Raw genomic sequence first — 55,610 nt, forward strand, 5'->3', positions numbered from 1 at the left:
GGCGGTGGAAGTGGCGGCGGCGGTGGCCACGGTGGCGGTGGAAGCGGCGGTGGCGGTGGCCACGGTGGTGGTGGAAGTGGTGGCGGCGGTGGCCATGGTGGCGGAAGCGGAAGTGGTGGCCACGGCAGCGGCGGTGACGGTGGTGGCCATGCCGGCAACAGCGGCAGTGGCCACGACGGTAATTCGAACGCTGGGCGCAGCAGTAACCATGCTGAAGCGGGTGACGATCATGGCAATCACGCGGGTGGGGAACCCGGGGATGATCATGGTAATCATGTCGGCGGTGAGCCTGGCGATGATCACGGCAATCATGTTGGTGGTGAACCTGGTGACGATCACGGCAACCATGTGGGTGGCGAACCGGGTGATGACCACGGTGTTCATGCCGGCGGCGAGGCCGGGGATGACAACAGCAGAAGCTGATTGGCGCTGACCCGAGGTGGCCCATACAAAACCCAGCGGACGGGTTTTGTATGAGCAGGTTCTGGCCTGTCTTGCCTTTATCACGTCATTTCCAATGAGTGCTGACAGCTTTTTCCTCGTCCATGCCGGGATATGATTGCGGTTTGCGTGGGATTAATTCCCGCGTCTTATACTGGGTGCCTCTGTCAAGGAATGCCCTCGATGCAATCGCCTGTCTTACCCCCGTCGATGCTGAGTGCGCTGCGGCGTGTGATGCGCCCGCTGGTGCGCCTGATGCTGCGCAAAGGGGTTACCTACACGATGTTCACCGACCTGCTCAAGGAGGTGTTCGTCGATGTGGCCCATCGCGAGTTTCGCCTGAACGACACCGCGCCAACCGATAGCCGCATCAGCCTGCTTACCGGCGTACATCGTAAAGATGTCCGGCGGCTGCGTAATGAGGGTGACACTGCAATTGCGGCCCTGCCGGATAACATCACGCTAGGTGCACAGTTGGTCAATGTATGGACCAACACCCCACCATTCTGCTCGGCACCCGGCCAGGCGAGGGCGCTTGCGCGGCTAGCCAGTGTGGGTGGCGATTGCTCATTCGACGCCCTGGTCGCCAAGGTCAGCACCGATATTCGCGGCCGGGTGGTGCTGGACGAATGGTTGCGCCTGGGCGTCGTGCGGCTCGATGAGCAGGATTGCGTGCACCTGGAAGCCCATGCATTCGTGCCACAGAAGGGTTTTGATGAAAAGGCTGCGTACTTCGGCCACAACCTGCATGACCATGCCTGTGCGGCGGTGCACAACCTCAGCGGCGAAGGCCCGCCATTTTTTGAGCGTAGCGTGCACTACGATGCCTTGAGCCCGGCCAGCGTCGAGCATTTGCGAGATGTGGTGGCCAAGGATGGCATGCAGACACTACTTGCCTTCAGCCGGCTTGCAGCAGCGTTGGAGAGTGCTGATGAGCCCGGTATCGAACAACGTCAGCGCATCACTGTCGGGCTTTATTTCTACACTGAAGCTACCGATTCGGATCCGTCAAAGACACCTGGCCCATGACACTTCTTGTGCGCTACCTCAGTGCTGTCATGTTTGCCCTGGTTTTCGGGTGGAACCTGATGGCCCCGGCCGAGGTGGCCGCAGCGCCGGTGTGTGTCAGCCGTGACGAGATGGGTATGGCCGGTGCCGCAGGCCTGCAGTTTCCCGGTGGCATAGGCGGCACCGGTGTGCGCAATGAAAATGGCGGCGTCGGTGGCACCGGTGCCCCAGTCCAGCAACGCCCGGGTGGTACAGGCGGCACGGGCGCGGTGGCGGAGGGTGTGGACGGCACCTACTTTGATCAGCGCCACGGGGGGGGAGGTGGTACCGGTACGCCGATCCTGCGCCCGGGTGGTACTGGGGGTACAGGCATCGTCGGTACCATCACCGGCTTCGCCTCGATCTGCGTCAATGGCATGGAAGTGCACTATGGCAAGGACGTACCGGTGAGTGAAAACGGTGCGCCTGCCAGCAGTGGTCACCTGGCGATCGGGCAGGTGGTGGCGGTGGAGGCATTCGCCACCCAGCGCGGCCTGCAAGCGGGGCGCATTTCGATCCTCAACGTCTTCGAAGGGCCGTTGACGGCGCTGCCCAATGCCTCGGCCCCGCTGCGGGTCATGGGGCAACCCGTGCGGCTGGCCGCTGGCGCGCGGGTAGCTGAAGGGTTGCGCCCGGGTGAGCCCGTGAGGGTCAGCGGCCTGCGCGATGCCCGGGGAGAAGTCGTGGCGACCCGTATCGAACGGGCACCGGGGTTGAGGGAGGCCAGCGCCATCGGCGCGGTTGATCGCACTGGCAGCCTTCAGGGGTTGAAGTTGGGTACCCGTGTGGCGCCTGCACGTGAGGTGCTGGTGCGCGGCCAGTGGACCGGGCGCCAGCTTGAAGTGGCGCAAACCCGTCCAGACCCGAGCCTGCCTTTTGCTGGTCGTGTACAGCAGGCGGTGGTTGAAGGGCTGGTACAGCGCACACAAGCTCGGCAGTTGGTGGTTGCAGGTCTCAATGTGACATTGGGGCAGGGCACCGTAATTGTCGGTCGGCAGCCAGCGGCGTTGGCGCTTGATCAACGTGTGCGGGTGAGCGGGGTGCTCAATGGAACTCACGAGCTGCGGGCAACCCGCGTGGAATTCCAGGACGACCTTGTCGACAATCCTGACAGAAGCCAGTCGGGGCACGGTGGTGAGCATGACGGAAGCAGCTCCGGCGGCTCCAGCAGCGGTCATGGCGCAAGCGATGGGGCCAGCGATCGCGATGAAAACAGCGATGATCACAGTGGGCGCAGTGCCGTTGACGGCTCCAGTGACCATGGCAGCGGTGAAAAGTCGGGAAAGTCGGTACACCTCGACGCATTGGAGCAATCGACGCGCAGCAACAGTGGAAGCTCCGATCGGGTTGAGAAGGTCGAAGTCGAAAACACCGGAAAGGTCGAAAAAGTAGACAAGGTCGAGAAGCCCGAGAAGCCCGAGAAGGTCGAGAAGGTCGAGAAAGTCGAGAAGGTCGAGAAGGTCGAGAAAGTCGAGAAGGTCGAGAAAGTCGAGAAAGTCGAGAAGGTCGAGAAAGTCGAGAAAGTCGAGAAAGTCGAGAAGCCCGAGAAAGTAGAAAAAGTAGAAAAGCCTGAACGGGTCGAAAAGGTGGAGTTACCAGAGAAAGTTGAAAAGGTGGAGAGGCCGGAAAAGGCAGAGACGGTGGAAAAAGTCGAGCATCCAGAGCGATCCGGGCGTTAGCCAACTAGGCTGGGTAAGTCTGGCCATGCTTCCCGAAAGAGTACTGAGTTGCAAATGAGACCCACGCTCCCTCTTTTCGCCTGTTTGCTCTCGTGCACCTGCGTGTCGGCGCTGGCCGATACCTTCAGTGCCGCCATTGGCATGGATTATTCAAGTGGCGACTATGGTACCGGCACCACTTCGGAAATCTGGTATGTGCCGGTAGTCGGCAAGTATGAGAGCGGCCCCATGACCTACAAGGTTACCGTGCCTTGGTTGCGTATCACCAACCCCGAAGTCGGCCCCAATGGTGACCCCTTGCCCGGTGGTTGCCGAGACGTGGAAAGCGGGTTGGGTGACACGGTTGCCAGCGTCGCCTATGCACTGCTCGATGGTAGTGACGGCGGCCTGATGCTGGACCTGATCGGCAAGGTCAAATTCCCTACCGCTGATGAAGACCAGTGCCTGGGCACCGGCCAGTACGACTACACCACCCAGGTCGACATAGCCAAGGGCTTTGGCCCGGTCACCGGTTTCGCGACACTGGGTTGGAAGAAGTTCGGTGACCCGCCCGATAGCGACTTCGATGACCCGGTATTTGCCAGTCTCGGCTTTGCCCTGCCGGTGGCGGTCGGTACTTCGGCCGGCGCCTCCTACGATTGGCGGCAGAAAGTGGTCTCGACCGGGGCGCAGATCAAGGAGCTTACCCTGTTCCTCACCCACAAGCTCAACCAGCAGTGGAAAGTCCAACTCTATGCAGTCAAAGGCTTCTCGGATGCCAGCCCGGATGCCGAGGGCGGCCTGATGCTGTTCCACACGTTCTGACAAAAAAGCCCCTGCGCCGGTCATTCTCTATGGAGAACGCCGGGGCAGGGGCTTTGCAGGCTTCAGCCGTTTTAGATGGGTTCAGCCCACAGGTCGTATTCGTCGGCATCCACCACACGGCAACGCACTTTGTCGCCTGGCTTGAAACCATGGTCGCCATCGATGAACACGCTGCCGTCGATTTCCGGTGCATCGAAGAAGCTGCGGCCAACCGAACCTTGTTCTTCGACTTCGTCGATCAGCACGTCGATTTCCTTGCCGATGCGCAATTGCAGGCGGGCAGCACTGATGGCCTGCTGGTGGGCCATGAAGCGGTCCCAGCGCTCTTGCTTGACGTCGTCCGGTACTTCTTCCAGGCCCAGGTCGTTGGCCGGGGCGCCTTCTACCGGCGAGTACTGGAAGCAGCCCACGCGGTCGAGCTGGGCTTCGGTCAGCCAGTCCAGCAGGTACTGGAAGTCTTCCTCGGTCTCGCCCGGGAAGCCGACGATGAAGGTGGAGCGGATCACCAGCTCAGGGCATTGCTCGCGCCAGTTCTTGATGCGTGCCAGGGTGCGGTCTTCGAAGGCCGGGCGCTTCATCGACTTGAGCACTTTCGGGCTGGCGTGCTGGAACGGGATGTCCAGGTACGGCAGGATCTTGCCGGCAGCCATCAGCGGGATCACGTCGTCAACGTTCGGGTAAGGGTACACATAGTGCAGGCGTACCCAGGCGCCCAGGCTGCTCAGTGCTTCGCACAGCTCGAGCATGCGGGTCTTGACCGGGCGGCCGTTCCAGAAGTCGGTCTTGTACTTGACGTCGACGCCGTAGGCGCTGGTGTCCTGGGAAATCACCAGGATTTCCTTGACTCCGGCCTTGACCAGGCGCTCGGCCTCGCTCAGTACTTCACCCACCGGGCGGCTGACCAGCTTGCCGCGCATCGACGGGATGATGCAGAAGCTGCAGCTGTGGTTGCAGCCTTCGGAGATCTTCAGGTAGGCATAGTGGCGCGGGGTCAGCTTGACGCCCTGTGGCGGCACCAGGTCGATCAGCGGGTTGTGGTCCTGACGCGGCGGTACCACTTCGTGAACGGCGTTGACTACCTGCTCGTACTGCTGCGGGCCAGTGACCGACAGCACGCTTGGGTGCACGTCACGGATGCTGCCTTCTTCGACGCCCATGCAGCCGGTGACGATCACCTTGCCGTTTTCCTTGATCGCTTCGCCGATCACTTCCAGCGATTCGGCCTTGGCGCTGTCGATGAAGCCGCAGGTGTTGACCACCACCACGTCGGCGTCCTCGTAGGTGGGTACGACTTCATAGCCTTCCATGCGCAGCTGGGTGAGGATGCGCTCGGAGTCGACCAGGGCTTTTGGGCAACCCAGGCTTACGAAACCTACCTTGGGGGTGGCGGGCGTGGTGGACATGACTAACCTCGGTATTGAATGCAGGTCGCCCGGCCGGAATCGGGGGCGAACTTGACGGGCGCTTTTGGCGCCTCTGATCAAAAAGTGCGCAATTCTAGCGAGCGCAAGGGCGCTTGACCAGCAGAAATACGACGAACGCTGCGCTATGCTTCGCGCCGTTGTACCGGGGTACCTTCCAGGGCCTGGTGGCAGACTGATTACCAAGGGCCGTGATGGCCGTTTGCGGGAGTGGTCGATGGTTCAGGCAAGCAGTCACGCTGAGAGCGGGCACGAGGGGAAGCAGGGGGCATCGCGGGCGGTGGGCCTGCTGGTGGCGGCGGTCGGGGTGGTTTATGGCGATATCGGCACCAGCCCGTTGTATACCCTCAAGGAAGTCTTTACCGGCGGCTACGGGGTGTCGGTCAACCATGATGGCGTGCTGGGGATCCTCTCGCTGATCCTGTGGTCGCTGCTGTGGGTGGTTTCGTTCAAGTACGTGATGTTCATCTTGCGCGCCGATAACCAGGGGGAGGGCGGCACCATGGCGCTGACCGCACTGGCGCGGCGGGCCACGGCGGCGTACCCGCGGCTGCGCACACTGATGGTGATCTGTGGCTTGATCGGCGCTTCGCTGTTCTATGGCGACAGCATGATCACCCCGGCGGTGTCGGTGCTGTCGGCGGTGGAGGGCGTGGGCCTGGCCTTCGACGGTATCGACCACTGGGTGGTGCCAATTTCGCTGGTGGTGCTGGTGGCATTGTTCCTGGTACAGCGGCACGGCACCGAGAAAATCGGCAAGCTGTTTGGTCCTATCATGGTTACCTGGTTCCTGGCGCTGGGCGCGCTGGGTGTGCATGGCATCTCGCAAAGCCCGGAAGTACTCAAGGCGTTCAGCCCGGTCTGGGCAGTCAATTTCTTCGTGGTGCACCCTGGCATCGGCGTGGCCATTCTCGGCGCGGTCGTGCTGGCGCTGACGGGGGCCGAGGCGCTGTACGCCGACATGGGGCACTTTGGCCGCAAGCCGATTGCCCGGGCCTGGTTCATCCTGGTGCTCCCGGCGCTGGTGCTCAATTACTTTGGCCAGGGTGCATTGCTGCTGCAAAACCCGGAGGCCGCGCGCAACCCGTTCTACCTGCTGGCGCCGGGCTGGGCGCTGCTGCCCTTGGTCGGGCTGGCCACCATGGCCACGGTTATCGCCTCGCAGGCGGTGATTTCCGGGGCCTTCTCCTTGACACGCCAGGCCATCCAGTTGGGCTATATTCCGCGTATGCACATTCAGCACACTTCAAGCGACGAGCAGGGGCAGATCTACATTGGTGCGGTGAACTGGACGCTGATGGTGGGCGTGGTGTTGCTGGTCATCGGTTTCGAGTCGTCAGGCGCCCTGGCGGCTGCCTACGGGGTTGCGGTGACCGGTACCATGCTGATCACCACCGTCCTGGTGTCAGCGGTGATGCTGCTGCTGTGGAAGTGGCCGCCGCTGCTCGCAGTGCCGATTCTGGTCGGCTTCCTGCTTGTCGACGGGCTGTTCTTCGCCGCCAACGTGCCGAAAATCGCTCAGGGCGGTGCCTTCCCGGTGTTGGCCGGTGGTGTGTTGTTCCTGCTGATGAGCACCTGGAAGCGCGGCAAGCAGATTCTGGTCGAGCGCATCGATGAAGGGGCGCTGCCATTGCCATTGTTCATCAGCAGCATCCGCATTCAGCCACCGCACCGGGTCGAGGGTACGGCGGTGTTTCTGACTGCACGCTCCGATGCCGTGCCGCATGCGCTGTTGCACAACATGTTGCACAACCAGGTGCTGCACAGCCAGGTGGTGCTGCTGACTGTGGTCAGCGAGGACCGGCCCCGGGTACCGGAACATGAGCGTTTCGAGGTGGAAGCCTATGGCGACGGATTCTTCCGGGTGTTGCTGCACTTTGGGTTCATGGATGAGCCGGACGTGCCTGCCGCGTTGAAGCTGTGTCATCTGGATGGCCTGGACTTCACGCCCATGCGCACCACTTACTTCCTCAGCCGCGAGACGGTGATCGCGTCACGGCTGGAGGGGATGTCGCGCTGGCGGGGCAACCTGTTCGCGTTCTTGCTGAAGAATGCCAACGGCAACTTGCGCTTCTTCAACCTGCCGTTGAACCGGGTGATCGAGCTGGGGACCCAGGTCGAGATCTGAATGGGTTTATACAGCAGGCTCAGGGCCGCAGAGCGGCCCTGAGCCTTGTCAGTTCTGCTCAGCTACGCTGGACTTGCCTTGGCGCGTTTCGATCTCGCCAATCAACCGCTTGGCGAGTGCCGGGTAGTTCTCGTCGAAGTGGTGCCCGCCAGGCAGTTTCAGGCGCTCACCTACTGCCGTCTTTTCCGTGCAACCGCTCTCGTCGGTTTCCTCGACGCCATATACGCACACGACCTTGGACGCCGGCAGCTTGGCCATTTCCGGCCCGGTTGGCGCTTCCTGGCCTTCCTTGCCCAGCCAGCCCTCGACCTCGATCTCGAAGCTGCCACTGCGCGCAAAGGCTAGCAGCATCACCGCATCGATACGCTGCTGGTCCTCGACGGGCAGGCGGTTGTAGATCGCCGGCAGCACGTCGGCGCCGAACGAATACCCGGTCAACACGAAGCGCTTGGTACCCCACTTCTGCCGGTAGTGATGCATCAGCTCGGAAAGGTCGGCGGCGCTTTGTTCCGGGGTCTTGTGCTGCCAGTAGTAGCGCAGCGTGTCGATGCCCACCACCGGGTAACCCAGCTTGGCCATTTCCCCGGCCACGTCGCGGTCCAGATCGCGCCAGCCGCCATCACCAGAGAGGAACAAGGTAACCGTGTCTGTGGTTTGCCCGGCCGGCACTTCGACCACCGGGATGGCCAGTGCGTTACCGTCGCGGCCGACCAGGGCTTGGGTCAGTTGCGCCTTGAGCACTTGTGGCAAGTGGATGTCGTAGTCGCTGATGCTGGTTTCGGCGTTGGCCTGGTCGCGCACGAAGGCGGCGCTGGCGTCATCCGGGTTGTCGTTCCAGGCGACGTTCCAGTGGCCATGGGCAGCCGATTTGGGCAGCGGTGCCTGGCAGTCAGGCTGTTCGAGGGTGAAGCCCACGGAAATGGCCCGCGCCTTGTCATCGTTCTGGCTGGCCAGCCAGCGCCAGGCCTGGGCGGCACCGGGACCGATACCGGCGACCAAGGTCGGTTTTTCCTGCAGTTGGTTCAGCGCCTGGTCCATGGCCTGTTGCTGCTTGCTGCAGTCGCCAGGCGGCAGAATCACCTGCACCAGCTGGGCTTCACCGGCCTGGCTCAGGTCGAGCAATTGCTTGCCCGTCAGTGCCTGGTCTTGTGGCACGCCGATGGCCACCCGGGCCTTGGGGTGCACGCCAGGGGTAACACGGGTGATGCTGGTGTCATTGATGCTCAACTGTTCCAGGCGCGCCTCGGGGGCCGGGCGCGTCCACAGCCAGAAGGCCAGCGCACCACCCAGGGCGGCCAGCAGCAGGGGAACCAGCAGGTACAACCAAAAGCGTCGGGTCATCAGCGTTTCACCAATCCAGTCAGGCCGCCTGCAATCAGGGCGGCGGTGTCGGCCAGTGCCACCAGCGGGTCGAGCCCGGCTGGCACGGCCATGTAGCGGGGTTCCCAGTCCGGCTGGAACTTGTCCTTGAAGCGTCGAAGCCCCTGGAAGTTGTAAAGCTGTTCACCACGGCGGAACACCAGCGAACCCAAGCGTTGGGTCAAGGGGGCGCCGCGCCTTGGTTGCAGGCCGGAAAGCGGTACCATGCCCAGGCTGAAACGCCCGTAGTCATGGCTTTTGTAATGCAGGATCAAGCCGATCATCATGAATTCCATGGTCAGCTTTGGCGCTTCGGGGTGCGCACGCATCAGGTCGAGGCTGGCCAGCTCGTTTCCATGGGTTTCCAGCAGGTTGGCGAAGGCTACCGGGCGGCCCTGGAAGCGAATCAGGGCTATGCGGAAGTGCTGCAGGTAGTCTGGGCTGAAGCGCCCCAGCGAGAAGCCTTTCTCGCGCACGTTCTTGCCGCCGAGCCAGGCGTCGGAAATTTCCTTCAGCTCAGCCAGCGGGGCGTGGCCGGGCTCATGGATCTCCAGGCTCAGGCCATCGCGTCCGCCGCGGTTCCAGGTGTAGCGCAGGTCTTTCATCTCCTTGCCTTTGGCTTCAAGGTCGAAGCGGCGCAAGTCGACCCGGGCTTCTTCACCGAGCTTCAATGCGGTCAGGCCGATGTCCATGTAGAACGGCAGGTTCTCTGCGCGCACCTGATAGAACACGGGGCGTGCGTGGTGCAGGTCGCACAGGTCGCGGAACTGCCAGATCATCTCGGCGCGTTCCTGGGCCGGGCCTATCGGGTCGTACAACGCCACCAGGCTGCGGCCGCGCCGGGCATACATGAGGAACGCGTTATCACGCGGGTGGAACAGCAACGCCTTGTCGCCAGTCAGCGCCAGGCCACCGTCGGGCTGGTCGGAGGCCTGCAGGATACGGTTGGCGCGTTGCAACTCTTCTTCGTCAGGCAGGTGGATCACGGGCGGCGCTGTACGCAGCAGCCACGTCAGTGCCACGGCAGCCAGCAGCAAGGCACTGCCCATGGCGGCGCGCAGGCCCCGTGGCGCATCGGCATCGAGGGTGAACTGCCACCACAGCTGATGGCTGTAAGGCACATCCTGGTAGGCGAACAGCAGAAGCCACACTGATGCGCCCACCGTACAGGCGCTGGCCACCAGGAACACCGGCGAGAAGGGCAGCTCCAGCAGTCGGCTGGGGCGATAGAACGAGCGGCGGAACAGCGCGAGCAGGGCGGCGGTAAAGGTCAGCAGGCAAGCCTCTTCCCAGTCAAAGCCCTTCAACAGCGACAGCAGGGCGCCGACCAGCAACAGCACGGTGGTCAGTAGCCAGGCGGCGGACAGGCGCCGGCGCAGGCCTTGGGCCAGCAGCAGGCAGAGCACACCGATCAGGCTGGCGCCGAAATGAGAGGCATCGATCAGCCGGTGTGGCACCAGGAAGCCCATATGCTCCAGGCGCGTATCTATCTCGGGCGTGGCACCGGAAAACAGCAGCACCACGCCGGACAGGAACACCAGGATCGACAGGATCGGTGCGGCCAGACCAGAAGCGGCCTTGATGGCCTGTTGCGCAAACAGCAGGCGTCGGGCTTCATTGGCCAGCAGCAACACGCAGGCCAGCAGCAGTGGCAGTACCACATAGATCAGCCGGTACAGCAGCAAGGCTGCCGCCAGCGGTGCGGCACCGAGCTGGTCGGCAAAGGCCGCCAGCAGGATCGCTTCGAACACCCCGACGCCGCCCGGTACGTGGCTGAGCACGCCCGCAGCCAAGGCCAGCAGGTACACCAGCACGAACGCGCCGAAAGGAGGGGCTTCGGGCAGCAACAGGTAGAGCACGGTGGCAGCCGCCGCCACATCCAGCGCGGTAATCAGCAATTGCAGGGCCGCCAGGCGTGCATCCGGCAGGCGAAGTGTGCGCCGCCCCAGTTGAACGAGCAGGTTATTGGCCGCCGGTTGCTCGGCCAGGCGTCGGCGGTACAAGCCAATTACCAGTAAGACAGACACCACCAGCACGGCGCTGGCAACAGCTGCCAGCAGGCCGGGCGCCAACCCCAGCGCTGTCGAGGCCGCCGGCAGGTTGCTCAATGTCGCCAAGGCGGCCAGGGGCGGCAGCGCGCAGCCCAGTGACAGGCTGGCAAACACGGTCATGCGTGCGACTTCGCCAGCACCAAGCCCTTGCCGTGCGTACAGGCGATAGCGAACCGAGCCGCCAGAGAGCATCGACAGGCCGATGGCGTTGCCGATGGCAAAGGCGCTGAAGCCGCCCAGTGCCAAGCTGCGTGCTGGCAGTTTCACGCCCGCATAGCGGCTGGCCGACCACTCGTAGCCCAGCAGGATCACAAAGCCGATCACCGTTGCCAGCAAGGCGCCCAGCAATGACTGGGTCGGCACGCTGAGCATGGCATCGTGCAAGGCATAGATGTCCAGCTCGCTCAGCAGGTGACGGCAGGCAATCAAGGCCATCGTGAACAGTAGCAGGGTCACCATCAGGCCTATGGGCTGGCGGTAGCGACTCAGGCGTTCGAGTAGGGGCAGGCGCTGCACCGCACCGGGTAGCGCCGTAGCGAGTGGCACCGGAGGTTCGGGATTGTGCGAAGTCATGAGTTGCCCCGGGCATGCAGCGCGAGGTGAAGGAAAGGTGCGGCCAAGTGAAAGTCCCTTTGGAAAACGTATCCAATGTTACTCCGGCCTCAGGCGTTTGCAGCGGCTTGGCAGGGTTAAAGATAGTTCATCCTGGACACGACATCTCACGCCTGCGGGTTGGCATGAGGGGAGGGAAAATCGAGGCGACGAAAGTCAGGGAGGTATAAAGCAACAAACCCCGCGCTGCTTTTACACAGGCGGGGTTTGTTCTGACGAATATGGTTGCGGGAGCCGGATTTGAACCGACGACCTTCGGGTTATGAGCCCGACGAGCTACCAGGCTGCTCCATCCCGCGTCAGTGGGGCGGATTCTACACTGTGTGGTTTTTATGTCAAGCGCTAGGCTTTGATTTGTCGAAGTTTTTTCGAAAATGCTTATCTGCAGACAAAGAAAAAGGCCACTGTGTTAACAGTGGCCTTTTCTTGAATCTGGTTGCGGGAGCCGGATTTGAACCGACGACCTTCGGGTTATGAGCCCGACGAGCTACCAGGCTGCTCCATCCCGCGTCATTGGGGCGGATTCTACAGCGTGTAGTTAATATGTCAAGCGCTAGGCTTTGATTTTTCGAGGTTTTTTCGAAAAGGCTTTTTTACGGGCAAAGAAAAAGGCCACTGCGTTAACAGTGGCCTTTTCTCGAATCTGGTTGCGGGAGCCGGATTTGAACCGACGACCTTCGGGTTATGAGCCCGACGAGCTACCAGGCTGCTCCATCCCGCGCCTGTGAGATCGAATTCTACGGATTTACGCACTGATGTCAAGCAATTGTTTTGGAAAAACCTTTTTTGTTCAAACCCTTAGCGCTCCATAACAGTGTACAGCTCAGTCACGGCGGGGCTTTCAGGCCGATTATCGTGTAGCAAAGCAGGTGAGCTGTTTCAGAGCAGGGTGCATGCGATACTATCTGTATGAATTTACAGTGCTGACGGTCGTCCATGTCCTTGCGCAAGATCATCCACGTCGACTGCGATTGTTTCTACGCTGCGATCGAGATGCGTGACGACCCGCGCCTGGCCGGTCGCCCCATGGCGGTGGGGGGCTCGCCCGACCATCGCGGGGTAATCGCCACCTGCAACTATGAAGCGCGTGCCTATGGTGTGCGCTCGGCCATGTCATCGCGGCATGCGCTGAAGCTTTGCCCCGATCTGTTGATCGTCAAGCCGCGCTTCGAGGCCTACCGTGAGGCCTCGCGGGAAATCCACACGATCTTTCGCGACTACACAGAGCTCATCGAGCCTTTGTCCCTGGACGAAGCCTATCTGGATGTCAGCGACAGCCAGTGGTATTCGGGCAGCGCCACACGCATTGCCGAGGATATTCGCCGGCGTGTTGCCCGTACCCTGCATATCACCGTGTCGGCTGGCGTGGCGCCTAACAAGTTTCTGGCCAAGATCGCCAGTGACTGGCGCAAACCCAATGGGCTGTTCGTGATTACCCCAAATGAAGTGGAAGCGTTCGTTGCAGCCTTGCCGGTGGCCAGGTTGCATGGGGTGGGTAAGGTGACGGCCGACAAACTGACGCGGCTGGGCATCGAAACCTGCCTGCATTTGCGTGAGTGGTCACGGCTGGCATTGGTGCGTGAGTTCGGCAGTTTTGGCGAGCGGTTGTGGGGGCTGGCACGGGGGATCGATGAGCGTGCGGTGCATAACGACAGCCGACGCCAGTCGGTGAGTGTGGAAAACACCTACGACACCGACCTGCCAGACCTGGCCAGTTGCCTGGCGCGGCTGCCAGAGCTGCTGGATAGCCTGAACGAACGCATCGCCCGAATGGACAGCAGTTACCGGCCAGACAAACCGTTCGTCAAGGTCAAGTTCCATGACTTCAGCCAGACCACCATGGAGCAGGCCGGGGCCGGCCGGGACCTGGAGAGTTATCGGCAATTGCTGGGGCAGGCGTTCGCCCGTGGCGGCAAGCCGGTTCGCTTGCTAGGGGTAGGGGTGAGGTTGCGAGACTTGCGGGGCGCGCATGAACAGTTGGAGCTGTTCCCGCCTAAATGAAAGGGGCTGCAATGCAGCCCCTTCTATTAATGCACGCCTGGATCCGCCACCAACCGGCCAGTGGCCTTGGTCAGCGACTGCAGGAACTCCTGCTGCAGCTCCGGATCGTTGCGGGTCAGCTCGATCAGGCTTTGTTCCATTTCACTGGCTTCCTCTTCAAGGCCCAGCTCGGACAGGCGCTTGACCCGGTGCACCCACTGGCCGACATCATCATCTTCGAGGTCATCGAAGATCAGCTCATGGGCTTCAAGCAGCTTATTGCGCAGGGTAGCGCTGACCAGCAGACTGGCATCGCCTCTTACCGCATTGTCCTCGTCAAGTACCTGCAGGTGCAGAGTGCCGACGTGGTTGAGGTTCTGCTCGGAGAACGGGCTGTCGAGCAGGTTCAGGCGCAGTACGCCGTTACGGTCGGTGGTCAGCTCGTGGGTCATCTTGCCGGCCTTGACCTCGACCAGGCGCTCGCTCCAGGGCAGGCTGGCGGATTCCTCGCGCTTGCCTTTCTGCACTTCGCTGATCCCGGCCAGGTTCTGCTGGGCGCGGCCGTTGGATGGCACGTTCATGAACGGGTTGAGCCCATCCACGCCATAACTGAGCCAGTCGTGGGTGATACTTTGCGGCAGGTTACCCAAGGCGAAGACGTTGACCACATTGGCGCCGACACCCGCCACCACGGCCACTGCACCCAGCGGGATCTCGTAGATCTCCCGCCAGGGTTGGTAAGGCGTGTAGCGGTCATAGCGACGGGTCACTTCGAATTCGGTGACTTCGAAGCGCTTTTGCTCATGCACGCGCACACGTCGCTGCGGAAGCTCCATCACCTTCGGCTCGCCGACATCGATCTGCAGGGTGTGCTCGAGCAGTTTGCGCTCGACGCGCTCCTCATGGTCGCTGCGCTGGGACATCTGGTTGGCGCAGCCGCTGACGAGCAGGGCGCCGCACAGTGCGGCGCCCCCAAGGGTAAAGGTACTTCGCTTGTACATGATCACTCGTGCATTGGTTATCAGCGGCGAACGTGGGCCTGCAGGAAGGTCAGCACTTCATTGAGCGGCAACGCCTGGGCGTCCTGCTCGGTGCGGTGCTTGTACTCCAGGTTGCCTTCGGCCAGGCCGCGATCGCTGACGACGATGCGGTGCGGGATACCGATCAGCTCCATGTCGGCAAACTTGATGCCTGGGCTGGTCTTCTTGTCGCGGTCGTCCAGCAGCACTTCATAGCCGGCGGCAGTCAGTTCGGCATACAGCTTGTCGGTTGCTTCGCGGACCACGTCGGTTTCGTAGCGCAGTGGGACCAGGGCAATCTGGAACGGAGCCAGGGCGTCGTTCCAGATGATGCCCTTGTCGTCATAGCTCTGCTCGATGGCAGCTGCAACCACACGGGACACGCCAATGCCGTAGCAACCCATCGACAGCACCACCGGCTTGCCGTTCTCGCCCAGCACCTGGCACTTCAGCGCCTCGCTGTACTTGGTGCCCAGCTGGAAGATGTGGCCCACTTCGATGCCGCGCTTGATAACCAGGGTGCCCTGGCCGTCCGGGCTTGGGTCGCCTTCGACCACGTTACGCAGGTCGGCGACTTGTGGAACCGGCAGGTCGCGCTCCCAGTTCACACCGAAGTAGTGCTTGTCGTCGATGTTGGCGCCAATGCCGAAGTCGCTCATCAGGGCAACCGAGCGGTCGATGATGATTTCCAGTGGCAGGTTGAGCGGGCCGAGCGAGCCGGCACCGGCGCCAATGGCGTCGCGCAGTTCGGCTTCGGTGGCCATGACCAGCGGGTCGGCAACCTGTTCCAGCTTGGTGGCCTTGATTTCGTTCAGTTCGTGGTCGCCACGGACGATCAGGGCAATCAGCTTGCCCTCTTCGGCACCGCGCACGATCAGGGTCTTGACGGTCTTTTCGATCGGCAGGCCGTGGTTTTCCACCAACTGGGCGATGGTCTTGGCGTTCGGGGTGTCGACCAGGCGCAGCTCCTCGGTAGGGGCAGGGCGCACGGTTTCACGCGGGATGGCCTCGGCCTTCTCGATGTTGGCGGCGTAGTCGGAGCTGTCGCTGAAGATCACGTCATCTTCGCCAGACTCGGCCAGCACGTGGAACTCGTGCGAGTAGCTGCCACCGATCGAGCCGGTATCGGCCTGCACAGGGCGGAAGTCCAGGCCCAGGCGGGTGAACACATTGGTGTACGCCTGGTGCATGCGATCATAGGTTTCCTGCAGGGAAGCCTGGTCGGCATGGAACGAGTAGGCGTCCTTCATGATGAACTCGCGGCCACGCATCAGGCCGAAGCGCGGGCGGATCTCGTCACGGAACTTGGTCTGGATCTGGTACAGGTTGAGCGGCAGCTGTTTATAGCTGGACAGCTCGTTACGGGCCAGGTCGGTGATCACTTCTTCGTGGGTAGGACCGACGCAGAAGTCACGCTGGTGGCGGTCTTTCAGGCGCAGCAGCTCAGGGCCGTATTGCTCCCAGCGACCGGATTCCTGCCACAGCTCGGCGGGCTGGATGCTCGGCATCAGCACTTCCAGGGCGCCGGCGGCGTTCATTTCCTCACGCACCACGGCTTCGACCTTGCGCATTACCCGCAAGCCCATCGGCAGCCAGGTGTACAGGCCGGAGGCCAGTTTGCGGATCATGCCGGCACGCAGCATGAGCTGATGGCTGATGACCACTGCGTCGGCAGGGGTTTCTTTCTGGGTGGCGAGCAAATATTGACTGGTGCGCATGGTTAGCCGTGTCGATTGCCTAAGACGTTGAAATAGCCCCGCATTGTACGGGGGGGAAACGAAGGCGTACAGGATGCCCCAGGGCGTGACACTTGTCAGCCAAGAAAAAGCCCGGCGTGATTGCCGGGCTTTTTCAGGTGCGGGGCACTGCAAGCCAGGCTTACAGGATGCTCAGCGGGTACTCCACGATCAGGCGCAGTTCGTCGATCGATGGGGAACCGTAGTACACGCCATCGCCCGAACGGTAGGTGGCCTGACGTACGCGGAAGCTCAGGTCCTTGGCCGGGCCGCTCTGCATCACGTACTTGACGTCGATGTCGCGTTCCCATTCCTTGCCGCTGTCGGTGGTGCGGGTGGTGGCACCGGTACCGCTAACGTAGCGGGTCATGAAGGTCAGGCCAGGTACACCGAACTCGGCGAAGTTCAGGTCGTAGCGCGCTTGCCAGGATTTTTCGTCTTCGGCGTTGAAGTCGGAACGGGCAACGGAGTTGGCCAGGAAGACGGTGCCGCCACCGTCCACGCCGTAAGCGTAATCACCGTCGCCGCTGACTTTCTGGTAGGCCAGGGTGAAGGTGTGGGCGCCAACGTTGTAAGCGGCCGACAGGCTGGCTGCGATGTTGTCCAGCTCATTGGTGCCGTCGGACTTGCTGACGTAGGCGCCGGTCAGGTTGTTGCCAATCGACTTGGTGTCATAGATGTTGAAGTCGAACACCAGGCCTTGCTTGTCGCTGATCGGCAGCGCCCAGTTGATGTTGCCGTACCACTTGCGGAAGTGATCTTCGATATGCGAGTAGTAGACGCTGGTGCTGAGGCTGTCGGTAATGGCGTAGGTGCCACCAAAGACGTTGGCTTCAGTCAGGTTCAGGCTGTCGTGGTAGGTCTGAGCCTGGGCGTTGAGTGCGGTGAAGTGACCGGCATGCAGGGTCAGGCCATCGATTTCGTTGCTGGTGATCAGGCCGCCTTCAGCCACTTCCGGCAGCAGTCGGCTGTCGTCGGTAGCCAGTACTGGCAGGGCGGTGAACTGGTCGCCGAACTTGAGCACGGTGTTGGAAATGCGCATTTTCACTGCGCCGCCGCCTTCGGAGTAGTCGTCTTGCGAGCGACCGTCGGCACCTGTCGGGAACAGGCCGGTGCCGGCGCGGCCTTTGCCGCTGTCCAGCTTGAGGCCCAGCATGCCGATGGCGTCGACACCGAAGCCTACGGTGCCTTGGGTGAAGCCCGATTCGAAGGTGCCGAGGAAGCCAAGGCCGGTTTCTTCAACGCGGCTCTGGGAGCCAGGCGCGTTGTTACGGAAGTCACGGCTAAAGTACAGCATGCGGGTCTTGACGCTCAGCTTGCTGTCTTCGATGAAACCTTTGGACTCGTCCTGTGCCGAGGCCATTGCCAACTGCGAGGTCCCTGCCGAAACGGCCAGGGCGATCATGCTCCACTTCATCACGCGCATCGTGATTTGCTCCTTTGGTTTTTAGGAAGAGTACCGCTGCGTCCAAGTCTTTTAGTTATATGGGGCAGCTCTTTCTTTTTATGTCGGCGAAAATGTATAGCACGCAGACTGTTGTTGGCGATATGGCTATAAGCACTCTTTGCGGAACTTTTTCACCGTGTCGCTTTTAAGTATTTCCATGTCGCAAATCACGCCCCGGTTCAGGGGCCGTATAACCTCAGCGCTGTTCCTGGCACCGTAACGAATCTGTAACTGCCGATTCCGGTTGAGGAAACTCCCTGGTAACCCATGTCGCTGTTGTTATTTGTCGCGTACACCTGCTACTGCAGATGTCGTGCCGACTTGGCGTGAAGGGAATGCAACAAGCGTGCTCAAAATTCGCAACAGTTCATGAAATTTTCACAAAACCTGCTACCGAGGGTCGGAAAGTCCCGTAAATGCGGGACGAAGGCTGCTTGTGTGATTTATGCGATCGAGAATCATTAGAAATTAAAAACTTGCCTTTAGAGTCAAAGTGTTACCGCAACTTGTTCATCCAGCATCGTTTGTGGGGTGGTCAGTGTGGGGAGGGCGGGCAGGTGGCCTCATTTTGGTGCGAAAAGTAGCGCTGTGTTACCGGGAGTGTGCAAGGTATCCTTGCTGGCCTGTTTTCCGCCTGAAGCGGGATGGTATTGCCTGAAGGAGATATGCCGTGTTCGTCCTCGATTCGCGTTTGCAGCAGGATTCGCTGGTGTTGGGAGAGTTTCCGCTGTGCCAGTTGCTGCTGAGCAAGGATGCCAATTACCCATGGTTCATTCTGGTGCCCAAGCGCGCTGGTATCAGTGAGCTGTTCGAGCTGGATGTGGCAGAGCAACAGCAGTTGTGGCAGGAAACCACCTTGTTGGCAGAGGCGTTGAAGGCCAGCTACGGGGCCGACAAGATGAACGTGGCTACGTTGGGCAACGTGGTCAGCCAGTTGCACATGCATGTGATTGTGCGCCAGCGCGACGACGCTGCATGGCCGGCACCGGTATGGGGCAAGTGTGCGCCTGTGGGCTACACCGATGATCAACTGCAAGCTGTTCGCCAGCGTCTGCGCGGGCTCCAACTTGCTGGATACCAAGAGGCCTGAGATGACACTGGAAATGCGGATGGTCGAACTGGAAACCCGTCAGGCGTTTCAGGATGACGCTATCCAGGCGCTGAATGACGTGGTGGTGGAGCAAGCGCGGGTGATCGAGCGGCTGCAATTGCAGATGGCCGAGCTGATCAAGCGTCATGAAGAGATGGTTGGCCAGTATGGCAGCGAAGGGGAAGAGGCCCCGCCTCCTCATTATTGAGTTGTTCCAGGCTGCTATCGCCGGCAAGCCAGCCCCCACAGGTATGATGCTGCCTTCAGGTGCAGCACGGCCCTTGTGGACGCTGGTTTGCCGTTGATAGCGTCGGCCGGTCAGCCGTTGGTCAACGGCGGTTTACTGCAACCACGTCTTCGGCCTGCAGGCCCTTGTCGCGGTGCATCACCGAAAACTCCACGCGCTGGCCTTCGACCAGAATGCGGTGGCCCTCACCGCGGATGGCCCGAAAGTGCACGAAGATGTCATCGCCCGAGTCTCGGGAGATGAAACCAAAGCCTTTCGATGTGTTGAACCATTTGACGGTGCCGGTATCACGGTTGCCAGCATCTTGTGCCATGTGTTGAGTGCCGCGTGCCTTGCGCGGGCTGCGGGCAAAGCCCACGGCCAGATGCACGACCACGGCCAGCGCCGCACACACCAGGGCTGCCAGGTTGCCCATTTCGGGGCGGGCCAGTAGCGTCAGGGTCTGCAGCACGACGGCGACTACCAGCAGGGCGCAGGCCAGGTGCTGCAGTTGTTGCCGCGCGCCGCGATGATACAGTGGCACGACCGGGGCCAGCACAAGGTTGAGCAGGCCGAGCAGGGCCAGGTAGACCGCGTCGGGTTGTTGCAGGAAGGGTGTCGCATCGGTTTTCAGGCTGGGTATGAGCGATAGCAGCAAAGCTGCCACGCCCGTCACCAGATGGACGATCTTGAACATGGGGTTGGCTCACTGTTGATAAGGCCGATCACAGGAAGAGCTGGCAGCACGGTGCGCATGAGATATAGAGCGCGAACACGTGGCAGGCCAGCCTATGCACCCGGCAATGACAGTCCGCACGGGTGGCACACTGCCTATTTAACAGTAAAGCCGCAGCCTACTCAAACCGCAGGCCGCCCAGTGGGCAATGTATTGCGCCATGTCACATGCGGCATGCAACAAGTGTTGCTACAGTGGTCGGCACCCGCTTGAGTCTCAAGCCTTGTGGAAAGGGGAGCTTCATGGCAATCGATATCGGTATCAGCGAAGAAGATCGCAAGTCCATCGTCGATGGGCTGTCCCGCCTGTTGTCGGATACCTACGTGCTGTATCTGAAAACCCATAACTTTCACTGGAACGTCACCGGCCCGTCGTTCCGCACCTTGCACCTGATGTTCGAAGAGCAGTACAACGAACTGGCCCTGGCAGTCGATTCGATCGCCGAGCGCATCCGTGCCTTGGGCTTCCCGGCACCGGGTTCGTATGCATTCTATGCACGGCACTCGTCGATCAAGGAGGAGGAAGGCGTCCCCCCGGCAGACGAGATGATCCGCCAGCTGGTTCAGGGGCAGGAGGCCGTGGTGCGCACTGCACGCAGCATTTTCCCTGTGGTGGACAAGGTCAGTGACGAGCCGACCGCCGACCTGCTGACGCAGCGCATGCAGGTACACGAGAAAACCGCCTGGATGCTGCGGGTACTGCTCGACGACAAGTAACCGTTGCTCAAGGCGGAAAGCTTGCGCAACCCCTGTGGGAGCGGTCGCGCCCGCGAACACCGGCGCGGCCGGTGCCATCCACCGCATTGCCTGCTCCCACAGGCTCCGCCTGGCAATCTGCTATTTGCGAAGGAACATTTTGCCGCTGCTTTAAGCTCGCCCGTCAGCGCTTCATAGGTCACCTGGTACCTGTGACGAGGAAGTGTGGCGCATGATGCAAGCGAACAAGCGTATGGCCGGCCAGGGCAGCTGGCCAGGAAAACAGTGCATCGACCCGTTCAAGGCGGACTTCGACATGTTGCAGACGCAGCCGGTGTCACGTTCCGTGCGGCTCAACGGCTTTTCTACCTGTCTGCGCCTGGAGGCTGTCTACTGGGGTATCCTTGAGCGCATCGCCGCCGCCAACCGTTGTTCGGTCAGTGCCGTGTTGTCCTACGTGGACCGTGAGGTGCACCTGCGCCAGGGCGGAGTGCGCAATTTCAGCGGGCTGATCCGGGTAATCTGCGTGGCGTGGCTGCAGGACCCGCCAAGTGCGCGCTGATCGCCAGGCGGGCTGCGCAGTGCTTGCTAACCATATATAATCCCGCTTTTTGCTGCCCCCCGGCAGCCAGCGTTATGGTTGACGAGAGACACCCATGCCCCTTTATGACTATCAATGTGCGTCCTGCGAGCACCGCATGGAAGTGCTGCAGAAGATCAGCGCCGCGCCGCTGACCGATTGCCCGGCCTGTCAGGCGCCGGCACTGAAAAAGCTGCTGTCGGTGCCAGGCTTTCGCCTGAGCGGTAACGGTTGGTACGAAACCGACTTCAAGACCGGGGCGAAAAAGAATCTGGCAGGCGGCGACAAGGCCGACTGAGTTGAATGCTGTGACCGGGTCTTGCAGTATTAGCCCTCCGGGCGGCCAAGGCCTCCACCGAATACACGAATCACGAGAAGCGAAACCACCATCATGATGCGCAGCCATTATTGCGGCCAACTGAACGAGAGCCTGGACGGCCAGGAAGTCACCCTTTGCGGCTGGGTCCATCGTCGCCGCGACCACGGCGGGGTGATCTTCCTCGACATCCGTGACCGCGAAGGCATGGCCCAGGTCGTGTTCGACCCGGATCGCGCCGAAACCTTCGCTGCCGCCGACCGTGTGCGCAGCGAATACGTCGTGCAGATCACCGGCAAGGTCCGCAAGCGTCCTGAAGGTGCAGTGAATGCCAACATGGCTTCCGGTGCCATCGAGATCCTCGGCTACCAGCTGAACGTGCTCAACGAAGCGGAAACCCCGCCGTTCCCCCTGAACGAATACTCCGACGTCGGCGAGGAAACCCGCCTGCGTTACCGCTTCATCGATCTGCGTCGCCCGGAAATGGCCGACAAGCTGCGCCTGCGCTCGCGCATCACCAGCAGCATCCGTCGCTTCCTCGACGAAAACGGCTTCCTCGACGTCGAAACCCCGATTCTCACCCGTGCCACCCCGGAAGGCGCGCGCGACTACCTGGTGCCAAGCCGTACCCACGCCGGTAGCTTCTTCGCCCTGCCGCAATCGCCACAGCTGTTCAAGCAGCTGCTGATGGTCGCTGGCTTCGACCGTTACTACCAGATCGCCAAGTGCTTCCGTGACGAAGACCTGCGTGCCGACCGTCAGCCGGAATTCACCCAGATCGACATCGAGACCAGTTTCCTCGATGAAAGCGAGATCATGGGCCTGACCGAAAGCATGATCCGCAAGCTGTTCAAGGAAGTGCTCGACCTGGAATTCGGCGAATTCCCGCACATGACCTTCGAAGAGGCCATGCGCCGCTACGGCTCCGACAAGCCAGACCTGCGTATTCCGCTGGAGCTGGTTGACGTTGCCGACCAGCTGAAGGATGTCGACTTCAAGGTGTTCGCCGGCCCGGCCAACGATCCGAAGTGCCGCGTTACCGCCCTGCGTCTGCCAGGTGGTGCCAGCATGCCGCGCAGCAAAATCGACGAGTACACCAAGTTCGTTGGCATCTACGGTGCCAAGGGCCTGGCCTACATCAAGGTCAACGAGCGCGCCAAGGGCGTCGAAGGCCTGCAGTCGCCGATCGTCAAGAACATCCCTGAGGCCAACCTCAACAACATCCTCGACCGCGTTGGCGCCGTAGACGGTGACATCGTGTTCTTCGGTGCCGACAAGTTCAAGGTGGTCAGCGAAGCCCTGGGTGCGCTGCGTATTCGTCTGGGTCACGACTTCGAGCTGCTGACCTGCGAGTGGGCGCCGATGTGGGTCGTCGACTTCCCGATGTTCGAAGAGAACGAAGACGGCAGCTTCACTGCACTGCACCACCCGTTCACCGCGCCGAAGTGCACCCCGGAAGAGCTCGAGGCCAACCCGGCCACCGCCCTGTCCCGTGCCTACGACATGGTTCTGAATGGTACCGAGCTGGGTGGCGGTTCGATCCGTATCCACCGCAAAGAGATGCAGCAGGCGGTATTCCGTCTGCTGGGTATCGAGGCGGAAGAACAGGAAGAGAAGTTCGGCTTCCTGCTCGACGCTCTGAAGTTCGGGGCGCCGCCTCACGGTGGCCTGGCATTCGGTCTGGACCGTCTGGTCATGCTGATGACCGGCGCCCAGTCGATCCGTGAAGTGATCGCGTTCCCGAAAACCCAGAGCGCTGCATGCGTCATGACCCAGGCCCCTGGCATGGTCGACGCCAAGGCCCTGCGCGAACTGCACATCCGACTGCGCGAACAGACCAAGGTCGAGTAAGCAGTCCCCGGGCGCATCCACATGGATGCGCCTTTGCGTTTCGACGCAGGTTTTTTCCCGTCCCGTCCCGCCCCGTCATGGGGCGGGGCCGTTTGTGATTCAAAGGATTCGGAGTCGTTATGGCTGGTCATTCCAAGTGGGCGAACATCAAGCACCGCAAAGAGCGCCAGGATGCCAAGAGAGGCAAGGTCTTCACCAAGTGGATCCGTGAACTGACGGTCGCTGCCAAGCAGGGTGGCCCTGATCCGGCATCCAACCCGCGTCTTCGCCTGGCCCTGGACAAGGCGTTGGGCGCCAACATGAGCCGCGACATCATCGATCGCGCCGTGGCCCGTGGTGCTGGCACCAATGAAAGCGACAATGTCGAAGAGCTGAGCTACGAAGGTTACGGCCCGGGTGGCGTGGCGATCATGGTCGAAGCCATGACCGACAACCGCAACCGTACCGCCGCAGCCGTGCGTCATGCCTTCACCAAGTGTGGCGGCAACCTGGGTACTGACGGTTCGGTGGCCTACCTGTTCGAGCGCAAAGGCCAGATCAGCTTTGCCCCGGGCGTGGAAGAGGACGCGTTGATGGAAGCGGCAATGGAGGCCGATGCCGACGACGTGGTCGCCAATGACGACGGCTCGTTCGACGTGTTCACCTCGTTCAACAGCTTCTATGCCGTGCGTAATGCCTTGGAAGAGGCAGGCTTCAAGGCCGCTGACGCGGAAATCGTCATGCAGCCGACCACCAGTGCCGAGCTCGACCAGGACGGTGCCGAAAAGGTGCTCAAGTTGATCGACATGCTCGAAGACCTGGACGACGTGCAGAACGTCTATTCCAATGCCCAGATTTCCGACGAGATCATGGAAAACCTCGGCTAAGGTGATTTGGCATTCTGTGCCAACTCTGAGCGTTTGATAGCGCCTGTGCCGGCCCTTTCGCGGGTAAACCCGCTCCTACAGGTATTACGCCCATTTCAAATGTGGTGCAGTACCTGTAGGAGCGGGTTTACCCGCGAAAGGGCCGGCGCAGTTTGTAGAGATGCATCATTTTTTCGACGGGCTTTATGACTCTGATTCTAGGTATCGACCCCGGCTCGCGCATCACCGGCTATGGCGTGGTACGCCAGACCGCCCGTGGTTGCGAGTACGTGGCGTCGGGCTGCATCCGCACCGGCAGCGGTGAGCTGCACGAGCGGCTGCAGATTGTTTTTCGTGGTGTCAGTGAAATCATTGCCCAGCACGGCCCGGTGACCATGGGCATCGAACGGGTGTTCATGGCCCGCAACGCCGATTCGGCGCTCAAGCTTGGCCAGGCACGTGGCGCGGCTATCGTCGCCGCCGCCGAGGCCGGCCTGGAGATCGCCGAGTACAGCGCCACCCAGGTCAAGCAGGCCGTGGCCGGCACGGGCGGGGCCAACAAGGAGCAGGTGATGATGATGGTCATGCACCTGCTGAAATTGACGCAGAAACCGCAGATCGATGCTTCCGATGCCCTGGCCATCGCTCTGTGCCACGCCCACACCCGCTCCAGCCTGGTGCCGCATGGCTTGACCACAGCGCGGCGACGCGGCGGGCGCTTGCGTCTGTAAGCGCTTCATGCGCTGATACACATTTTGTTCGGGTGTTACATTCACCCGCTGCATTTGCTGATAGGGTTGAGCGGTCTTTGACCGGCTCCCCGAGAGGAAGGATCGGAACGTGATTGGACGTTTGCGCGGCACCCTGGCGGAAAAACAACCGCCTCACCTGATTATCGACGTCAACGGCGTGGGTTACGAACTGGAAGTTCCCATGACCACGCTGTACCGTCTGCCCAAAGTGGGTGAAACCGTCACGGTGCATACCCACCTGGTCGTGCGCGAAGATGCCCACTTGCTCTACGGCTTTGCCGAAAAGCGCGAGCGCGAGCTGTTTCGCGAGCTGATCCGCCTGAACGGCGTAGGGCCGAAGCTGGCCCTGGCGCTGATGTCCGGGCTGGAAGTGGATGAACTGGTGCGCTGCGTGCAGGCCCAGGACACCTCAGCCCTGGTGCGCGTGCCGGGCGTCGGCAAGAAAACCGCCGAGCGCTTGCTGGTCGAGCTCAAGGACCGTTTCAAGGCCTGGGAAACCTCGCCGGCCATGTTCACCCTGGTCTCCGATGGGCCTTTACCGGTCGCCAGCGAGTCCAGTGCCGAGGCCGATGCCGTCAGTGCCCTGGTCTCGCTGGGCTACAAGCCGCAGGAAGCCAGCAAGGCAATCGCCGCGATCAAGGACAAGGCCGGCCTGAGCAGTGAAGAGCTGATCCGCCGCAGCCTGAAAGGGATGATTTCCAAGTGATCGAAGCCGACCGCCTGATCGCCGCCAGTGGCCGCGACCGCGAAGAAGTCCAGGACCGTGCGATTCGCCCGCTGAGCCTGGACGAGTACATCGGCCAGCCGGTGGTGCGCGAGCAGATGGCGCTGTTCATCCAGGCCGCCCGCGGCCGCGGCGAGTCGCTTGACCACACACTGATCTTCGGCCCGCCCGGCCTGGGCAAGACCACCCTGGCCAACATCATCGCCCATGAAATGGGCGTGTCGGTGAAGAGCACTTCGGGGCCGATTCTCGAGCGCCCCGGTGACCTGGCAGCCATGCTGACCAACCTCGAGCCGCACGACGTGCTGTTCATCGACGAAATCCACCGCCTGTCGCCTGTTGTCGAGGAGGTGCTGTACCCGGCCATGGAGGACTTCCAGCTCGACATCATGATCGGCGAAGGCCCGGCAGCCCGTTCTATCAAACTCGATCTGCCACCCTTCACCCTGGTGGGGGCTACTACCCGTGCCGGCATGCTGACCAACCCACTGCGTGATCGCTTCGGTATCGTCCAGCGCCTGGAGTTCTACAACGACAAGGATCTGAGCACCATCGTCAGCCGCTCGGCCAACATCCTTGGCCTGGCCATCGAAGACCAGGGTGCCTACGAGATCGCCCGCCGTGCCCGTGGCACGCCGCGCATCGCCAACCGCCTGCTGCGCCGCGTGCGTGACTATGCCGAGGTACGCGGCAAGGGCCAGATCACCAAGGCCGTGGCTGACATGGCGCTGAACCTGCTGGATGTCGACGAGCGGGGTTTCGACCATTCCGACCGTCGCCTGCTGCTGACCATGATCGAGAAGTTCGATGGCGGCCCGGTGGGCGTGGACAACCTGGCTGCAGCCATCAGCGAAGAGCGTCATACCATCGAAGATGTGCTTGAGCCGTATCTGATTCAGCAGGGCTACATCATGCGCACGCCACGCGGCCGCGTGGTCACCCGGCATGCCTACCTGCACTTTGGGCTGAATATTCCCGGGCGCTTGGGGGAGGGGGGCGATTTTTCCGAGCCAGGCGATGAATGACAGATCGAAAGCGACTTTTTGTGGTCCTACCGCTGGCATGCCCCTGGTGCGCTGGCAATAAGACATTAATGAAGAAAAAACAGTTGCCACAGCGGATTGGCAAGCTGAGGAGTAAGCACTAGAGTATGCGCGCGCAAAATCAGCTCGAACCGTTCGCACATCGGTGTCGCGTCTATTACGAAGATACCGATGCGGGCGGCGTGGTGTATTACGTCAACTACCTGAAATTCATGGAGCGCGCGCGCACCGAACGCCTGCGGCACCTGGGCTTTTCCCAGTCGCAACTGGCTGAAGACAACCTGCTGTTCGTGGTCCATTCCAGCGAAGCGCGCTATCACGCGCCGGCGCGGCTGGATGACGAATTGCGGGTGACCGCGCAGGTCCTTGAACTCAATCGCGCCAGCTTGCGTTTCGTACAGCAGGTCTGGCGGGAAAAGGATGAAACGCTGCTTTGCGAAGGGCAGTTCCTGGTGGCTGCCGTGCGCGCCGACACTTTCAAACCCCGAGCCCTACCCCCCCAGCTGCGCGACGCCTTTGCGGCGGACGGCTCGGGTAATCAATCGAATGCAGGAGAATAAGCGTGGAAGCTAACGTCGTCGACCATACCTCCATGTGGAGTCTGGTCAGCAATGCCAGCGTGGTGGTACAGCTGGTAATGCTGACCCTGGTGGCCGCCTCGGTCACCTCATGGATCATGATCTTCCAGCGCAGCACCATGCTGCGCGCCGGTCGTCGTGCGCTGGATGCCTTCGAAGAGCGCTTCTGGTCGGGCATCGACCTGTCCAAGCTGTACCGCCAGGCAGGCAGCAACCCAGACCCGGACTCCGGCGTGGAGCAGGTGTTCCGTGCCGGTTTCAAGGAGTTCTCGCGCCTGCGCCAGCAGCCGGGTGTTGACCCGGACGCCGTCATGGAAGGTGTTGGCCGTGCCATGCGTGTGGCCATCTCGCGCGAGGAAGAAAAACTCGAGCAGAGCTTGCCGTTCCTGGCCACCGTTGGTTCGACCAGCCCGTACATCGGCCTGTTCGGCACCGTGTGGGGCATCATGAACTCCTTCCGCGGCCTGGCCAGCGCCCAGCAGGCCACCCTGGCTACCGTTGCTCCGGGCATCGCCGAAGCACTGATCGCTACCGCCATCGGCCTGTTCGCGGCAATCCCGGCTGTTATTGCCTACAACCGTTTCGCCGCGCGCAGTGAAGTACTGATCGGCCGTTACTACACCTTCGCCGACGAGTTCCAGGCGATCCTGCACCGCAAAGTGCACACCAGCGAAGAGTAATCAGGTAGAAGCCCATGGCCCGAGTTCGCCACAAACGCAAGCCCGTCGCCGAGATGAACGTGGTGCCCTACATCGACGTGATGCTGGTGCTGCTGGTCATCTTCATGGTGACGGCGCCCATGCTCAACCAGGGCGTGAAGGTCGACCTGCCCAAGGTTTCCAGCGAAGCCTTGCCGCAGGACAACAACGTCCAGATCCTCACCATCTCCATCAAGGCCGATAAAACCTATTACTGGAACCTCGGCAGCGAAGTCGATACCGACAAGCAGATGGACAAAGCCATGACCTTGCCGGCCATGACCGACGCCGTGACCAAGATCATTGCTGCCGGCCGTGACCAGGGCAAGCAGACCCAGGTGTTCATTCGTGGCGACAAGGCTGTCGACTATGGCGCGGTCATGGGTGCCATGGGCGGGTTGCAGAAGGCCGGTGTCGGTAACGTTGGCCTGATTACCGAGGCGCCCTGATGCAACAGCGAGAGCCATCCGCCTCGGAAAGCTACTTCTGGCCCAGTGTCTGGGCCATCGGCCTGCATGTGCTGGTGTTCGCCCTGCTGTTCGTCAGTTTTGCCATGACGCCGGAGCTGCCGCCTTCCAAGCCGATCGTTCAGGCGACCCTGTACCAGCTCAAGTCCAAGAGCCAGGCAACCACCCAGACCAATCAGAAGATTGCCGGGGAGGCGAAGAAAACCGCTTCGCGCCAGACCGAAGTCGAGCAGCTGGAACAGAAGAAGGTCGAGCAGGAGGCCGTGAAGGCCGCGGAACAAAAGAAAGCTGACGCCGCTCAAAAGGCCGAAGAGGCCCGCGAAGCCGCCGAGGCGAAAAAAGCCGAGGATGCTGCCAAGGCCGCTGAAGCCGCCAAGGCTGCCGAGGCCAAGAAAGCTGCCGAAGCCAAGAAGGCCGACGAGGCGAAGAAAGCTGCCGAGAAACAGCAGGCCGACATCGCCAAGAAGAAGGCCGAGGACGAAGCCAAGAAAAAAGCCGAAGAAGAGGCCAAGAAAGCGGCCGCTGAAGAGGCGAAGAAGAAAGCCGCCGAGGACGCCAAGAAAAAGGCAGCCGAAGAGGCCAAGAAGAAAGCAGCCGAGGACGCCAAGAAGAAAGCGGCGGCCGAGGACGCGAAGAAGAAGGCAGCTGAAGAGGCCAAGAAAAAGGCCGCTGCAGATGCCCAGAAGAAGAAGGCACAGGAAGCGGCCCGCAAGGCGGCAGAAGACAAGAAAGCCCAGGCACTGGCCGAGCTGTTGTCCGATACCACCGAGCGGCAGCAGGCGCTGGCCGACGAGCAGGGTGACCAGGTGGCCGGCGACTTCGACGACCTGATCCGCATGCGCGCGGCCGAGGGCTGGGCACGTCCGCCTTCCGCGCGCAAGGGCATGACGGTGGTCCTGCAGATCAACATGTTGCCGGACGGTACCATCACCAATGTCAGCGTGGCCCGGTCCAGTGGTGACGGCCCGTATGACAGTTCGGCGGTGGCTGCGGTGAAGAACATTGGTCGTTTGACCGAGATGCAGGGTATGAAGCCGAGCGATTTCAACCAATATCGTTCGTTCAAGATGACATTTACACCTGAGGATCTAGCGTTGTGATTAAACGTCTGAGAGGACTGCTGGTCATGCTCTGCTGCGTGGCAGGCATGGCGGTGGCAGAAGAAAAGAACATCCTGGTTACCAGCGGCAGCGACCGGGCCACGCCCATCGCGGTAGTACCGTTCGGTCTGCAGGGCGGTAGCGTGTTGCCTGAAGACATCGCCGACATCATCGGCAACGACCTGCGCAACTCTGGCTACTACTCGCCAATTCCGCGGCAGAACATGATCAGCCAGCCGTCGCAGGCCAGCGAAGTGATCTTCCGTGACTGGAAAGCGCTGGGTGCACAGTACGTGATGGTCGGCAGCATCGTGCCGTCGGGCGGTCGCCTGCAGGTGCAGTACGCGCTGTTCAACGTCGCCACCGAGCAGCAAGTGCTGACCGGCAGCGTGGCGGGCAGCACCGACCAGCTGCGCGACATGGCGCACTACATTGCCGACCAGTCGTTCGAGAAGCTCACCGGCATCAAGGGCGCGTTCTCTACGCGCATGCTGTACGTGACGGCCGAGCGTTTCTCCACCAACAACACCCGCTACACCCTCCAGCGTTCGGACTACGACGGTGCGCGTGCGGTGACCCTGCTGCAATCGCGTGAGCCGATCCTGTCGCCGCGCTTTGCGCCAGATGGCAAACGTATCGCCTACGTTTCGTTCGAGCAGAAGCGCCCACGTATCTTCGTGCAGAACATCGATACTGGCCGCCGCGAGCAGGTGACCAACTTCGAAGGCCTGAACGGTGCGCCAGCCTGGTCGCCGGACGGCTCGCGCCTGGCGTTCGTGCTGTCCAAGGACGGCAACCCGGACATCTACGTGATGAACGTGGCCTCGCGCCAGATCAGCCGTGTTACTGCGGGCCCGGGTATCAATACCGAGCCGTTCTGGGGCAAAGATGGCAACACCCTCTACTTCACTTCCGACCGTGGCGGCAAACCGCAGATCTATAAACAGTCGGTCAGTGGTGGTGGTGCCGAGCGCGTAACGTTCGTAGGTAACTACAACGCCAACCCGAAACTTTCGGCGGACGAAAAGACCCTGGTAATGATTCATCGCCAACAGGGCTTTACCAACTTCAAAGTGGCGGCACAGGACTTGCAACGCGGAAGTGTAAAGATTCTGTCTGAAACAAGTCTTGATGAGTCTCCCACTGTTGCGCCAAACGGCACCATGCTAATCTACGCCACCCGCCAGCAGGGCCGGGGAGTCTTGATGCTCGTGTCGCTGAACGGCCGCGTGAGGCTCCCACTTCCTACCGCTCAAGGCGAAGTCAGAGAACCGTCCTGGTCCCCTTACCTGAACTGATTGCGGCGTAATACATTTTGCTTAACACACTGGGGTTTCATTAGGAGTTTCACGATGGAAATGCTGAAGTTTGGTAAATTTGCTGCGCTGGCTCTGGCCATGGCCGTAGCTGTAGGTTGCTCCTCGAAGGGCGGTGATAACGCAGGCGAAGGCGCTGCTGTAGACCCTAACGCTGGCTACGGTGCCAACACTGGCGCTGTTGACGGCTCCCTGAGCGAAGAAGCCGCCCTGCGCGCAATCACCACCTTCTACTTCGAATACGACAGCTCGGACCTGAAGCCAGAAGCCATGCGCGCTCTGGACGTTCACGCCAAGGACCTGAAAGCCAACGGCAACCGTGTTGTTCTGGAAGGTAACACCGACGAGCGCGGCACCCGCGAGTACAACATGGCTCTGGGTGAGCGTCGTGCGAAAGCCGTTCAGCGCTACCTGGTTCTGCAGGGCGTTTCCCCTGCTCAGCTGGAACTGGTTTCCTACGGCGAAGAGCGTCCAGTTGCTACCGGCAACGACGAGCAGTCCTGGGCTCAGAACCGTCGCGTAGAACTGCGTAAGTAAGTTCTTATGCGTATGTGCCGCCGTGTAGTAACCGTCCTCGCACTCAGCCTGCCGCTTGCGGCCTGGGCTGAGGTCCCTGTAGTAGATGACAACGCAGGCAGCTATCCGCCTGCGGGTTATGGCACGAGCGGCGCCTATGCCGGGTCAGGGGCTTCGGCCCCTGCCTCTGCACAGGGCCAGCTGTTCATGCAGCTGCAACAGATGCAGGATCAGCTTTCCCGCCAGCAAGGCATCATCGAAGAGCTGCAAAACGATGTGTCCCGCATGAAGCAGGAAAACCTGGAGCGTTACCAGGACCTGGACCGTCGCATCAACAGTGGCGCTGCGCCTGCCGCAACCCCTGACAATTCCTCCGGTGGTGGTGCGTCCAATGCCGCCCCCGATGCCGCAGCAGGTGCTGCTGCGCAACAACCGGCCGGCAGTAGCCAGCCCGGTGATCCGGCGAAAGAGAAGCTCTATTACGACGCAGCTTTCGACCTGATCAAACAGAAAGACTTCGACAAGGCCAGCCAGGCGTTCAACGCCTTCCTGCGCAAGTACCCCAACAGCCAGTACGCCGGTAATGCCCAGTACTGGTTGGGTGAAGTGAACCTGGCCAAGGGTGACTTGCAAGGCGCCAGCCAGGCCTTTGCCCAAGTCAGCCAAAAGTACCCGAAGCACAGCAAGGTGCCAGATTCGCTGTACAAACTGGCTGATGTCGAGCGCCGTATGGGCCATACCGACAAGGTAAAAGGCATCCTTCAGCAGGTCGTCACCCAGTACCCCGGCACCTCTGCCGCTCAACTGGCCCAGCGTGACCTGCAGAAGCTCTAGGCGTTGTCGCTGTACCGCTCGAAATAAACCCGCGCCAGTCGCGGGTTTTTTCGTTAGAATCACTGCCCTTTTTTCGTAAACACGCTGCTGCGGATAACGCTATGTCGAGTCCGCGACAGTGCCTGACGGAGGCGGACAGCCTGTTTAGCTGTCACGCCCGTGGCGATCATGCAAGACACATTACGCATCACCGAAGTCTTTTACTCTTTGCAGGGTGAGACGCGAACGGCCGGGCTGCCCACGGTATTTGTGCGCCTCACCGGTTGCCCCCTGCGTTGCCAGTACTGCGACAGTGCCTATGCCTTCAGTGGCGGTACCGTACGCACCCTTGATTCGATCCTCGAACAAGTGGCCGGCTTCAAACCGCGCTACGTCTGTGTCACCGGTGGCGAACCACTGGCTCAGCCCAACGCCTTGCCGTTGCTGCAGCGGCTGTGTGATGCCGGTTACGAGGTGTCGCTGGAGACCAGCGGCGCGCTGGATATTGCTGGCACCGACACCCGCGTCAGCCGTGTGGTCGACCTGAAAACCCCAGGCTCCGAAGAGTCGCACCGTAACCGCTACGAGAACATCGAGCAGCTGACACGCAACGATCAGGTCAAGTTCGTCATCTGTTCCCGCGAGGATTATGACTGGGCGGTATCCAAGCTGATCCAGTACAACCTGGCCGAGCGTGCCGGTGAGGTGTTGTTCTCACCCAGCCATCATCAGGTGAACGCCAGTGACCTGGCTGACTGGATCGTTGCTGACAACCTGCCTGTACGCTTCCAGTTGCAGCTGCACAAGCTGCTGTGGAACGACGAGCCCGGACGTTGATTGAGGAGCACGTACACATGACAGAAAAACGCGCAGTAATCCTGTTGTCCGGCGGCCTGGATTCGGCCACCGTGGTTGCCATGGCCAAGGCCGAAGGCTACAGCTGCTACACCATGAGCTTTGATTACGGCCAGCGTCATCGCGCCGAGCTGAACGCCGCTGCCCGCGTGGCCCGCGACCTGGGTGTGGTCGAGCATAAGGTGATTGGGCTGAACCTCGACGGCATCGGCGGTTCTGCATTGACCGACAGCAGCATCGACGTGCCGGAAGCCCCGGGTGAAGGCATTCCGGTCACTTATGTGCCGGCGCGCAACACCGTGTTCCTTTCGCTGGCGCTGGGTTGGGCCGAAGTACTGGAAGCGCGCGACATCTTCATTGGCGTCAACGCCGTGGATTACTCCGGCTACCCGGATTGCCGACCCGAGTTCGTCGAGGCCTTCGAGCGCATGGCCAACCTGGCGACCAAGGCTGGCGTAGAAGGGCAGGGCTTCCGCATCCAGGCGCCGCTGCAGAACATGAGCAAGGCGCAGATCGTGCAGGCCGGTATGGCCCGTGGTGTGGACTACAGCCTGACCGTTTCCTGCTACCAGGCCGACGATGACGGTCGCGCCTGTGGCAAATGCGACAGCTGCCGCCTGCGGGCCGATGGTTTCAAGGCCGCCGGTATCGAAGACCCGACTCGGTATTTTTGAAAAAATCGTGATGGGGTGTTGAATTCTCGTTAGAAATCAGTATTATACGCGCCATCAAATGGGTCGTTAGCTCAGTTGGTAGAGCAGTTGGCTTTTAACCAATTGGTCGTAGGTTCGAATCCTACACGACCCACCATACGCAGTACGTTAGAGCCCGCTACCAGAAATGGTCGCGGGCTTTTTCGTTTGCGCTACGGGTTTCGGAAAAGGGCGCAGAGCGCCCACACATTACTCGGCCCATTCCGGGTCGCCAGTGAACACCACTGTCAGCCAGCGGTCCGGCCCTTCGCCGCCTACCGCGTCGCCAATCTCGTTGCGCCAGGCATCCCATTCATCGATGGTCTTCGCCGCCATGGTTTTGGGCACGATGAAATACAGCTCAATCTCCCGCGAACGCCCGACCTTGGCGACATAGGCGCGGTAAGACTGCAGGCCGTGGCGGGCGACGAAGGCCTTGGCCACCTCATCTACGTGCAGCTTGAGGTCGCCGGGGGTGACCAGGAAGATTTCAGACAGCGCCTGACGCACCACCGACATCGGCAACGGCACGATCACCAGGCACACCAGCGCCAGCACCGCCGGGTCAATGTAGGGTGATACCCATTCCAGCGAAGTGCCTTGCACGGCATAGCCAAAGCAGAAGGCGATCAGCAGTGCGGCAGTGATGCTGGCCGACATCACCCAGCCCTTGACGTCCATGCGCACGAAGTCTGATTTCAGTTTACGGTTGGCGCGGGCCTCGATGACGGCGATGGTCACGCAGGTGATCACCGTCAGCGCCGCGTAGACCATGGCAATGCCGAACTCCAGGTGGCGCCCGCCTTGCAGCAGGCTGCTGACGGCGTTGATCAGCGCGTAGATGGCCACGCCGCCGAGCAGAATGCCGTTGAGTGCCAGTACCATGGGCTCCAGGTGCCAGAAACCCATGGTGAAGCGCTCGCGCAGCTTGCGCGACATCTGCACGCTGGTGGTGTGCGAAGTGATCAGCTTGACCACCACCAGCGACAGCCCGCTCATGCTGGCGTCGACCAGCGAGTACACACCGTCGAAGACGATGGAGAACGAGCCGGAGGCAAGGCCGAAGGCGATGCCGATGGTGGCGATGAACAGGGTCGCGGCGATCGAGGTGCGTAAAAGCCCTTGTTCGCTGGTGATGTCGAAGAAGGTGGATCGGGTTGGATTAGGCATAAGTTGTGCTCAAAAATAACAATGGTGCGGTGCCTGTCAGGGCCTCTTCGCGGGCACGCCCGCTCCCACAGGAACTGCACAGCCCCTTAGGGCACGCCGAACCTGTGGGAGCGGGCGTGCCCGCGAAGAGGCCCTGACAGGCTAGACGCGAAACTGCTCCATCAGCGCCTGCTGCTGGTTGGCCAGCCGGTTCAGGGCCTGACTGATGCGTGCCGATTCATCGGCCTGCCCGGCCAGTGATTCTGTCACGTCTCGAATGCCGGCCACGTTACGGTTCACTTCCTCGGCCACCGCACTCTGCTCTTCCGCCGCCGAGGCAATCTGCAGGTTCATGTCGCTGATCACCGCCACGGCCTCGCCAATACGCTGCAGTGCCGGTAATGCCTGCTCCATGCGTGCGGCGCTGTCCAGGGCCTGGCGTTGGCCTGCATGCATGGCCCCGACCACGTCCTGGGTGCCTTGCTGAAGGCCTTCGATGACCTGGCGAATTTCCTCCACCGAAACCTGCGTGCGCTGGGCCAGGCCGCGCACCTCATCGGCAACCACGGCGAAGCCACGCCCGGCTTCGCCTGCGCGGGCCGCTTCGATGGCGGCATTCAGTGCCAGCAGGTTGGTTTGCTCGGCAATGGTGCGGATCACTTCAAGCACCGAGCCGATTTGCCCGCTGCGGTCTTCCAGTGCACGAGCCTCGTCCATGGCAGTGTTCATGCCTGCGGCCAGGCGGTCGATGCCCTGGCGCGTGCTGTCCACCAGTTGCAAGCCTTCCTGGCTGGCCTGATCCGCGGCGCGTGCGGCCTGGGCCGCCTGCGAGGCATTGTGGGCGACATCCAGGGCGGTGGCGCTCATTTCGTTGGCCGCTGTGGCCACCTGTTCGATTTCGCGATGCTGTTGCTGCATGCCGTCGCTGGTCTGGCTGGCAATGGCGGCCGATTGGTCGGCGGTATTGCGGGCCTCCTGCAGCGAGCCTTTGACCTGGGCAATGACCGGTTGCAACTTGTCGAGGAAACGGTTGAACCAGCCGGTGAGCTGGCCCAGTTCATCCTGGTGGGCGTAGTCCAGGCGACGGGTAAGGTCGCCTTCGCCACTGGCAATGTCTTCCAGGCGTGCAGCCACGGCCAGGATTGGCCGGGTAACGCCGCGAGCGGTCAGCCACACCAGCAGCAAACCGGCGATAGCCGTGCCAAGGCCTATCAGCAGGCTGGTGAGGTTGGCGTTCTGGTTATGGGCATCAAGGCGCTGGTTGAGGGCGACGGCAGGGGCCTGCAGCACGCTTTCCGGCAGTTCCAGCACTACCTGCCACGGGGCTGTGTCAGGGATTGGCGTGAAGGGGTGGGCCACGCGCAGCAGGCCGTCGGCTACCGCCTTGTCCATAGGCTTGCCGAGCACGCTGTCGTCGCGACTGTTGCCGGCCAGCAGGCCGGCGGCGGTGGCGATGCTCACCTGGCCCTGGCCGTCGAACAGATCGCGGCGGCCGTCCACGCTCAGTTGCTGCAGGTTGGCCAGGCCGATGTCCACGCCGACCACGCCGACTACCTTGCCGTGTTCCAGCAATGGCAGAGCGATGCTGGTCATCAGCACCTGACGGCCGTTGACCTCGTCGAGGTACGGTTCGAGCATGCAGGTCCTGGCGGTGTCCTGCGGGCAGGTCAGCCAGCGGTTCTTCGCCGCGCCGTTGCTGCCGATGCTGGTGTCGCCGAGCATCGTTTCCGGCATGGCTTCAAGTTCCAGGGTGCCGGGGCTTGGTTGGGACCAGTACAGCGAGAAACGCCCGCTCTCATTGCTGCCCATGGCGTCCTGGCCGAGGTAGTGGCTGTCCTGCTGGTCCAGGGCATTGGGTTGGAACACCAGGTACAGGCCGATCACATCCGGGTTGCCGGCCAGGCTGGCACGCGCCTGGCGGGTCAGTTCGGCGCGCAGGTCGCTACCACCACGGTCCTTCAGCACCTGTACCAGGCGGGCAAAGCCATTGCCGTACTGGTAGGCGTCCATGAAGTAGCGCTGGATACGCAAGGCCTGGGTTTCGGCATGGGCCTGCAGGCGCTGGCGGGCGCTGTCTTCGAGCATGGCAGTGTTGGCCTGGTTGACCAGGGCGGCGCTGCGATGGGCCTGGGTCAGCGAGGTGGCGACCAGCAAGGCGACAATGGCCAGCAGGCACAGGCCGGCGAGGAGTGTGATCTTCCACTGGATGGAGAGGCGACGCAGCGGCATGGGGGCTTTCCTTTTCGAACAAATGCAACGCCCGCGATCAGGCGCGGGCGTTGTTGGCAGCGTGGGTCATTCGGCGACGTAGTTGGGCGGTGCCGCGCGGAAGGCTTTGGTCAGCCAGCCCAGATAGGCCAGCCCGAGCGCAGCCCAGATACCGCCAAACATCAGCGAATGTGCGTTCAGGTCCAGCCACAGCGAGACGATGATGCAGAAGCCGATGGTCGGCAGCACCAGGTACTTCAGCTGATTGGCCAGGCCTTTACGGTTGCCTTCGCGCAGGTAGCAGTGGTTGATCACCGACAGGTTGACGAAGCTGAACGCGACCAGGGCGCCGAAGTTGATGATGGAAGTGGCGGTGACCAGGTCGAAGAAGATTGCCGACAGCGAAATCAGCCCTACCACGGCAATGTTCAGCACTGGCGTCTTGTAGCGCGAATGCAGGCGGGCGAAGACGCTGGCCGGGATCACGTTGTCGCGGCCCATTACATACAGCAGGCGTGACACGCTGGTTTGCGAGGCCAGGCCCGAGGCGATGGTGTTGATCACGGTGCAGGCGATGAAGATCGACTGGAAGAGCTTGCCGCCAACGTACAGGGCAATTTCCGGCAGGGCTGCTTCCTGGTCGTGGAAGCGGGCCATGGTCGGGAAGTAGGCCTGGATGAAGTACGACACGGTGATGAAAACCACACCGCCAATCAGTGCGGTGAGGAAGATCGCCCGGGGAATGGTCTTGGCCGGATCGCGGGTTTCCTCGGACAGGCAGGTGACTGCGTCAAAGCCCAGGAACGAGAAGCACAGGATGGTCGCACCGGCGGCCAGGGCGCTGAACTGGGTCTGGCTGTCGGCGAACGGTATCAGGCTCCAGGTGGTACCCAGCCCTTCACCCTGGTCCAGGCCGCGTACGCACAGGTAGATGAACACGGCGATGATCGCCACCTGCACACCCACGAACAGCAGGTTGAAGTGCGCCACCAGGTTCACGCTGCGCATGTTGATCAGGCTGATCAGGGTGACGAAGCCGGCCACCCACATCCACTCAGGTACTTCCGGGAACATGGCCGAAAGGTACAGCTTGGCCAGTAGTGCGTTGACCATCGGCAGCAGCAGGTAGTCCAGTAACGAAGACCAGCCCACCAGGAAGCCCACGTGCGGGTTGATCGCGCGCTGGGTGTAGGTGTAGGCCGAGCCCGACTGCGGGAAGCGTTTTACCAGGGTGCCATAGCTCACCGCGGTGAACAGGATGCCAGCCAATGCCAGGATGTAGGCGCTGGGTACATGGCCGGCAGTAATCCCGCTGACGATGCCGAAGGTGTCGAACACGGTCATCGGGGTCAGGTAGGCCAGGCCGATGATGATCACGTGCCAGAGGCGCAGGGTTTTGCGGAGTTGGCCGTTGCCGGAAGCGCTGTGGTCAGGCTGCATGCTGGCATGGCTCCTGCTGCTGGGCGTAAACGACGGGCACGGTGTATTGCGCATGCGGCAAGGGCGAGCGGGTGGGCTCCATGTTGTTCACCTTTTATGTTGGAGCGGCGGAAGGCGCGGTGGGGCGCGCAAAGTGGTGAAAATAAAAAACGATGGGTAGGTGGGTGTCAAGTTAAACATGACAAGATGTTGCCGGATTGAAATATCTATCGATGAAATACGGGGTTTGTTCGGTTTTTGCGCGTTTTTTTGCGATTATGATCAATTTGTGTGTTCGTAAAAATTAACGAGCCCTTTGCTTGCCGCAGCGTGATGTCGGATGTGTCCGAAAAATGGCATTTCTCGACCTGGGCCAGCACTCGGCCCAATCGGGGGTGGTACTCTTCGAATTCTGCGTGGCCTCTGGCCGCCTTCGAAGCCCTTACGGACAGCAATCGGTTCTATTCATGAAGAAATCAGTTGGCATCCTTTCCGGCCTGGCTATCGCCATTGCCGTCGCAACTACCGCAGGCGCCTGGTACACCGGCAAGCAGCTGCCGGCAGAGCTGGACAACGCCCTTGCACGCAGCAACGCCGAACTCAAAAAGGCCCTGGTCAGTACCGGTGGTAGCATGAGCATCGAGCGTGTGTCGCTGGAGCAGCATCTCTTCAGCAGCACTGCCCAGTACCGGCTCAAGGCTCGCGACGTCAACGTGGGTCAGGGCGAGGTGATCAATTTTGACGTGGGCGTGACCGACCAGATCGAGCACGGCCCGTTTCCGTGGTCGAGGGTCAGGTCACTGAAGCTGATGCCGGTAATGGCGGTCAGCAACAGCACGCTGCAGAAGGATGACGCCGTTGCGCCATGGTTCGCCGCTGCGGGTGAAAAGGCCCCGATCAGCGCGCAGACCAGCCTGGGTTACGGCGGCAATGTGGTCAGTCAGGTTCAGCTGGCGCCGCTCAAGTTTGACGAAGCGGATGGCAACAGCCTTGACTTCTCGGGCATGCAGTTCGAAGTCAGTGGGGACAAGGAGGGCAAGGCCTCGAAGTTCCAGGGCCAGGCCGACAGACTGGTGATGAAATGGGTGCATGACGACCAGCCGCCGGCCACCTTCGAGCTCAAAGGGCTGACGTTTGGCGGTAACCTCGCCGCCACCGCGCACGATGCCATCTATGTCGGCAACGTCGATCTGGCGTTGGCCGAAACCAAGGTCACCCTTGGGCCGAAACAGCAGGTGCTGCTGATCAAGGGCCTGGAACAGAACGCCTTGCAAACCCTCGACGGCACGGACACCGTAGGTGGCCGCGCGGAGTACAAGGTCGGTGACATCAGCTGGGATGGCCGTGCGGTAGGCAAGGCGCAGATGGCGGTGAGCGTGACTTCGGTAAACGCCCCGGCGCTGCAGGCCTTGTCGAAGTGGTACCAGTCGCACTTGCCGGAGTTCGAGGCCGCCAGTGCGGCTGGCCAGCCGGTGCCGCAGATCCAGATGGACGACGCCGAAAAGGCCCGCTTCCAGGGTGACTTGCAGAAATTGCTGGCCGCCAAGCCCAAGCTGGCGGTGGAAAACCTGTCGTTCAAGACCGCCAATGGCGAGAGCCGCTTCAACCTGTCGATGGACCTCGCCGCGCCGGCCAGCTTCGACCTGCCGCCGGACCAGCTGAGCAAGCAGATCATCACCGAGGTGAAAGGCAAGCTGTCGCTGTCCAAGCCGATGATCGGTGACCTGGCGACCTTGCAGGCGTTGCTGGATGGCCAGACCGACGCCCAAGCGATTGCCATGCAGTCGAGCCAGGCGGGGGAGATGGTCGGCATGATGGCGCTGCAGAGCGGCATGGCCACCGTGCAGGGCGATGATGTGGTCAGCAGCCTGCACTATGCCGATGGCATGGTCGATTTCAATGGCCGAAAAATGACCGTGGAAGAATTTGCCATGTTCATGGCGGCGCATCTGGGGGCCCTGTCGCCGCAGGGGTGATGGTTTCTACTGTTGCGGCCTCTTCGCGGGTGAACCCGCTCCTACGAGGATTTCACAGTGTAGGGGCGGGTTCACCCGCGAAGGGGCCCGCACAAGCACTACAAAAACCCCTTTAGTAATCGCTGGATTGTCTGTAGCCTTCGGCCTCCGATAATAATCCGCGCCCGCAGAGGGCCGTGACGGTCAGCATGCCGTCCGGCACCCTTAGCCGATCTGCCAGGGCCGGGTGATACACTCGATTTGACGCGCAAGCGCGCCTGCAGGTCCAGCGATCATGACCCAGATTTCCGAACGCCTTTTGGTTCAGGCCCACCTCGACGCCAAACAGCCCAACCCGCTGACAGCCGAGCAGGAGGCCGAATACCGTGCGGCCATCGCTGCCGAGCTCAAAGCCCAGAATGCCGTGCTGGTTGCCCATTATTACTGCGACCCGGTCATCCAGGCGCTGGCTGAAGAAACCGGCGGCTGTGTATCCGACTCGTTGGAAATGGCCCGTTTCGGCAAGAACCACCCGGCCGAAACGGTCATCGTGGCCGGTGTACGCTTCATGGGCGAGACGGCAAAAATCCTCACCCCGGAAAAGCGCGTGCTAATGCCGACACTGGAGGCCACCTGCTCGCTCGACCTGGGTTGCCCGGTGGAAGAGTTCTCGGCCTTCTGCGACCAGCACCCTGAGCGCACCGTGGTGGTCTACGCCAACACGTCCGCAGCGGTGAAGGCACGCGCCGACTGGGTAGTGACTTCGAGCTGCGCGCTGGAAATTGTCGAAAGCCTGATGGACAACGGCGAAACCATCATCTGGGGCCCGGACCAGCACCTGGGCCGTTACATCCAGAAGCAAACCGGTGCCGACATGCTGCTGTGGGACGGTGCCTGCATCGTTCACGAAGAGTTCAAGTCGCGCCAGTTGGCCGACATGAAGGCGCTGTACCCGGATGCTGCGATCTTGGTGCACCCCGAGTCGCCGGAAGCGGTAATCGAGCTGGCCGACGCGGTGGGCTCCACCAGCCAGCTGATCAAGGCTGCCCAGACCCTGCCGAACAAAACCTTCATCGTCGCCACCGACCGCGGCATCTTCTACAAGATGCAGCAGCTGTGCCCGGACAAGGAATTCGTCGAAGCCCCCACCGCCGGCAACGGCGCGGCCTGCCGCAGCTGTGCGCATTGCCCGTGGATGGCGATGAACACCCTGGAGCGGGTGCTGGATTGCCTGCGTAATGGCACCAACGAGATTTTCGTTGACCCGGCGCTGGTGCCCAAGGCGATCAAGCCGCTTAATCGCATGCTGGACTTTACCCAGGCGGCGCGGCTGAAGCTGTCTGGTAATGCCTGACGCCAGACCGCGTCATACTCTTCGCGGGCTCGCCCACTCCCACAGATATTGCACCGTTTACCAAGGCGGTGGAGTACCTGTGGGAGCGGGCTTGCCCGCGAATCGCCTTCAGCGCCCCATCATTTCCTGAACCATGCGCCGCTGCTCCATGATCTCGCGCTGGCGCTGGTCAATCTGTGAGGCCAGCGGGAAGTTACCGTCCGCCCGACGCTTGGCGTAATCCAGCTGCTGGATTGCCTGATCAAAGTCGCCGACCAGGGTGAAGTACTCGGCACGCGCCCGGTGCAAGCCAATGGTATTGCCCGACAAGCCACGCACCTCGGCCATGTCGTACCACACATCCGGGTCATCCGGCCGACTCTTCACCAGCTCGTTCAACACCTTCTCGGCCTCAGCCGGCTTGTTCTGTTTCACCAGCAGGTCGGCACGCACCTGTTTCAACGGGTAGTTGCCCGGGTACAGCCCCTGCATCCGTTCGGCGCGCTGCTGGGCGTCGGCAAGACGGTTGTTGGTGATGTCCAGGTCGATCTGTGCCAGGTTGTAGGTGATGTCGTTAGGCGCCTTGGCCAGCAGCGGCTTGAGCATTTCACGGGCCTCGTTCAATTGCCCGCCCTTGATCTGTGCCAAGGCCAGGCCATAACGTGCGGCGTCCAGCTTTGGGTCTTCGTCCAGTTGGGCGCGGAAGCGCTTGGCGGCAAGCCCCGGTGTGCCCTCGTAGATCAGTGCCACCCGGGCGCGGATCAGTTGGTAGCGCATGCTGTCTTCAATGCCACCCTTGGGCGCTTGGTCGGCGCGGTTACGGGTGTCGGCAATACGTGATTCGGTCACCGGGTGGGTCAGCAGGAATTCCGGCGGTTTGGCGTCATAGCGATACTGGCGTGCCAGGCGCTCGAACATGGTCGGCATGTTGCGTGGATCGTAGCCGGCTTTTTCCAGGTTCTGGATACCGATGCGGTCGGCTTCCTGTTCATTCTGGCGCGAGAAGCGCCGTTGCTCCTGAATGGCCGCTGCCTGGGTGCCGGCAATCATGCCGATGCCCGCATCGCCGGCACCACCTGCGGCCAGCACGATGCCGGCCAGCAGCGCCGCCATCATCGGCAGCTGCATGCGCTGCTGGGCCTCGACACCCCGCGCGAAGTGGCGTTGCGACAAGTGCGCCAGTTCGTGGGCCAGTACCGAGGCATATTCGCCCTCGGTCTGGGCGTTGAGGAACAGCCCACCGTTGACCCCGACAATGCCACCCGGGGCGGCAAAGGCGTTCAGCTCGCGGCTGTCGATCAGGATGAACTCCAGGCGCCGGTCCTGCAGCTGGCTGGTTTCGGCCAGCTTGTACACGCTGGTTTCGACATAGTCCTTGAGCTGTGGGTCATTGAGCTGATTGACCTGGCCGCGCAGCAGGCTGAGCCAGGCACGGCCCAGTTGGTGCTCCTGTTGCGGCGAGACGATCGCAGAACTGGCATCACCCAGTGATGGCAGGTCGTCAGCATGGCCGGGAAGGGCCATCAGGCAGGCCAGCGTCAGCAGGGTAGGGCGCAGTAGATTCATGCATGAAGCTCGCGTCGGATCAAAGATACCTACTGTAGCGGGCTCACACGTTGACGACCAGTGGCGCTATCCTAGCCAGCCATGCCAAGAAGCAGCCTGGCGATGCCTTTGGAGACCCTGCGATGAGTAACACCCTGACCTGCGACGCCGAACTGGACGCCAGCGGGCTGAATTGCCCTTTGCCACTGCTCAAGGCCAAGATGGAACTCAATCGCCTGGCCAGTGGCGCGGTGCTCAAGGTAATCGCCACGGACGCAGGCTCCCAGCGCGACTTCCGCACTTTCGCCCAATTGGCCGGTCATACCCTGCTGCAAGAAACGGCCGAGGCCGGTACCTACACTTACTGGCTGCGCAAGGCCTGAGTCTTTTCCAAGGATCGTCAATGTTCAAAGTGCTTCGCGACTGGGTGCAGCGCTACTTCTCCGATGAGGAAGCGGTGGTGCTGGCGGTCCTGTTGTTCCTGGCTTTTACCGCCGTGCTCACCCTGGGCGGCATGCTCGCGCCGGTGCTGGCGGGCATGGTGCTGGCGTTTCTGATGCAGGGGCTGGTCAACGCCCTGGAGCGCGTGCGCGTACCTACACGGCTGGCGGTGATGCTGGTGTTCGCCTTGTTCATGGGCGCACTGGCGGTGTTCATGCTGGTGCTGGTACCGCTGCTGTGGCACCAGCTGATCACGCTGTTCAACGAGTTGCCGGGCATGCTCGGCAAGTGGCAGTCGTTGTTGCTGCTGCTGCCAGAGCGCTATCCGCACCTGGTGTCGGACGAGCAGGTATTGCACGCCATCGAGTCGGTGCGCGGTGAAATTGGCAAGTTTGGTCAATGGGCGCTGACCTTCTCGCTGTCCAGCCTGCCACTGCTGGTCAATGCCATGATCTATCTGGTGCTGGTACCGATTCTGGTGTTCTTCTTCCTGAAGGATCGCGAACTCATTGGCCGCTGGGTCAGCGGCTACCTGCCGCGCCAGCGCACCTTGCTGAACCGGGTGGGCAGCGAGATGAACCGGCAGATCGCCAACTACATCCGTGGCAAGGGTATCGAGATTCTGATCTGCGGCATTGCCACTTATATCGCCTTCATCAGCCTGGGGCTCAATTACGCAGCGCTATTGGCGTTGCTGGTGGGGTTGTCGGTGGTGGTGCCTTACGTGGGCGCGGTGGTCGTGACCGTGCCGGTCACCCTGATTGCGCTGTTCCAGTGGGGCTGGGGCGACCAGTTCATCTACCTGATGACGGTGTACGCGATCATCCAGGCGCTGGATGGCAATGTGCTGGTACCGCTGCTGTTCTCCGAAGCGGTGAGCCTGCACCCGGTGGCGATTATCTGCGCGGTGCTGCTGTTTGGCGGGCTGTGGGGGTTCTGGGGGATATTCTTCGCCATCCCGCTGGCGACGTTGATCAAGGCCGTGCTGGATGCGTGGCCCAAGCAGGAGCCTAGCGTTTCACCGATGCTTTGAATGTAATTGGGGCCGCTCTGCGGCCCTTCGCGGGCACGCCCGCTCCCACTGGTCCCTGCACAATTCCGGTGGGAGCGGGCGTGCCCGCGAAGGGTTGCAAGGCAGCCCCATTCAATTTCAAGCCTTGTTCAAGGCTTGGGCGGCCGCCAATACGGCATCCACATGCCCGGGCACCTTCACGCCACGCCATTCCTGGCGCAGCACCCCGTCCTTGTCGATCAGGAAGGTGCTGCGGTCAACGCCCATGTACTCCTTGCCATACAGCTTCTTCAGCTTGATCACGTCGAACAGCTGGCACAGGACCTCGTCCTTGTCGCTGATCAGCTCGAACGGGAAGCCTTGCTTGGCCTTGAAGTTCTCGTGCGACTTGATGCCATCACGCGACACACCGAATACCACGGTGTTGGCCGCGGCGAAGGCGTCGTGCTGGTCGCGGAAGCCCTGGCCCTCGGTGGTGCAGCCTGGGGTGCTGTCCTTGGGGTAGAAGTACACCACCACCTGCTGGCCCTTGAGTTCGGCAAGGCTGACGGTTTGCCCGCTGGTGGCCTGGGCCTGGAAGTCGGCGACAGGTTGGTCGAGTGCTACAGCCATGATCGGTTTCCTTACATAGGGTTCTGGGGACGCCATGGCTCGATCAGTGCGTCGAGGTTCAGGGCATCGGCAAAGTCCAGGAACTGGTCGCGTAGCCAGCTGATCTGCGTGCCGGCCGGCAGAATCACGGTGAACTGGGCGTTGAGCATGCTGCTACCGGTTTGCGGCGCCAGGTAGGTGTCGCAGGTCATGGCTTCCAGCTCGACGCGGTGGTCAAGGAAGAACTGGCACAGCTCGTTGATGATGTCCGGGCGGTAGGCAGCGCTGACGTAGGCCACATACGGAAGGGCCTGCGGGCGCACTTCCTGGTCCGCGCTGCGGACCACGTCGAGGGTCAGGCCGTGCTTCTTGCCCAGGCCTGGCAGGGTGGATTCGAGACGTGCCAGTGCATCCCAGCTGCCGCCCACCTGCAGCACCAGGGCGCTGGTCTCGCCGTGGCGGCTCAGGCGCGAGGTGACCACCGCGCAGCGGTTTTCGAAGGCAGCGCGGCTGAGGACGTTGGCCAGCTCCATGGGGTTAGGGCCCAGGGCACTGATGACAAGGAATTGTTCGCGGACGGTGGGGGTGGACATGCAGCATTCCTAAAGCGATGAGCGGTCGGCACAGGACGGGCAAAAGCCTCCTGTCGGCAGGGCCCGGGGCTCGCATGCGAGGTCTTGGACGCTGGCGGGGAGCAAGGTCGACGGCCCGGCGGGCCGCGCTGCACCGATCAAAGGGCCAAGGGTAGCGAAATAAGCCGCCGAGGGGAATGCTCCACCCGCCTGCTTCGCTTGTGCAAGGTCGATGCCCCCAGTACCATTACCGCTCTCTTTTTCCGGCAGGAGCAGTTACATGATTGCGGGCAGTATGGTGGCATTGGTCACACCCATGGATGCACAAGGGCGTGTTGACTGGGGCAGCCTCGACAAACTTGTAGACTTCCACCTGGAAAACGGCACCCATGCGATCGTCGCTGTCGGCACCACCGGTGAGTCGGCCACGCTGGATGTCGAAGAACACATCCTGGTCATCAAGCACGTGGTCGAGCGCGTCAAACGCAGCGCCAAACCAATTCCGGTCATCGCCGGCACCGGTGCCAACTCCACCGCCGAAGCCGTGCACCTGACCCAGAACGCCAAGAATGCTGGCGCCGACGCCTGCCTGCTGGTTGTGCCGTACTACAACAAGCCGACGCAAGAAGGCCTGTACCAGCACTTCAAGCACATTGCCGAAGCCGTCGACATCCCGCAGATCCTCTACAACGTTCCCGGCCGTACCTCCTGCGACATGCAGGCCGAGACCGTGATCCGCCTGTCGACCGTGCCGAACATCATCGGCATCAAGGAAGCCACGGGCGACCTGGCCCGCGCCAAGGCCATTCTCGATGGCGTCAGCAAGGACTTCATCGTCATGTCCGGCGACGACCCGACTGCCGTCGAGCTGATCCTGATGGGCGGCAAGGGCAACATCTCCGTCACCGCCAACGTCGCTCCGCGCGAAATGGCGGACCTGTGCGAGGCCGCCCTTGAGGGCAATGCCGAGAAGGCCCGCGCAATCAACGAAAAACTCATGCCGCTGCACAAGGACCTGTTCTGCGAGTCCAACCCGATCCCGGTGAAATGGGCGCTCGTCGAAATGGGCCTGATGCAAAAAGGTATTCGCCTGCCACTGACCTGGCTGAGCGAAGGCTGCCACGAAAAAGTCCGTACTGCCTTGCGCCAGTCCGGCGTACTGGTTTAAGAGGAAGTACACCGCATGAAGCGACTGGCTGGTCTTTCCGCCCTTGCCCTGATTATCTCCAACACCAGTGGGTGTGGCTGGCTGTGGGGCGAGGATGGCTATTTCCGCGACCGCGGCAGTGACTACCTGCAGGCGCACCCGACCGCGCCGATGCAGCTGCCGCCGGACGCCAGCAACGTCAAGCGCCTTGATCCGCTGCTGCCGATTCCGCGTAACGTCGCTGACGATACCGTCAAGGGTGAGTTCGAAGTGCCTCGCCCGCAACCGCTGACGGGCGGTGCCGCCCAGGTCACCGACTACAGCCTGCAGCGCAGCGGCAGCAGCCGTTGGGTGCTGGCCCAGCATTCGCCAGCCGAAGTGTGGCCGGTTGCCCGGCAGTTCTTCGAGGATAACGGCTTCCGCATTGCTGAAGAGCGCCCGCAGACGGGTGAGTTCAACACCGCCTGGCAGCGTTTCGATGAACTGTCGGCATCGCTTGGCCAGCGTCTGGCCAGCACTGCCAGCAGCGGCGACAGCGAGGTGCGCGTACGTGTGCGCATGGAGCCTGGCGTGCAGCGCAATACCTCCGAAGTGTATGTGGTCAGCGTCGAGCGCCCGGCGGGCAGCACTGCCGAGCCTGCGTTCCCGTCCACCTCCATCAATACCGGCACCGATGCCCTGCTGGCCGACGAAATGCTTGCCAGCATGAACCGCAGCGCCGAGAAGGGCGGTTCGGTGTCGCTGCTGGCCGCGCGCGATTTCGACGCACCAAGCCGCGTCAGCCTGAGCGAAGACGGCAGCGGCAACCCGGTGCTGTACCTGGGCTCCGACCTGGACCGCGCCTGGTCTGGCGTGGGCCGTGCCCTGGAGCAGGGTGGCGAATGGCGTGTTGAGGACATCAACCGCAGCCTGGGCCTGTACTACATCAACCTGTCCGAAAAACCTGACGACAAGCAGAACCAGCCTGGCTTCTTCAGCCGCCTGTTCGGCAGCGAGCCGACCAAGGAAGAGCGTGAAGCCCGTGCCGAGCGTTACCAGGTTCGCCTGAGCAAGGTGGGTGAGAGCGTGCAGGTCACGGTCGAGAAAAACATCAACACCGTGGCTCCGGCCGATGTCGCCCGCCGCGTGCTGAGCGCCATTCAGGACCACCTGGGCTAAGTGCGCTTCGCGGTACTCGGAAGCGGCAGCCAAGGGAACGGCACGCTGATCGCCAGTGGTGACACGTTCATCCTGGTCGATTGCGGCTTTTCCCTGCGTGAAACCGAGCGGCGCCTGGCGCTGCTCGGGGTTTCTGCAGCTCAGCTCAGTGCAGTGCTGGTCACCCACGAACATGCCGACCACGTGCATGGGGTCGGCTTGCTGTCACGGCGCTACAATGTACCGGTCTACCTCAGCCAAGGGACTTTGCGCGGCATGCGCAAGCCGGTGGAGGTGGCCGGTTTTCTCGCGTGTGGCCAAAGCCTGCGTATCGGCAGCCTGGAAGTAACCGCAGCGCGGGTCGAGCACGACGCCTACGAGCCGTTGCAGTACGTGGTCAGCGATGGTCGGCGGCGTTTTGGCATGCTCACTGACCTGGGCTCGTACGACGCGCTGCTGTTGGAGCGTTACCAGGGCCTGGATGCACTGCTGATCGAGGCCAACCACTGCCGCGACCTGCTGGCACGCGGTCACTATCCGGCCTTCTTGAAGCAGCGGGTGGGTGGCATGCAAGGGCATTTGAACAACCACCAGGCCGCGCGCCTGGTGCACGAGTTGGGCTGGAGCAACCTGCAACACCTGGTGCTGGCCCACCTCAGCAGCAAGAACAACCTGCCACACTTGGCCCGCCAGTGCTTCGTCGACACCCTTGGGTGCGACCCGGACTGGCTCCAGGTGGCGAATCAGGAACACGGGCTCGACTGGCGCGAAATCGCCTAGCCCAACACCTCAAGCAAGCGGAGCCCAATCATGGAAAAACGCGAAGAACTTTACCGCGGCAAGGCCAAATCGGTTTACAAGACCGATGACGCCGACCGCTTGATCCTGCTGTTCCGTAACGACACTTCGGCGTTCGACGGCAAGCGTATCGAACAACTCGACCGCAAAGGCATGGTGAACAACAAGTTCAACGCCTTCATCATGCAGAAACTGGAAGAAGCCGGCGTGCCGACCCAGTTCGACAAGCTGCTGGGCGACAACGAGTGCCTGGTGAAGAAGCTGGACATGATTCCGGTCGAGTGCGTGGTGCGTAACTACGCTGCCGGCAGCCTGGTCAAGCGCCTGGGCGTGGAGGAGGGCATCAAGCTGGAGCCGTCCACCTTCGAGCTGTTCCTGAAGAACGACGAGAAGGGCGACCCCTTCATCAACGAATCCCACGTTGTCGCGTTCGGCTGGGGCACCGCCGAGCAACTGGTGGAAATGAAGAAGCTGTCGTTGAAGGTCAACGAAGTGCTGAGCAAGCTGTTCGATGACGCCGGCCTGCTGCTGGTCGACTTCAAGCTGGAGTTCGGCGTATTCCACGGCCAGATCGTGTTGGGCGACGAGTTCAGCCCGGACGGCTGCCGCCTGTGGGACAAAGAAACCCGCAAGAAGATGGACAAGGACCGCTTCCGTCAGGGCCTGGGCGACGTGATCGAAGCCTACGAAGAAGTTGCCAAGCGCCTGGGCGTGCCGCTGTAAGCGGCACGTTCACGCAAGCGCCTGATACCACGCGGTTTTTTTGAAAAAAAGATTTGCGTTTTAAAAGAACGCTGGTATGATGCGCGGCATTGGAGAGATGCCGGAGTGGTCGAACGGGACGGATTCGAAATCCGTTGTACTGGCAACAGTACCTAGGGTTCAAATCCCTATCTCTCCGCCATACAAGATCAAGCCCCTGGAAGCGAAAGCTACCGGGGGCTTTTTCGTTATGGAAGGCAAAGATTTACAGCCAGCATGCTAATTGCCCGAGCGCTTAAATCAAGAGCCCGGAAGCTTCTCGAGCGGCCTGACTGTGAGCTCTACGCCTAAGGCAACCATCAGTTTTTGAATAGTAGTGAAACGGGTCTTTTCTCCGCCCTTCAGCGTTTTATAAAGAGACTCTCGATTGACCCCTGCGTCTTGCGCAAACTGATTCACGCCCTTGGCTTTTGCCACTTCACCCAATGCATGCATCAGGGTCTGAGCGTCATTAGCCTTCATTGCTTCTGCCAGAAATGCCGCGATGGTTTCCGGGCTGTCGAGAAACCGGGAGGCCTCGAAGCGTTTTGTTTTGCTCAAATCCAGATCAAGGATTGGCATGTCTTGCGGCGAAATTTTTTTGCTCATCATTTTTTACCTCGTAAAGCATCAAAAATTTCCTTTGCTCGTTTGATGGCTCTGCGTTGATCTGTTTTATCGCTACCGTAGAGCATCAGGTAGCGGATTGCGCCCGTTCGAACGAAGTAGATTCGATATCCGGGGCCTACAAATACGCGCATCTCACTGATACCCTCGCCAACGGATTCGATATCACCGAAGCAATCGTTTTCTGCTCGGGCAATCCTCAATGAAACAGCACCTCTGCCAATTGGATCTTTTAGGCCATCTAGCCAATCGTCAAATTCAGACGTTGTGTCTATCTGATTCGGCATGCATTGAATGTAGCCTACTGGCTACTCCTTGTCGATGAGTGAGCGGCCGAGTGGGCCTGCGGCTCTATAAACGGAGTGGGTTGCCCATTACGCAACGGGTGTATACGCCTGCAGCGATGTTCGCCTCCCATCGTCGGCGCTTGGTTTGGCCGCGACGTGATGAGGCTAGGGCGCGAGCGGAGCGCTGGCAACGGATAGCGCGGGTTTGCTGAGCGTTTGGGAAATGGACTACATGGAGGTAGAGAATGTCGCACTCCAGCTGTCAGCGTGGGGGCTCGCTTAGGTGCGCTTGCGACATGATGCGACCGGTGAAGCCCCGGGATATTTTGCGTTTCCAGGGCTTCCTCGCACTTACTTTTTCATCATCCCCAACTCAGCATCATCCAACAGCGCCTTGGCCATCGCGCTCAGGTAATGCGAGGCCCAGATCAGTTTCTGGTCGCCGTCCATCAGGCCGGTGATGATCAGGTCGCGCACGTAACCCATCAGTTCGGACGCCTGTTCGCGGGCGTCCTGGCAGGGGATGCCGGGTTCGATGCGGAACAGCGGGTGGGTGTTGTTTTCGCCTTGGTAGAAGCAGGTCTTGCCGACTGTGGTGGGTTCTGTTGTGTTGTCGGTGGGCATTGTTTTGTTTCCCTGGATTCTGGGTTGCCTGGGCTGGCCTCTTCGCGGGCACGCTCGCTCCCACAGGTACTGTGCAGTGCGTGACGGCTGTGGTGACCCTGTGGGAGCGGGCGTGCCCGCGAAGAGGCCTGACCTGCTAATGCAAGGTGTGAGGCTCTGTGGGTAAATGCGGCCGCATCTGCAACTGCATCAACGCCGACTCGACCAGCCCCTGTACCGCTTCCATTTCATGGATCACGGCCTGCATCACGATCGAGCTGTGGGCGGTGGGTTTGAGTTGCACGGATTGGCGGGCCACGGACAGGGCGCAGAGTACGTACTCTGAGGACTGGACCAGGGTGTCTTGCAGGAACTGGGTGGTATCGAGGGGTGGATCAGGGACCATCTTGCGCATAAACATCTCCAGGATCATTGGAGCTGCCGCAAGCTTGCTGTCAAACAAGAGGGTGGCAGCTGTACATGGGTTGACAGACCGAGGATCCCGGAGTAACTCGGCGCACACGAAGGTGCCCCACGTACAGCCGCCATAAACAGTGCACGTGTGCGGGAAATCGTCGGCCTGTCAAAGCCGGCCGTTGATTTTGCAACGACGAGCCGAGACTAGAGCGCGACCGAATCCGTCGCAACCGTTTGAGCGGGTTGGCAGTATGTTTGGGAAACGCCCTACAAGGAAGGGGATAATTCTGAGTTCAAGTTGTAGGACGGATTTCTACTAATCAATCAGACAGGCTTCCTGCAACATTTTGTCTTGAACTGCCAATGGCACCTTGGGCTACAATGCGGCGCTCTGATACGCCACTCACGCCCAGGCCACACGCCGTAATGATTACGCGCGCTGGGCGATGAACTCTTCCTGACATGGATTCGTTGGATGCTTTGCGCCGTACTGGTCTCCCCCTGCGCCCCTCGCTGGACGGCTGAATTGTCGTCTGCGGCCAGTGCTGCACACTTTCTGAAAACCCCGCACAAACTCGAATGCTGCCGCCAACCATTGGCTGCGGTACGCGGCTGTGCGCCCCACCGAAAATGGAGTGCTCCACTTGCGTAAGAAATTCGTCGCGTCCCTTCTGGCGGTCGCCATCGCGTCTACCACGGCCTGTGCACAGCTCGGGATCAGCAAAGAGCAAGCGGGCACCGTGATCGGTGGCCTGGCCGGTGTGGCCATCGGCTCGACCATGGGCAGTGGCAACGGCAAGATCGCCGCCGCGCTGATCGCAGGTGGCATTGGCGCCTACGTGGGCAACCGCATCGGCCACATGCTCGATGAAAAGGACCAGCAAGCCCTGGCGCTGCGCACCCAGGAAGTGCTGAGCCAGCAACAGACCACCGCCAGCGCCCAGCCTGTGACCTGGAAGTCCGACCACTCTGGCGCCACCGCGCAGATCGTGCCGGGCAAGGAATACACCAAGACCAAGCAGGTCGAGGTCAAGCGCGCGCCGAAGATCCAGGCGGTGCCGTCGATGAAGCTGATCAACGAGCCGTATGTGACCATCAGCGACAACCTCAACGTGCGCGCCGCGCCTAACCAGGCTGGCGAGAAGGTCGGCAGCCTGAAGAACCACACCGAATTCACCGCCGTGGGCTCCACCGGTGACTGGGTCCTGGTCGGGCGCAAGGGTGTGACCGTGGGCTATGTGCACAAGAACTACGTCGAGCCCAAGGCGCAAGCGGTTGCCAAGCGTGTAACGCCAGCCGTCAACCTGGACGAGCTGGACGTTGCCGCCAGCAAGGAAACCCAAGGTTTCGACCTGGACTCGGTGCAGTCGCTGCCGACCCAGACAGTTGCCGCCGAAGCGGCCTGCCGCCCGGTCACCGTCAGCCTGAAATCGCAAAGCGGCCAGACCGAACAAGAGCAGAACACCTTCTGCAAACAAGCCAACGGCACCTGGGAACTGATCTGAGGAACTCCATGAAAAAGCACGCGCTCGCGCTGGCTGTGATCGGCGCTTGTGGTCTGGTACCGCAGGCGTTCGCCCACGAGCTGGCCTTTTCCAAAAAAGACAACATCAAGGTCGAAGTGCCCGGGGATGCCACCACCTGGTGCAAACCCCAGGTCGACCTGACCATTACCCGCCCGGCCTGGGATAACCAGGAACTGCTGGCGGGCCTGCTGACCAAGCTGCCGTTCGTGTTCGCCAAGGACTGCTCGACCGCCAAGGTGAGCTGGAAGGCGGTCGATGCCAAGGGCAACCTGTACGCCAGCGGCTCGGGCAATGCCAGCAACCTGGGGCTGGTGACCCTGGCTGCTGCACCTGCCACTGACGCCCCGGCACCGGCTGCAGCAGCTGCACCCGCTCCGGCACCTGCGCAGCCAGAAGCACCGGCTGCTGCTGCACCGACACCGGCACCTGCTCCGGCCCCAGCCCCAGCCCCAGCCCCAGCCCCAGCCCCTGCTGCTGCAGCGGCGCCGGCAGTGGTCGAAGCCGCACCTGCGCAGGCAAAACCCGCTCCGGCCCCCGCGCCGGCGCCAGCCGTAGCTGCAGAGCCAGCCCCAACCCCCGAAGCCCCGGCAGCAGCCCCTGTTGTGCCGCCCGCTGCGGCACCTGCCACAGCAGTCGCCGCAGCCCCCACTTCGGACTTCGGTCGCTCGGTGGTCCTGGAAAACCGCAACCTGATGCAGGTAACGGACGGCACCGGCTGCAAATGGGTGCTCAGTACCTCGATCATCGGCGATGGCGACACCCTGTCGTTCGGCACCACCCCGGCCATGCCGTGCCCAGCGTCCGGCTTTGGTGAAGGCAGCTTCGACAAAATCAGCTGGAAGGCTGTGGGTACCTACCGGGGTGATAACTGGACCCGCGTTTATGCTCACCCGAGTGGTTTGATCTTCAACAAGAACCTTGAGCCTGCGGTAAAGGACAAGGCCGTTTCTTATCTCACGCCGCAAGCTGACCAGGCCGCGTTCCTGGTCGGTGAGATCCCCGGCCGGCAGATGAAGGTGTACCTGACGTTCACCCGCTCCAGCTACGGCGTGCTCCGCCCGTTCAGCAGCGACCCTTACTACGTCGCGGTCACCCCGGACGAGTCGTTTGCCCTGGACGCGACCAAGTACAAGGAAGCTGCGCTGGAAATCTTCGACCTGATCAAGACCACCTCGCCGACCACCACCGATGTGGCCAACCTGTTCATCGTCAAAGACTTGTCGGCGATCTCGAACAACATCTGGGGCAACGACGCGCAGAAAATCACCCGCAACCGCATCGGCATCAACCGCCAAGGCCTGTTCTTCGATGTGCGCGACGGTGCCAACTGGGCGGTACAGCGTGAGCAGCAGCGTGTGCGTGAGCAGCGTCAGCGCCAACAGGAACTGGCCCGCGTGCACACCCGTGTGCTGGAGCGTTACCAGCAGTTGCAGGACGGCATGAGCGAATTCAAGGGGCGCGAAACCGAGGCGTTGGCGCAGATGGCCGGTATCAAGGTGCGCTTCGCTTCGCCACTGGAGCAGCAAAACCCTGCGACCTCGGCCAGCGTAGTGCCGATGATGGTGCACGTCACCGGCAAGAAAGGTGACTTCTACAGCATCGACTTCCCGAGCAACGGCCGCCTGGTTGCGGACGAGGAATACAGCGAAGGCTGGTACGTGACCCAGGTGGCCAACGCCACGCCGTACTACCCGCTGGACGACGGCCGCGCCGTGCCTACCTACCGTGCCTACAGCGCCGGTGAACCCGAGGCCTGCAAACAGGACCACTGTGCCGACCGCGTGTCGTTCGGCGCCGTGCTGGCCAAGGAATTCCCCAACGCCGGTATCGATTTCAGCTGGACCCCCGAGGTCTCCCAAAAGTACGTGAACGACTGGAACAACGCTTCCGCCATGGTCCAGTGAGGCAAACACCATGATCAAACAGATGAACAAGAAGCAGCTGCTGATTGGCGGTGTGGCCGCAGCGGTGCTGGTGCTCGGTGGTGGCTATGCGATGGTCGCCAGCTCGGGCAAGAAGGCTGCGCTGGCCTACTACGACGATTTCAAGGAGCGCTATTTTCTTGAGGATGTGCTGTCTGAGGGGGACATTTCCTACTCGGCGTTTTCCGGCAACCTGACGGTAGCCGACCCGGAGATCCGCGTGGCGGCGGCGCAGACCAATGGCGCCCAGCAGTTCCTGCGCGGCCTGTCGGGCTTGATGGAGTCCGTACAGGGTAGTTCGGCTGAGGAAGGCCTGGCGGGCTGGGCCAAGTACCAGCTCAATGTCAGCCGCAATGTGGCCGGGGTGTACCTGAAGGCTGATGCGCTGAAGCTGGCCCATGACGGAGACAGCAAGGATGGCAGCATTCATATCCAGTTGCTGGGCATGCAGATGGGCAACCCTTACGTTGCCAGCAAGGGTGCCGAAGTCGTGCTGGTGGCTGATGTCAGCGACGAAGTCCAGCCACGTGCCGAGCTGGCCGCCAATGGTCGGGCCGCCCCGT

At 61.5% G+C, this 55,610-nt stretch carries 53 protein-coding genes and 5 tRNA genes (1 of these 58 running past the window's edge); 38 read left to right on the top strand and 20 right to left on the bottom strand.

What is annotated here, in order from left to right; all coding sequences use genetic code 11:
• The 4 genes from N5D53_RS19135 to N5D53_RS19150 form a co-directional block, all read left to right on the top strand.
• Positions 1–433, top strand: a 433-nt coding sequence (locus N5D53_RS19135) for a hypothetical protein (RefSeq protein ID WP_347881667.1), incomplete at its 5' end; no start/stop codon positions are given.
• A 191-nt stretch (positions 434–624) separates the two neighbouring features.
• A complete protein-coding gene (locus tag N5D53_RS19140) occupies positions 625–1,470 on the top strand; it encodes a DUF6502 family protein (RefSeq protein WP_003254799.1) in 846 nt (281 codons plus the stop codon).
• Positions 1,467–3,167, top strand: coding sequence for a DUF5666 domain-containing protein (locus N5D53_RS19145; protein ID WP_190869635.1), 1,701 nt, complete (start codon positions 1,467–1,469; stop codon positions 3,165–3,167). The genes N5D53_RS19140 and N5D53_RS19145 overlap by 4 nt, the downstream gene beginning before the upstream one ends.
• 54 nt (positions 3,168–3,221) lie before the next feature.
• The gene (locus tag N5D53_RS19150; RefSeq protein ID WP_104886574.1) at positions 3,222–3,971 is read left to right on the top strand and encodes a hypothetical protein; all 750 of its coding nucleotides are present in this window, start codon (positions 3,222–3,224) and stop codon (positions 3,969–3,971) included.
• A 71-nt stretch (positions 3,972–4,042) separates the two neighbouring features.
• On the opposite strand, the gene rimO is transcribed toward N5D53_RS19150, so the two are convergent.
• On the bottom strand, positions 4,043–5,374 hold the full coding sequence (rimO, locus tag N5D53_RS19155) for a 30S ribosomal protein S12 methylthiotransferase RimO (RefSeq protein ID WP_064492880.1): 1,332 nt from the start codon (positions 5,372–5,374) through the stop codon (positions 4,043–4,045).
• A 235-nt stretch (positions 5,375–5,609) separates the two neighbouring features.
• Between rimO and N5D53_RS19160 the strand changes: the two genes are divergently transcribed.
• Entirely contained in the window at positions 5,610–7,520 is a 1,911-nt protein-coding gene (locus tag N5D53_RS19160) for a potassium transporter Kup (RefSeq protein ID WP_104960962.1), read from the top strand.
• A gap of 48 nt (positions 7,521–7,568) precedes the next feature.
• On the opposite strand, the gene N5D53_RS19165 is transcribed toward N5D53_RS19160, so the two are convergent.
• From N5D53_RS19165 to N5D53_RS19185, 5 genes are all read right to left on the bottom strand, one after another.
• Complete coding sequence (locus N5D53_RS19165) at positions 7,569–8,861, bottom strand: AcvB/VirJ family lysyl-phosphatidylglycerol hydrolase (RefSeq protein ID WP_064492882.1); 1,293 nt, start codon at positions 8,859–8,861, stop codon at positions 7,569–7,571.
• Positions 8,861–11,503, bottom strand: a complete 2,643-nt coding sequence (mprF, locus tag N5D53_RS19170; RefSeq protein WP_266024454.1) for a bifunctional lysylphosphatidylglycerol flippase/synthetase MprF — start codon at positions 11,501–11,503, stop codon at positions 8,861–8,863. The genes N5D53_RS19165 and mprF overlap by 1 nt, the downstream gene beginning before the upstream one ends.
• A 261-nt stretch (positions 11,504–11,764) precedes the next feature.
• Positions 11,765–11,841: transfer RNA gene (locus N5D53_RS19175), tRNA-Met, on the bottom strand.
• A 134-nt stretch (positions 11,842–11,975) separates the two neighbouring features.
• Positions 11,976–12,052, bottom strand: a tRNA-Met gene (locus tag N5D53_RS19180).
• A gap of 134 nt (positions 12,053–12,186) precedes the next feature.
• Positions 12,187–12,263, bottom strand: a tRNA-Met gene (locus N5D53_RS19185).
• Positions 12,264–12,484: 221 nt separating this feature from the next.
• On the opposite strand from N5D53_RS19185, the gene dinB reads away from it, so the two are divergent.
• Positions 12,485–13,543 (top strand): DNA polymerase IV, encoded by a 1,059-nt coding sequence (gene dinB / locus N5D53_RS19190; RefSeq protein WP_162497235.1) that lies wholly within the window; start codon positions 12,485–12,487, stop codon positions 13,541–13,543.
• Between the two features lie 26 nt (positions 13,544–13,569).
• Here the strand turns inward: dinB and N5D53_RS19195 are convergent, their stop codons facing one another.
• The 3 genes from N5D53_RS19195 to N5D53_RS19205 form a co-directional block, all read right to left on the bottom strand.
• A complete protein-coding gene (locus tag N5D53_RS19195; protein WP_190869631.1) occupies positions 13,570–14,523 on the bottom strand; it encodes a hypothetical protein in 954 nt (317 codons plus the stop codon).
• A gap of 20 nt (positions 14,524–14,543) precedes the next feature.
• Positions 14,544–16,259 carry a proline--tRNA ligase gene (locus N5D53_RS19200; RefSeq protein ID WP_266024451.1) on the bottom strand — a complete coding sequence of 572 codons (1,716 nt, stop codon included), beginning with the start codon at positions 16,257–16,259 and terminating at the stop codon, positions 14,544–14,546.
• Positions 16,260–16,419: 160 nt separating this feature from the next.
• Positions 16,420–17,703 carry an OprD family porin gene (locus tag N5D53_RS19205; RefSeq protein WP_279840607.1) on the bottom strand — a complete coding sequence of 428 codons (1,284 nt, stop codon included), beginning with the start codon at positions 17,701–17,703 and terminating at the stop codon, positions 16,420–16,422.
• 691 nt (positions 17,704–18,394) lie between these two features.
• Between N5D53_RS19205 and N5D53_RS19210 the strand changes: the two genes are divergently transcribed.
• Both N5D53_RS19210 and N5D53_RS19215 read left to right on the top strand, forming a co-directional pair.
• A complete protein-coding gene (locus N5D53_RS19210; RefSeq protein ID WP_014589992.1) occupies positions 18,395–18,814 on the top strand; it encodes an HIT domain-containing protein in 420 nt (139 codons plus the stop codon).
• Between the two features lies 1 nt (position 18,815).
• Positions 18,816–19,022: a SlyX family protein gene (locus N5D53_RS19215; RefSeq protein WP_012051473.1), complete on the top strand. Its 207-nt coding sequence runs from the start codon at positions 18,816–18,818 to the stop codon at positions 19,020–19,022.
• Positions 19,023–19,143: 121 nt separating this feature from the next.
• Here the strand turns inward: N5D53_RS19215 and N5D53_RS19220 are convergent, their stop codons facing one another.
• On the bottom strand, positions 19,144–19,737 hold the full coding sequence (locus N5D53_RS19220) for a cold shock domain-containing protein (RefSeq protein WP_279840608.1): 594 nt from the start codon (positions 19,735–19,737) through the stop codon (positions 19,144–19,146).
• Between the two features lie 281 nt (positions 19,738–20,018).
• Here N5D53_RS19220 and N5D53_RS19225 point away from each other — a divergent pair, with 281 nt between their 5' ends.
• The 18 genes from N5D53_RS19225 (at position 20,019) to N5D53_RS19310 (ending at position 33,735) form a co-directional block, all read left to right on the top strand.
• On the top strand, positions 20,019–20,492 hold the full coding sequence (locus N5D53_RS19225) for a Dps family protein (RefSeq protein WP_010952363.1): 474 nt from the start codon (positions 20,019–20,021) through the stop codon (positions 20,490–20,492).
• A 211-nt stretch (positions 20,493–20,703) separates the two neighbouring features.
• The gene (locus N5D53_RS19230) at positions 20,704–21,033 is read left to right on the top strand and encodes a ribbon-helix-helix domain-containing protein (RefSeq protein WP_064492886.1); all 330 of its coding nucleotides are present in this window, start codon (positions 20,704–20,706) and stop codon (positions 21,031–21,033) included.
• Between the two features lie 94 nt (positions 21,034–21,127).
• Positions 21,128–21,349, top strand: coding sequence for a zinc ribbon domain-containing protein (locus tag N5D53_RS19235; protein WP_003254776.1), 222 nt, complete (start codon positions 21,128–21,130; stop codon positions 21,347–21,349).
• Between the two features lie 93 nt (positions 21,350–21,442).
• Positions 21,443–23,218, top strand: coding sequence for an aspartate--tRNA ligase (aspS, locus tag N5D53_RS19240; protein ID WP_004575741.1), 1,776 nt, complete (start codon positions 21,443–21,445; stop codon positions 23,216–23,218).
• 119 nt (positions 23,219–23,337) lie between these two features.
• Entirely contained in the window at positions 23,338–24,084 is a 747-nt protein-coding gene (locus tag N5D53_RS19245) for a YebC/PmpR family DNA-binding transcriptional regulator (RefSeq protein ID WP_003254770.1), read from the top strand.
• 185 nt (positions 24,085–24,269) lie between these two features.
• Positions 24,270–24,794, top strand: coding sequence for a crossover junction endodeoxyribonuclease RuvC (ruvC, locus tag N5D53_RS19250; RefSeq protein ID WP_010952366.1), 525 nt, complete (start codon positions 24,270–24,272; stop codon positions 24,792–24,794).
• Positions 24,795–24,903: 109 nt separating this feature from the next.
• A complete protein-coding gene (gene ruvA / locus N5D53_RS19255; RefSeq protein ID WP_003254768.1) occupies positions 24,904–25,521 on the top strand; it encodes a Holliday junction branch migration protein RuvA in 618 nt (205 codons plus the stop codon).
• Positions 25,518–26,564 (top strand): Holliday junction branch migration DNA helicase RuvB, encoded by a 1,047-nt coding sequence (gene ruvB / locus N5D53_RS19260; protein ID WP_003254766.1) that lies wholly within the window; start codon positions 25,518–25,520, stop codon positions 26,562–26,564. The genes ruvA and ruvB overlap by 4 nt, the downstream gene beginning before the upstream one ends.
• Before the next feature lie 125 nt (positions 26,565–26,689).
• Positions 26,690–27,142: a tol-pal system-associated acyl-CoA thioesterase gene (gene ybgC / locus N5D53_RS19265; RefSeq protein WP_003254764.1), complete on the top strand. Its 453-nt coding sequence runs from the start codon at positions 26,690–26,692 to the stop codon at positions 27,140–27,142.
• A 2-nt stretch (positions 27,143–27,144) separates the two neighbouring features.
• Positions 27,145–27,840, top strand: coding sequence for a protein TolQ (tolQ, locus tag N5D53_RS19270; RefSeq protein ID WP_010952367.1), 696 nt, complete (start codon positions 27,145–27,147; stop codon positions 27,838–27,840).
• A 14-nt stretch (positions 27,841–27,854) separates the two neighbouring features.
• On the top strand, positions 27,855–28,307 hold the full coding sequence (tolR, locus tag N5D53_RS19275; RefSeq protein ID WP_003254760.1) for a protein TolR: 453 nt from the start codon (positions 27,855–27,857) through the stop codon (positions 28,305–28,307).
• Positions 28,307–29,425 carry a cell envelope integrity protein TolA gene (gene tolA / locus N5D53_RS19280; RefSeq protein ID WP_010952368.1) on the top strand — a complete coding sequence of 373 codons (1,119 nt, stop codon included), beginning with the start codon at positions 28,307–28,309 and terminating at the stop codon, positions 29,423–29,425. Before tolR ends, tolA begins: the two co-directional genes overlap by 1 nt.
• A gap of 26 nt (positions 29,426–29,451) precedes the next feature.
• A complete protein-coding gene (gene tolB, locus N5D53_RS19285) occupies positions 29,452–30,723 on the top strand; it encodes a Tol-Pal system beta propeller repeat protein TolB (protein WP_012051477.1) in 1,272 nt (423 codons plus the stop codon).
• Positions 30,724–30,777: 54 nt separating this feature from the next.
• Entirely contained in the window at positions 30,778–31,278 is a 501-nt protein-coding gene (pal, locus tag N5D53_RS19290; protein ID WP_003254755.1) for a peptidoglycan-associated lipoprotein Pal, read from the top strand.
• 6 nt (positions 31,279–31,284) lie between these two features.
• Positions 31,285–32,091, top strand: coding sequence for a tol-pal system protein YbgF (gene ybgF, locus N5D53_RS19295; RefSeq protein WP_003254754.1), 807 nt, complete (start codon positions 31,285–31,287; stop codon positions 32,089–32,091).
• 168 nt (positions 32,092–32,259) lie between these two features.
• Positions 32,260–32,907 carry a 7-carboxy-7-deazaguanine synthase QueE gene (gene queE / locus N5D53_RS19300; RefSeq protein WP_003254753.1) on the top strand — a complete coding sequence of 216 codons (648 nt, stop codon included), beginning with the start codon at positions 32,260–32,262 and terminating at the stop codon, positions 32,905–32,907.
• Positions 32,907–33,599: a 7-cyano-7-deazaguanine synthase QueC gene (gene queC, locus N5D53_RS19305; protein ID WP_076403786.1), complete on the top strand. Its 693-nt coding sequence runs from the start codon at positions 32,907–32,909 to the stop codon at positions 33,597–33,599. Before queE ends, queC begins: the two co-directional genes overlap by 1 nt.
• Before the next feature lie 60 nt (positions 33,600–33,659).
• Positions 33,660–33,735: transfer RNA gene (locus tag N5D53_RS19310), tRNA-Lys, on the top strand.
• Positions 33,736–33,827: 92 nt separating this feature from the next.
• Here the strand turns inward: N5D53_RS19310 and N5D53_RS19315 are convergent.
• The 3 genes from N5D53_RS19315 to N5D53_RS19325 form a co-directional block, all read right to left on the bottom strand.
• The gene (locus N5D53_RS19315) at positions 33,828–34,787 is read right to left on the bottom strand and encodes a cation transporter (RefSeq protein WP_014589999.1); all 960 of its coding nucleotides are present in this window, start codon (positions 34,785–34,787) and stop codon (positions 33,828–33,830) included.
• Between the two features lie 141 nt (positions 34,788–34,928).
• The gene (gene mcpU / locus N5D53_RS19320; RefSeq protein WP_020190430.1) at positions 34,929–36,995 is read right to left on the bottom strand and encodes a methyl-accepting chemotaxis protein McpU; all 2,067 of its coding nucleotides are present in this window, start codon (positions 36,993–36,995) and stop codon (positions 34,929–34,931) included.
• A gap of 66 nt (positions 36,996–37,061) precedes the next feature.
• Positions 37,062–38,414 (bottom strand): APC family permease, encoded by a 1,353-nt coding sequence (locus N5D53_RS19325; protein ID WP_104960968.1) that lies wholly within the window; start codon positions 38,412–38,414, stop codon positions 37,062–37,064.
• Positions 38,415–38,860: 446 nt separating this feature from the next.
• On the opposite strand from N5D53_RS19325, the gene N5D53_RS19330 reads away from it, so the two are divergent.
• A complete protein-coding gene (locus tag N5D53_RS19330; protein ID WP_104887846.1) occupies positions 38,861–40,369 on the top strand; it encodes a YdgA family protein in 1,509 nt (502 codons plus the stop codon).
• A 274-nt stretch (positions 40,370–40,643) separates the two neighbouring features.
• Entirely contained in the window at positions 40,644–41,702 is a 1,059-nt protein-coding gene (nadA, locus tag N5D53_RS19335) for a quinolinate synthase NadA (protein WP_003254747.1), read from the top strand.
• A gap of 108 nt (positions 41,703–41,810) precedes the next feature.
• Here nadA and N5D53_RS19340 read toward each other — a convergent pair whose 3' ends face one another.
• Positions 41,811–43,247, bottom strand: coding sequence for a M48 family metalloprotease (locus tag N5D53_RS19340; RefSeq protein WP_279840609.1), 1,437 nt, complete (start codon positions 43,245–43,247; stop codon positions 41,811–41,813).
• Positions 43,248–43,369: 122 nt separating this feature from the next.
• On the opposite strand from N5D53_RS19340, the gene N5D53_RS19345 reads away from it, so the two are divergent.
• Both N5D53_RS19345 and N5D53_RS19350 read left to right on the top strand, forming a co-directional pair.
• Entirely contained in the window at positions 43,370–43,609 is a 240-nt protein-coding gene (locus N5D53_RS19345) for a sulfurtransferase TusA family protein (protein ID WP_003254745.1), read from the top strand.
• A gap of 20 nt (positions 43,610–43,629) precedes the next feature.
• Positions 43,630–44,700 carry an AI-2E family transporter gene (locus N5D53_RS19350; protein ID WP_003254744.1) on the top strand — a complete coding sequence of 357 codons (1,071 nt, stop codon included), beginning with the start codon at positions 43,630–43,632 and terminating at the stop codon, positions 44,698–44,700.
• Positions 44,701–44,817: 117 nt separating this feature from the next.
• Here N5D53_RS19350 and N5D53_RS19355 read toward each other — a convergent pair whose 3' ends face one another.
• Both N5D53_RS19355 and N5D53_RS19360 read right to left on the bottom strand, forming a co-directional pair.
• Positions 44,818–45,291 carry a peroxiredoxin gene (locus tag N5D53_RS19355; protein ID WP_129932407.1) on the bottom strand — a complete coding sequence of 158 codons (474 nt, stop codon included), beginning with the start codon at positions 45,289–45,291 and terminating at the stop codon, positions 44,818–44,820.
• A gap of 11 nt (positions 45,292–45,302) precedes the next feature.
• Positions 45,303–45,863, bottom strand: coding sequence for a glycine cleavage system protein R (locus N5D53_RS19360; RefSeq protein ID WP_003254741.1), 561 nt, complete (start codon positions 45,861–45,863; stop codon positions 45,303–45,305).
• Between the two features lie 259 nt (positions 45,864–46,122).
• Here N5D53_RS19360 and dapA point away from each other — a divergent pair, with 259 nt between their 5' ends.
• The 5 genes from dapA (at position 46,123) to N5D53_RS19385 (ending at position 49,828) form a co-directional block, all read left to right on the top strand.
• Positions 46,123–47,010 (top strand): 4-hydroxy-tetrahydrodipicolinate synthase, encoded by an 888-nt coding sequence (gene dapA / locus N5D53_RS19365; protein WP_003254739.1) that lies wholly within the window; start codon positions 46,123–46,125, stop codon positions 47,008–47,010.
• Between the two features lie 15 nt (positions 47,011–47,025).
• Positions 47,026–48,147 carry an outer membrane protein assembly factor BamC gene (bamC, locus tag N5D53_RS19370; protein WP_064492889.1) on the top strand — a complete coding sequence of 374 codons (1,122 nt, stop codon included), beginning with the start codon at positions 47,026–47,028 and terminating at the stop codon, positions 48,145–48,147.
• Positions 48,148–48,906, top strand: coding sequence for an MBL fold metallo-hydrolase (locus tag N5D53_RS19375; protein ID WP_014590006.1), 759 nt, complete (start codon positions 48,148–48,150; stop codon positions 48,904–48,906). It begins immediately after the preceding gene.
• Between the two features lie 30 nt (positions 48,907–48,936).
• On the top strand, positions 48,937–49,647 hold the full coding sequence (purC, locus tag N5D53_RS19380) for a phosphoribosylaminoimidazolesuccinocarboxamide synthase (protein ID WP_003254733.1): 711 nt from the start codon (positions 48,937–48,939) through the stop codon (positions 49,645–49,647).
• A gap of 91 nt (positions 49,648–49,738) precedes the next feature.
• Positions 49,739–49,828: transfer RNA gene (locus tag N5D53_RS19385), tRNA-Ser, on the top strand.
• A gap of 98 nt (positions 49,829–49,926) precedes the next feature.
• On the opposite strand, the gene N5D53_RS19390 is transcribed toward N5D53_RS19385, so the two are convergent.
• The 4 genes from N5D53_RS19390 to N5D53_RS19405 form a co-directional block, all read right to left on the bottom strand.
• Positions 49,927–50,277 carry an addiction module antidote protein gene (locus tag N5D53_RS19390; protein WP_012051484.1) on the bottom strand — a complete coding sequence of 117 codons (351 nt, stop codon included), beginning with the start codon at positions 50,275–50,277 and terminating at the stop codon, positions 49,927–49,929.
• Entirely contained in the window at positions 50,274–50,579 is a 306-nt protein-coding gene (locus tag N5D53_RS19395) for a type II toxin-antitoxin system RelE/ParE family toxin (protein ID WP_041168334.1), read from the bottom strand. The genes N5D53_RS19390 and N5D53_RS19395 overlap by 4 nt, the downstream gene beginning before the upstream one ends.
• A 351-nt stretch (positions 50,580–50,930) precedes the next feature.
• A complete protein-coding gene (locus N5D53_RS19400; protein ID WP_012051485.1) occupies positions 50,931–51,203 on the bottom strand; it encodes a DUF3077 domain-containing protein in 273 nt (90 codons plus the stop codon).
• A 136-nt stretch (positions 51,204–51,339) separates the two neighbouring features.
• Positions 51,340–51,597: a hypothetical protein gene (locus N5D53_RS19405; RefSeq protein WP_054889139.1), complete on the bottom strand. Its 258-nt coding sequence runs from the start codon at positions 51,595–51,597 to the stop codon at positions 51,340–51,342.
• Positions 51,598–52,243: 646 nt separating this feature from the next.
• Between N5D53_RS19405 and N5D53_RS19410 the strand changes: the two genes are divergently transcribed.
• The 3 genes in view from N5D53_RS19410 to N5D53_RS19420 are tightly spaced (at most 10 nt apart) and all read left to right on the top strand, a layout consistent with a single transcriptional unit that may run on beyond the window.
• Positions 52,244–53,104: an SH3 domain-containing protein gene (locus N5D53_RS19410; RefSeq protein WP_104960972.1), complete on the top strand. Its 861-nt coding sequence runs from the start codon at positions 52,244–52,246 to the stop codon at positions 53,102–53,104.
• A gap of 8 nt (positions 53,105–53,112) precedes the next feature.
• The gene (locus N5D53_RS19415) at positions 53,113–55,029 is read left to right on the top strand and encodes a hypothetical protein (RefSeq protein ID WP_279840612.1); all 1,917 of its coding nucleotides are present in this window, start codon (positions 53,113–53,115) and stop codon (positions 55,027–55,029) included.
• A 10-nt stretch (positions 55,030–55,039) separates the two neighbouring features.
• Positions 55,040–55,610: the 5' portion of a hypothetical protein gene (locus tag N5D53_RS19420; protein WP_279840613.1), read on the top strand. 638 nt of this gene lie beyond the right edge of the window; 571 of the gene's 1,209 nt are visible here — the first part of the coding sequence; its start codon is at positions 55,040–55,042; its stop codon lies beyond the right edge, outside the window.

It is taken from the genome of Pseudomonas sp. GD03862, from assembly GCF_029840855.1.
Lineage (GTDB): Bacteria > Pseudomonadota > Gammaproteobacteria > Pseudomonadales > Pseudomonadaceae > Aquipseudomonas > Aquipseudomonas alloputida.

What these genes read in the sequence shown, in the direction of transcription:
- N5D53_RS19395 (WP_041168334.1), bottom strand. Translation starts at nt 50,579, where the DNA reads ATGCCGAATCAGATAGACACAACGTCTGAATTTGACGATTGGCTAGAT.
- N5D53_RS19330 (WP_104887846.1), top strand. Translation starts at nt 38,861, where the DNA reads ATGAAGAAATCAGTTGGCATCCTTTCCGGCCTGGCTATCGCCATTGCC.
- ruvC (WP_010952366.1), top strand. Translation starts at nt 24,270, where the DNA reads ATGACTCTGATTCTAGGTATCGACCCCGGCTCGCGCATCACCGGCTAT.
- N5D53_RS19205 (WP_279840607.1), bottom strand. Translation starts at nt 17,703, where the DNA reads ATGCGCGTGATGAAGTGGAGCATGATCGCCCTGGCCGTTTCGGCAGGG.
- tolB (WP_012051477.1), top strand. Translation starts at nt 29,452, where the DNA reads ATGCTCTGCTGCGTGGCAGGCATGGCGGTGGCAGAAGAAAAGAACATC.
- N5D53_RS19360 (WP_003254741.1), bottom strand. Translation starts at nt 45,863, where the DNA reads ATGTCCACCCCCACCGTCCGCGAACAATTCCTTGTCATCAGTGCCCTG.
- N5D53_RS19215 (WP_012051473.1), top strand. Translation starts at nt 18,816, where the DNA reads ATGACACTGGAAATGCGGATGGTCGAACTGGAAACCCGTCAGGCGTTT.
- tolR (WP_003254760.1), top strand. Translation starts at nt 27,855, where the DNA reads ATGGCCCGAGTTCGCCACAAACGCAAGCCCGTCGCCGAGATGAACGTG.
- N5D53_RS19315 (WP_014589999.1), bottom strand. Translation starts at nt 34,787, where the DNA reads ATGCCTAATCCAACCCGATCCACCTTCTTCGACATCACCAGCGAACAA.
- N5D53_RS19350 (WP_003254744.1), top strand. Translation starts at nt 43,630, where the DNA reads ATGTTCAAAGTGCTTCGCGACTGGGTGCAGCGCTACTTCTCCGATGAG.
- N5D53_RS19390 (WP_012051484.1), bottom strand. Translation starts at nt 50,277, where the DNA reads ATGATGAGCAAAAAAATTTCGCCGCAAGACATGCCAATCCTTGATCTG.
- tolA (WP_010952368.1), top strand. Translation starts at nt 28,307, where the DNA reads ATGCAACAGCGAGAGCCATCCGCCTCGGAAAGCTACTTCTGGCCCAGT.
- N5D53_RS19225 (WP_010952363.1), top strand. Translation starts at nt 20,019, where the DNA reads ATGGCAATCGATATCGGTATCAGCGAAGAAGATCGCAAGTCCATCGTC.
- bamC (WP_064492889.1), top strand. Translation starts at nt 47,026, where the DNA reads ATGAAGCGACTGGCTGGTCTTTCCGCCCTTGCCCTGATTATCTCCAAC.
- N5D53_RS19245 (WP_003254770.1), top strand. Translation starts at nt 23,338, where the DNA reads ATGGCTGGTCATTCCAAGTGGGCGAACATCAAGCACCGCAAAGAGCGC.
- N5D53_RS19200 (WP_266024451.1), bottom strand. Translation starts at nt 16,259, where the DNA reads ATGCGCACCAGTCAATATTTGCTCGCCACCCAGAAAGAAACCCCTGCC.
- N5D53_RS19150 (WP_104886574.1), top strand. Translation starts at nt 3,222, where the DNA reads ATGAGACCCACGCTCCCTCTTTTCGCCTGTTTGCTCTCGTGCACCTGC.
- pal (WP_003254755.1), top strand. Translation starts at nt 30,778, where the DNA reads ATGGAAATGCTGAAGTTTGGTAAATTTGCTGCGCTGGCTCTGGCCATG.
- rimO (WP_064492880.1), bottom strand. Translation starts at nt 5,374, where the DNA reads ATGTCCACCACGCCCGCCACCCCCAAGGTAGGTTTCGTAAGCCTGGGT.
- ybgC (WP_003254764.1), top strand. Translation starts at nt 26,690, where the DNA reads ATGCGCGCGCAAAATCAGCTCGAACCGTTCGCACATCGGTGTCGCGTC.
- N5D53_RS19345 (WP_003254745.1), top strand. Translation starts at nt 43,370, where the DNA reads ATGAGTAACACCCTGACCTGCGACGCCGAACTGGACGCCAGCGGGCTG.
- N5D53_RS19195 (WP_190869631.1), bottom strand. Translation starts at nt 14,523, where the DNA reads ATGTACAAGCGAAGTACCTTTACCCTTGGGGGCGCCGCACTGTGCGGC.
- purC (WP_003254733.1), top strand. Translation starts at nt 48,937, where the DNA reads ATGGAAAAACGCGAAGAACTTTACCGCGGCAAGGCCAAATCGGTTTAC.
- N5D53_RS19230 (WP_064492886.1), top strand. Translation starts at nt 20,704, where the DNA reads ATGATGCAAGCGAACAAGCGTATGGCCGGCCAGGGCAGCTGGCCAGGA.
- dapA (WP_003254739.1), top strand. Translation starts at nt 46,123, where the DNA reads ATGATTGCGGGCAGTATGGTGGCATTGGTCACACCCATGGATGCACAA.
- ybgF (WP_003254754.1), top strand. Translation starts at nt 31,285, where the DNA reads ATGCGTATGTGCCGCCGTGTAGTAACCGTCCTCGCACTCAGCCTGCCG.
- queE (WP_003254753.1), top strand. Translation starts at nt 32,260, where the DNA reads ATGCAAGACACATTACGCATCACCGAAGTCTTTTACTCTTTGCAGGGT.
- N5D53_RS19165 (WP_064492882.1), bottom strand. Translation starts at nt 8,861, where the DNA reads ATGACCCGACGCTTTTGGTTGTACCTGCTGGTTCCCCTGCTGCTGGCC.
- aspS (WP_004575741.1), top strand. Translation starts at nt 21,443, where the DNA reads ATGATGCGCAGCCATTATTGCGGCCAACTGAACGAGAGCCTGGACGGC.
- N5D53_RS19355 (WP_129932407.1), bottom strand. Translation starts at nt 45,291, where the DNA reads ATGGCTGTAGCACTCGACCAACCTGTCGCCGACTTCCAGGCCCAGGCC.
- nadA (WP_003254747.1), top strand. Translation starts at nt 40,644, where the DNA reads ATGACCCAGATTTCCGAACGCCTTTTGGTTCAGGCCCACCTCGACGCC.
- N5D53_RS19220 (WP_279840608.1), bottom strand. Translation starts at nt 19,737, where the DNA reads ATGTTCAAGATCGTCCATCTGGTGACGGGCGTGGCAGCTTTGCTGCTA.
- N5D53_RS19415 (WP_279840612.1), top strand. Translation starts at nt 53,113, where the DNA reads ATGAAAAAGCACGCGCTCGCGCTGGCTGTGATCGGCGCTTGTGGTCTG.
- mcpU (WP_020190430.1), bottom strand. Translation starts at nt 36,995, where the DNA reads ATGCCGCTGCGTCGCCTCTCCATCCAGTGGAAGATCACACTCCTCGCC.
- N5D53_RS19160 (WP_104960962.1), top strand. Translation starts at nt 5,610, where the DNA reads ATGGTTCAGGCAAGCAGTCACGCTGAGAGCGGGCACGAGGGGAAGCAG.
- N5D53_RS19235 (WP_003254776.1), top strand. Translation starts at nt 21,128, where the DNA reads ATGCCCCTTTATGACTATCAATGTGCGTCCTGCGAGCACCGCATGGAA.
- mprF (WP_266024454.1), bottom strand. Translation starts at nt 11,503, where the DNA reads ATGACTTCGCACAATCCCGAACCTCCGGTGCCACTCGCTACGGCGCTA.
- N5D53_RS19325 (WP_104960968.1), bottom strand. Translation starts at nt 38,414, where the DNA reads ATGCAGCCTGACCACAGCGCTTCCGGCAACGGCCAACTCCGCAAAACC.
- N5D53_RS19400 (WP_012051485.1), bottom strand. Translation starts at nt 51,203, where the DNA reads ATGCCCACCGACAACACAACAGAACCCACCACAGTCGGCAAGACCTGC.
- N5D53_RS19145 (WP_190869635.1), top strand. Translation starts at nt 1,467, where the DNA reads ATGACACTTCTTGTGCGCTACCTCAGTGCTGTCATGTTTGCCCTGGTT.
- N5D53_RS19340 (WP_279840609.1), bottom strand. Translation starts at nt 43,247, where the DNA reads ATGAATCTACTGCGCCCTACCCTGCTGACGCTGGCCTGCCTGATGGCC.
- N5D53_RS19140 (WP_003254799.1), top strand. Translation starts at nt 625, where the DNA reads ATGCAATCGCCTGTCTTACCCCCGTCGATGCTGAGTGCGCTGCGGCGT.
- N5D53_RS19405 (WP_054889139.1), bottom strand. Translation starts at nt 51,597, where the DNA reads ATGCGCAAGATGGTCCCTGATCCACCCCTCGATACCACCCAGTTCCTG.